31 protein-coding genes and 1 pseudogene (1 of these 32 only partly in view) are annotated in these 44,409 nt (G+C 70.5%); 13 read left to right on the plus strand and 19 right to left on the minus strand.

What is annotated here, in order from left to right:
- Nucleotides 1-1,009, plus strand: partial view of a polysaccharide pyruvyl transferase family protein gene (locus ACFXI3_RS06070; protein WP_378398329.1) — the 3' portion only. 164 nt of this gene lie to the left of the window's left edge; the window shows 1,009 of its 1,173 coding nt (coding positions 165-1,173); its start codon lies off the left edge, out of view; it ends in the stop codon at nt 1,007-1,009.
- On the opposite strand, the gene ACFXI3_RS06075 is transcribed toward ACFXI3_RS06070, so the two are convergent.
- Nucleotides 1,002-2,318 carry an MFS transporter gene (locus ACFXI3_RS06075; protein ID WP_378398331.1) on the minus strand — a complete coding sequence of 439 codons (1,317 nt, stop codon included), beginning with the start codon at nt 2,316-2,318 and terminating at the stop codon, nt 1,002-1,004. The genes ACFXI3_RS06070 and ACFXI3_RS06075 overlap by 8 nt on opposite strands.
- Before the next feature lie 145 nt (nt 2,319-2,463).
- A complete protein-coding gene (locus ACFXI3_RS06080; RefSeq protein WP_344279654.1) occupies nt 2,464-3,204 on the minus strand; it encodes an IclR family transcriptional regulator in 741 nt (246 codons plus the stop codon).
- A 117-nt stretch (nt 3,205-3,321) separates the two neighbouring features.
- Between ACFXI3_RS06080 and ACFXI3_RS06085 the strand changes: the two genes are divergently transcribed.
- Nucleotides 3,322-4,512 (plus strand): acyl-CoA dehydrogenase family protein, encoded by a 1,191-nt coding sequence (locus ACFXI3_RS06085; protein WP_378398333.1) that lies wholly within the window; start codon nt 3,322-3,324, stop codon nt 4,510-4,512.
- Nucleotides 4,512-5,714 carry a CaiB/BaiF CoA transferase family protein gene (locus ACFXI3_RS06090; RefSeq protein ID WP_378398334.1) on the plus strand — a complete coding sequence of 401 codons (1,203 nt, stop codon included), beginning with the start codon at nt 4,512-4,514 and terminating at the stop codon, nt 5,712-5,714. The genes ACFXI3_RS06085 and ACFXI3_RS06090 overlap by 1 nt, the downstream gene beginning before the upstream one ends.
- 148 nt (nt 5,715-5,862) lie before the next feature.
- Here ACFXI3_RS06090 and ACFXI3_RS06095 read toward each other — a convergent pair whose 3' ends face one another.
- Nucleotides 5,863-9,747, minus strand: coding sequence for a Pls/PosA family non-ribosomal peptide synthetase (locus ACFXI3_RS06095; RefSeq protein ID WP_378398335.1), 3,885 nt, complete (start codon nt 9,745-9,747; stop codon nt 5,863-5,865).
- Nucleotides 9,748-10,018: 271 nt separating this feature from the next.
- On the minus strand, nt 10,019-11,452 hold the full coding sequence (locus ACFXI3_RS06100; protein WP_378398337.1) for an LCP family protein: 1,434 nt from the start codon (nt 11,450-11,452) through the stop codon (nt 10,019-10,021).
- Nucleotides 11,453-11,730: 278 nt separating this feature from the next.
- On the opposite strand from ACFXI3_RS06100, the gene ACFXI3_RS06105 reads away from it, so the two are divergent.
- Nucleotides 11,731-11,877 carry a hypothetical protein gene (locus ACFXI3_RS06105; RefSeq protein WP_378398338.1) on the plus strand — a complete coding sequence of 49 codons (147 nt, stop codon included), beginning with the start codon at nt 11,731-11,733 and terminating at the stop codon, nt 11,875-11,877.
- Here ACFXI3_RS06105 and ACFXI3_RS06110 read toward each other — a convergent pair.
- Nucleotides 11,859-13,133, minus strand: a pseudogene (locus tag ACFXI3_RS06110) (MFS transporter); the annotation flags it as partial. The gene ACFXI3_RS06105 and the pseudogene ACFXI3_RS06110 overlap by 19 nt on opposite strands.
- Between ACFXI3_RS06110 and ACFXI3_RS06115 the strand changes: the two are divergent.
- The 8 genes from ACFXI3_RS06115 to ACFXI3_RS06150 all read left to right on the plus strand — a co-directional run bounded on the left by ACFXI3_RS06115 (nt 13,096) and on the right by ACFXI3_RS06150 (nt 20,354).
- Nucleotides 13,096-13,581: a MarR family transcriptional regulator gene (locus ACFXI3_RS06115; RefSeq protein ID WP_344279636.1), complete on the plus strand. Its 486-nt coding sequence runs from the start codon at nt 13,096-13,098 to the stop codon at nt 13,579-13,581. The pseudogene ACFXI3_RS06110 and the gene ACFXI3_RS06115 overlap by 38 nt on opposite strands.
- 61 nt (nt 13,582-13,642) lie before the next feature.
- Entirely contained in the window at nt 13,643-14,563 is a 921-nt protein-coding gene (locus tag ACFXI3_RS06120; protein ID WP_378398339.1) for a hydroxymethylglutaryl-CoA lyase, read from the plus strand.
- Nucleotides 14,564-14,584: 21 nt separating this feature from the next.
- A complete protein-coding gene (locus ACFXI3_RS06125; protein ID WP_378398341.1) occupies nt 14,585-15,301 on the plus strand; it encodes an enoyl-CoA hydratase/isomerase family protein in 717 nt (238 codons plus the stop codon).
- Nucleotides 15,298-16,488 (plus strand): CaiB/BaiF CoA transferase family protein, encoded by a 1,191-nt coding sequence (locus ACFXI3_RS06130; RefSeq protein ID WP_378398342.1) that lies wholly within the window; start codon nt 15,298-15,300, stop codon nt 16,486-16,488. Before ACFXI3_RS06125 ends, ACFXI3_RS06130 begins: the two co-directional genes overlap by 4 nt.
- The gene (locus tag ACFXI3_RS06135) at nt 16,488-17,228 is read left to right on the plus strand and encodes an enoyl-CoA hydratase/isomerase family protein (RefSeq protein ID WP_378398343.1); all 741 of its coding nucleotides are present in this window, start codon (nt 16,488-16,490) and stop codon (nt 17,226-17,228) included. The genes ACFXI3_RS06130 and ACFXI3_RS06135 overlap by 1 nt, the downstream gene beginning before the upstream one ends.
- Complete coding sequence (locus tag ACFXI3_RS06140) at nt 17,225-18,796, plus strand: AMP-binding protein (protein WP_378398344.1); 1,572 nt, start codon at nt 17,225-17,227, stop codon at nt 18,794-18,796. Before ACFXI3_RS06135 ends, ACFXI3_RS06140 begins: the two co-directional genes overlap by 4 nt.
- Entirely contained in the window at nt 18,793-19,755 is a 963-nt protein-coding gene (locus tag ACFXI3_RS06145) for an NAD(P)H-dependent flavin oxidoreductase (protein ID WP_378398345.1), read from the plus strand. The genes ACFXI3_RS06140 and ACFXI3_RS06145 overlap by 4 nt, the downstream gene beginning before the upstream one ends.
- Before the next feature lie 53 nt (nt 19,756-19,808).
- Nucleotides 19,809-20,354, plus strand: coding sequence for a hypothetical protein (locus ACFXI3_RS06150; RefSeq protein ID WP_378398346.1), 546 nt, complete (start codon nt 19,809-19,811; stop codon nt 20,352-20,354).
- Here the strand turns inward: ACFXI3_RS06150 and ACFXI3_RS06155 are convergent.
- Nucleotides 20,351-21,235 carry an SDR family oxidoreductase gene (locus ACFXI3_RS06155; RefSeq protein ID WP_378398347.1) on the minus strand — a complete coding sequence of 295 codons (885 nt, stop codon included), beginning with the start codon at nt 21,233-21,235 and terminating at the stop codon, nt 20,351-20,353. The genes ACFXI3_RS06150 and ACFXI3_RS06155 overlap by 4 nt on opposite strands.
- A 31-nt stretch (nt 21,236-21,266) precedes the next feature.
- Entirely contained in the window at nt 21,267-22,895 is a 1,629-nt protein-coding gene (locus tag ACFXI3_RS06160) for an AMP-binding protein (protein ID WP_378398348.1), read from the minus strand.
- A 91-nt stretch (nt 22,896-22,986) separates the two neighbouring features.
- Between ACFXI3_RS06160 and ACFXI3_RS06165 the strand changes: the two genes are divergently transcribed.
- Nucleotides 22,987-23,832: a LuxR C-terminal-related transcriptional regulator gene (locus tag ACFXI3_RS06165; RefSeq protein WP_378398349.1), complete on the plus strand. Its 846-nt coding sequence runs from the start codon at nt 22,987-22,989 to the stop codon at nt 23,830-23,832.
- Here the strand turns inward: ACFXI3_RS06165 and ACFXI3_RS06170 are convergent.
- The 12 genes from ACFXI3_RS06170 to ACFXI3_RS06225 are packed head-to-tail and all read right to left on the minus strand — an operon-like array spanning nt 23,829 to nt 44,338.
- Complete coding sequence (locus ACFXI3_RS06170; RefSeq protein ID WP_378398351.1) at nt 23,829-24,884, minus strand: 3-deoxy-7-phosphoheptulonate synthase; 1,056 nt, start codon at nt 24,882-24,884, stop codon at nt 23,829-23,831. The genes ACFXI3_RS06165 and ACFXI3_RS06170 overlap by 4 nt on opposite strands.
- The gene (locus ACFXI3_RS06175) at nt 24,885-26,195 is read right to left on the minus strand and encodes a DHA2 family efflux MFS transporter permease subunit (protein ID WP_378398511.1); all 1,311 of its coding nucleotides are present in this window, start codon (nt 26,193-26,195) and stop codon (nt 24,885-24,887) included.
- Between the two features lie 41 nt (nt 26,196-26,236).
- Nucleotides 26,237-36,100, minus strand: a complete 9,864-nt coding sequence (locus ACFXI3_RS06180; RefSeq protein ID WP_378398352.1) for an amino acid adenylation domain-containing protein — start codon at nt 36,098-36,100, stop codon at nt 26,237-26,239.
- 16 nt (nt 36,101-36,116) lie between these two features.
- Nucleotides 36,117-36,893 carry an ABC transporter ATP-binding protein gene (locus tag ACFXI3_RS06185; protein ID WP_378398353.1) on the minus strand — a complete coding sequence of 259 codons (777 nt, stop codon included), beginning with the start codon at nt 36,891-36,893 and terminating at the stop codon, nt 36,117-36,119.
- Nucleotides 36,890-37,912: a FecCD family ABC transporter permease gene (locus tag ACFXI3_RS06190; RefSeq protein ID WP_378398355.1), complete on the minus strand. Its 1,023-nt coding sequence runs from the start codon at nt 37,910-37,912 to the stop codon at nt 36,890-36,892. Before ACFXI3_RS06190 ends, ACFXI3_RS06185 begins: the two co-directional genes overlap by 4 nt.
- A complete protein-coding gene (locus ACFXI3_RS06195; protein WP_378398357.1) occupies nt 37,909-38,892 on the minus strand; it encodes a FecCD family ABC transporter permease in 984 nt (327 codons plus the stop codon). The genes ACFXI3_RS06190 and ACFXI3_RS06195 overlap by 4 nt, the downstream gene beginning before the upstream one ends.
- On the minus strand, nt 38,889-39,890 hold the full coding sequence (locus ACFXI3_RS06200) for an ABC transporter substrate-binding protein (RefSeq protein WP_378398359.1): 1,002 nt from the start codon (nt 39,888-39,890) through the stop codon (nt 38,889-38,891). The genes ACFXI3_RS06195 and ACFXI3_RS06200 overlap by 4 nt, the downstream gene beginning before the upstream one ends.
- A 26-nt stretch (nt 39,891-39,916) precedes the next feature.
- On the minus strand, nt 39,917-40,771 hold the full coding sequence (locus ACFXI3_RS06205; RefSeq protein WP_378398360.1) for a siderophore-interacting protein: 855 nt from the start codon (nt 40,769-40,771) through the stop codon (nt 39,917-39,919).
- On the minus strand, nt 40,768-41,010 hold the full coding sequence (locus ACFXI3_RS06210) for a phosphopantetheine-binding protein (protein WP_378398362.1): 243 nt from the start codon (nt 41,008-41,010) through the stop codon (nt 40,768-40,770). The genes ACFXI3_RS06205 and ACFXI3_RS06210 overlap by 4 nt, the downstream gene beginning before the upstream one ends.
- Nucleotides 41,007-41,669: an isochorismatase family protein gene (locus tag ACFXI3_RS06215; RefSeq protein WP_344279575.1), complete on the minus strand. Its 663-nt coding sequence runs from the start codon at nt 41,667-41,669 to the stop codon at nt 41,007-41,009. The genes ACFXI3_RS06210 and ACFXI3_RS06215 overlap by 4 nt, the downstream gene beginning before the upstream one ends.
- Before the next feature lie 3 nt (nt 41,670-41,672).
- Nucleotides 41,673-43,268: a (2,3-dihydroxybenzoyl)adenylate synthase gene (locus ACFXI3_RS06220; protein WP_378398364.1), complete on the minus strand. Its 1,596-nt coding sequence runs from the start codon at nt 43,266-43,268 to the stop codon at nt 41,673-41,675.
- Complete coding sequence (locus tag ACFXI3_RS06225) at nt 43,265-44,338, minus strand: isochorismate synthase (protein ID WP_378398513.1); 1,074 nt, start codon at nt 44,336-44,338, stop codon at nt 43,265-43,267. The genes ACFXI3_RS06220 and ACFXI3_RS06225 overlap by 4 nt, the downstream gene beginning before the upstream one ends.
- Nucleotides 44,339-44,409 lie beyond the last annotated feature (71 nt).

The raw sequence follows: 44,409 nt of genomic DNA on the forward strand, positions 1-44,409 counted from the left end.
TTTGTTCGGCGACCTGCATCCGCGTTTGCGCTGCACGGACACCTTGTGGCGGCTGTGCGGCGAAGCGCCGTCGGACGATCCGTGGGAAGTCGCGTCCTGGGTACAAGCCGCGGTGCACGACCCCGGTCGGGCACCGCGCTGGGACGCGGGGATCGAACTGCTGGGCCGGCTCGACGTCGTGCATCTGATCGGCGGCGGTTACGTCAACGCGCTGTGGCCCCGGCACCTCGGACTGGTTGCCGGGGCCGCGGCCGCGGCACAGCGTTCGCACGCTCGCTCAGCGATGACCGGACAGGGCTTCGTCCCGTTTTCTCCGGGCGCTGCCGGGTTGCTGCGCGCGCTCGCCGAGCGGTTCGACGTCGTCGACGTCCGCGACGATCCGTCCGCCGAACTCCTGCACGGGGTCGCGGGCGTGGAGCGGACCTGCGACGACGTCTTCCTCGACCCGCGTCCGCCGACGACGCCCACGTCGCGGGAGTTCGTCCTGTGCGTGCAGTCGGACATCGGCGCCGAGCGGCCGTCCGTGCTCGCGGCGCAGGTGCTCGACCTGGTGCGCGCGTGGCGGCTTCCGCCGGGCGAACTCGCTGTGGTGGAAGGGATTCCTCGCGTCGACCGAGAGGTTTTCGCGTTGCTGGAACACGAACTTCCCGGCGCGGAGTTCCACCCGTTCCGCGACGTGTGGCACCGCGGCCTTCCGCTCGCGCCGGGGCAGACGTGGATTTCCAGCCGCTTCCACCTGCACCTGGTCGCCGCCGCGGCGGGCGCCACCGGCGTGGCGATCGACGTTTCGCCGGAGTACTACACCACCAAACACCGCAGCCTGATCGACCTCGGCTCCGGCTGGACGCTCACGCCCGCCGGGGCCGAGAAGCCACCGGAACGCCCTTCCGGCACTGGGTTTCCGGCGCACGTGCTGCACCACTGCGCGAACCTGAAGCGTTCGGTCGCCGAAGCCGTCTACGGTCCGGAACTGCCCAAGACCCGCACCCGGTGGCCGCGGCTCAGTTGAGCGCACCGCGACTCTGATCGGCCAGCGCACCCAGCCCGATGCACAACGCACCCGCGACGAACAGCAGCGAAACACCCCAGGTCGCGTGCGTCGCGGACGCTTCCACGATCGCCAGCGCGGCCAGCGGCGCGAGCCCGCCGGACACTGCTCCCCCGACCTCGCGCCCGGTGCCGAGGCCGGTCGAGCGGACCTCGGCCGGGAACTGCTTGGCCAGGAACGCGCCCTGCGCCGACAGCATCGCCGGGACCACGACGCCGGTCGCCAGCACGAGACCGAGCCAGATCAGCCAGCTGGTGCCGGTGTCGAGCAGCCAGAAGAACGGGAATGCCAGCAAGCCCGTCGCCACCGCGCCGGCGACCACGACCTTTTTCGCGCCGACGCGGTCGCTGATCCATCCGGCGATCGGCACGGTCACGATCGCCGCCGCGCTCGCGATGCTGATCCCCAGCGCGCCGATATTCGCTGGTACGCCACGGAAATTCGTCAGGTAGGCGAGCGAGAAGGTCTTGAACACATAGCTGACGCCGTTGTAGCCGATGGTGATCACCATGACCACCGCCAAGGCGCGCCAGTCGCTGCGAAACAGCTTCACCAGCGGTCGGTTCGCCCAACCGCGCGGCCGGTTTTTCTTGCTCCGCACCAGGTTCTCGAACTCCGGCGTCTCCGGCACCCGGCGGCGCACCCACAGCCCGACGCCGACGAGCAGGAAGCTGGCCAGGAACGGGATCCGCCAGCCGAAGCCGTGCAGGAATTCCTTGTCCAAAGTGGTCAGTCCGGCGACGGCGAGCGAGGAGACGAGCAGCCCGACGTTCACGCCCAGCGCCGGCCACGAACCTTGCCGCCCGCGTTTGCGCGGATCAGCGTGCTCGTACGCGACCGCGATCGCGCCGCCGAATTCCGCCCCGGCGCCCAGGCCTTGCAACAGCCGCAGCACGACGAGCAGCACCGGCGCGAGAAGTCCGGCGCTCGCGTAACTGGGCAGCAGCCCAATCCCTGCCGAGGAAACGCCCATCAGCACAAACGTCCACGACAGCACCTTCTTGCGGCCGATCCGGTCGCCGAGCGCGCCGAACACGATGCCGCCGATCGGGCGGGCCAGGAACCCGACGGCGAAGGTCGCGACCGAGGCCATGGTCGCGGCGGCGTCGTTGCCGGGCGGGAAGAAGACGTGGCCGAACACCAGCGCGGCCATCGACGCGTAGAGGTAGAAATCGAACCATTCGAGCGCGGAGCCGACGACCACCGCGACCCCGACTCCGCGCGGGGCTTTCCGGGTCGTTCCGACGCTGTCGTGCACAACACTGGGCATGGTCCTGCTCTCCGGAACTGGGGCACAGGCGAGCGGAAGCCAGCCGGCGCGCGCCGTTGCGTGCGTATTTGAGAACGCTTGATGCGTATATCCGGATGCTAAGAGACCGCGAACACACCGGTCAAGGGTCTTCGGGAATTCGGGCTCAGCCCTGGCGCGCGGCTTCCCAGCGCTTCACGACCGCAGCCGTGATGTCTCCCAGCGCGTCGCCGATCTCGGGCAGGCGTTCGGAAATCCGCGTGGTCGGGCCCGCGACCGCGATGGCCGCGACGACCTCTCCGTCGACCAGGATCGGCCGCGCCGCCGCGCTCACGTCGGGCAGCGTTTCGCCGCGATTGAGCGCGACACCCTTGGCGCGGACGGTGTCGAGTTCGTCCATCGCAGCCCGCACTCGCTCCGCATCCGGGAGCACCGACTGCAGGTACGCCTCGCGCCGCCGTGCCGACCAGTGCGCGAGGAAGATCTTGCCCGCGCTCGGCGGGTACAACGGCCGTCGCGTGCGCAACGGCGCGGAGTAGCGGATGGGCTGCTCGGACTCGACCGCGTCCACGTAGATCAGCGAATCCCCGACCGCGGCGCCGAGCATCACCGTCTCGCCGAACCGCCGCCGCAGCTCCTCCAGCGCGGGCCGGGCCGCGGTCGCGATGCCGGGCAGGCCGCCGGTGAGCAGGTTCCCAAGCGCGGGGCCGAGCTGATAGGCACCGTCGGCCTCTATCAGGTAGCCGGTCGAGACCAGCCCTTTGACCAGGCCGAACACCGAGGATTTCGGTGCGTCGAGCGCCACCGAAAGCTCGTGCAGCCGCATTCCGGGCTGCCGTGCGACGCACTCCAGGATGCTGGTGACGCGCCCGACCGTCCGGTGGGCCTTGGCGGTCGACTCGGTCATGACGGACTCCCCTGCGTTCGTACATACGAACCCTATCGCGACATCCACCCTGGCAGCGCTTGACCCGAGGCGCGCGTCGCCTTACGCTGGACGTATATCCGAACTCAGCGTTCTTATATGCGCATGATGGAGAGCAGCACTGTGGACTTCCAGCTGACCCAAGACCAGGAGGACATCCGGCGCGCCGTGCGCGAGCTGGCCGCCCGGTTCCCCGACGAGTACTGGGCGCAGCGCGACGAGCGCGCCGAGTTCCCGCGCGAGTTCTACGACGCGTTCGCCTCCGCGGGCTGGCTCGGCATGGCGATCCCGGAGCAGTACGGCGGCGGCGGGCTCGGCATCCTCGAAGCCGCGCTGCTGCTGGAAGAAGTGGCCGCGTCCGGGGCCGGGATGAACGGGTGCAGCACGATGCACCTGACGATCTTCGGGCTGAACACGATCGTCAAGCACGGCAGCGAGGAAATGCGCCAGGAGATCCTGCCCGGCGCGGTCGACGGTTCGCTGCATGTCTGCTTCGGGGTGACCGAACCGGACGCGGGCACCGACACCACGCGCATCTCCACTTTCGCCCGCCGCGACGGCGATTCCTACGTCGTGCACGGCCGGAAGGTCTGGATCACCAAGGCGGGCCAGTCGCAGAAAATGGTGCTGATCGCCCGCACCACGCCACGCGACGAGGTGGAGAAACCGACCGACGGCATGTCGCTGTTCGTCGTGGACATCGAGTCCGAAGCGGTGCAGCTGCGCGCGATTCCCAAGCTCGGCCGCAACGCGGTGTCGTCCTACGAAGTGCTGATCGACGGCCTGCGGGTGCCGGAATCGGCGCGCGTCGGCGAGGAGGGCAAAGGCTTCCGGTATCTGCTCGACGGACTCAACCCGGAACGCATCCTGCTCGCGCACGAGGCGCTCGGCATCGGCCGCGCGGCGTTGCGGCGCGCGGTCCGGTACGCCGGGGAACGGCACGTGTTCGGGCGGCCGATCGGGCAGAACCAGGGGCTGGCGTTCCCGCTGGCCGAGGCCGCGACCCGGCTCGACGCGGCGGAGCTGATGGCGCGCAACGCCGCCTGGCGCTACGACCACGGCCTGCCGGCCGGCAAGGAGGCGAACATGGCGAAATGGCTGTGCGCGGACGCCGGGTTCCAGGCCGCCGACCAGGCGATCCAGACCCACGGCGGGATGGGCTACGCGCGGGAATACCACGTGGAGCGCTACTTCCGGGAGGCGCGGCTGCTGCGGCTCGCGCCGATCAGCCAGGAAATGGTGCTGAACTACGTGTCCCAGCACGTGCTCGGGCTGCCGAGGTCGTACTGATGGGCGCGCTCGACGGGCTGCGGGTGCTGGACCTGTCTCGGGTGCTGGCCGGGCCGTACTGCACGCAGATGCTGGCTGATCACGGCGCCGAGGTGATCAAGGTCGAATCGCCCGCCGGGGACGAGACCCGGGGCTGGGGTCCGCCGTTCCTCTCCGAAGGGACCAGCGCTTACTACGCGAATCTCAACCGGGGCAAGAAGAACATCGTGCTCGATCTGTCCGGTCCGGACGGTCGTTCACTGCTCGGCACCCTGCTCGCGGGCGCGGACGTGGTGGTGGAGAACTTCAAGGCGGGCACGCTCGCTCGGTGGGGCTGGCCGGACGAGACGATCCGAGCCGAGTATCCGGCGCTGATCCATTGCCGCATCACGGGTTTCGGCACCGACGGACCGCTCGGCGGACTGCCCGGGTACGACGCGGTGCTGCAGGCGTACGGCGGGTTGATGAGCGTGAACGGCGAGGCCGACGGGCCGCCGTTGCGGATCGGGGTGCCGGTTGTCGATGTGGTGACCGGGGTGCTCGGGTTCTCCGGGATCCTGCTGGCGCTGCACGAGCGGGAACGGTCCGGGCTCGGGCAGCTGGTGGATTGTTCGTTGCTGGACACGGTGATCAGCCTGCTGCATCCGCATTCCGCGGCTTGGCTCACTGACGGTGCGGTGCCGCGGCGGACTGGTTCGGCGCATCCGTCGATCGCGCCTTACGAGACTTTTTCGACAGTGGACGGGTTGTTCTTTGTCGGGGCGGGGAATGATCGGCAGTTCTCGGCGCTGGTCGAGGTGCTCGGTGCGCCTGGGCTGGCTTCTGATCCGCGGTTTGCCTCGAATGCGGATCGGGTTCGCAATGTGGGAGTGTTGCGGGAGGAGTTGACGGTCTTGATCGGACAGTACAAACGGGATTCGTTGGCCGAGTTGTTGCTGGCTAAGGGAGTTCCGGCGTCTCCGGTGCACGACATCGCGGAGGCGATGAACGCTCCGCAGGTGCGGCATCGGGAAATGGTGGTGGAACGGGACGGGTATCGCGGGGTCGGGGTGCCGGTGAAGCTCGGCCGCACCCCCGGCTGTGCTGCCGAATCGCCGCGACCTCCGGGGGCGGACACCCGGGAAGTGCTTGCCGCGGCGGGGCTTGCCGCAGAAGAAGTCGAGGACGCGCTCGCCAGCGGGGCGGCGCATACGCGGCTTCCCCGGCCGCAGGCGTCTGGTTGAGTTCGGGCTCACCGGCGATACCAGGACTGGGCTGCCGTCCAGTCCGAACATCCCCGGCGCTGGCGGATGTCGGCGAACAGTTTCCGGTAGTCCATGGCTCCCCCAGGATAGTGGGCGGTTCTGCTCGGCAGAACCGCCCACCGGGGCTTCACCGCCAGGGACGGACCGGCGTGCCGCGCCACCGGGTGCGCGGCGGAACCGTCTCCCCCGCCATCACCAGCGAACCCGAACCGACCGTCGCGCCGTCGGAAACCCCGCTGCCCGGCAGCTGGAACGCGCGCGGGCCGAGCGTCGCGCCGGGGCCGAGACGGACCGGGTCCAGGCGCATGACGCGGTCGTGGAACAGGTGCGTTTGCAGCACGCAGCCGCGGTTCACCACGGCGCCGTCGCCGAGGTGGATGAGGTCCGTTTCCGGCAGCCAGTAGCTCTCGCACCAGACGCCTCGGCCGATGCGGGCGCCGAGGGTCCGCAGCCACCAGTTCAGCACCGGCGTGCCGAGGAACGAACCGGCGAACCACGGGACCGCGAGCGTCTCCACGAATGTGTCGTACAGCTCGTTCCGCCACACGAACGCGCTCCACAATGGATGCCGTCCCGGGCGGAATCGGCCGACCAGCATCCATTTCATCAGCGTCGTCAGCAGCGCGGCGAAGAGACCGGCCGAGACGAACACCGCGGGCGCGATGGCGGCGGCGACCCAGAAGCCGTCCGCGACGTCCACTCCGGCCAGCACCGTGGACACGGCGAGTCCGAGCAGGCCCGCGATGAGCAGCGGCGCGATCCGGCAGGACTCGACCAACGCGCGGGCCAGCTTCAACCGGCGCGGGGGCGCGAAAGTGCGGGCGGGGTCGACCGCGTCCGCAGTGCGCCGCAGCTCCAACGCGGGCCGGCCGAGCCAGGACGTGCCGTCGGGGACTTCTGCCGGAGTGTCGGACAGGACGCCGACCAGCGAGCCTGAGCCGAGCGTCCGGTCCGGGCCGACGACCGCGGAGTTGCCGACGAACGCGCGCTCCCCGACCTCGGAGACACCCAGCCGGACCCAGCCGCGGTCGAGTTCGTACGGTGCGGCGAGGACGTCGTCGGCTAGGAAAGCGCCGTCTCGCACCCGAAGCAGCGACGGCAGACTGAGCACAGTGGACAGTTCGACGCCGCGGCCGATCCGCGCGCCCAGCAGCCGCATCCAGAACGGGGTCGCCAGCGCGGCGTAGAGCGGGAACAGCTGCCGCCGGGCGATTTCCAGCAGTTCGTGCACGAACCAGGCCGCCCAGCCCGCGCGGCTCAGCACCGGATAGGTTCCCGGCCGCACGGCCAGGCTGGCCAGCCGCACCAGCAGGACGATCGTCAAGGCGTACAAGACGATTCCGGCGAAGACGAGCAGCGGCGTCCATGGCAGGATCGCCAGCGCGGCGGTGCGCGGATCGTCTGCTGCCGGGATCAGCAGCAGCGCGACCACGATCAGCGGAATCGCGGTGACGAACATGAACAGCGACCGCAGCGTGCCGCCCAAAGCGAACGCCAGCGAGTACCGCTTCGCCCGCGGTGCCACGGCGGTCGGCCGCGGCGGACGCTCGCCCGACGGTCCGGCCGGGGAACCGCCCCAGACCGCACCGTCCGGCACGCGGGTGTCGAGTGTTGAACCGGGCAGAAGTACCGATCCGGCGCCGAGGTCCGTGCCCGGCAGCAGCGTGCTGCGACCGCCGACCCGGGCACCGGCACCGATTCGGACGCGGCCGATCCGGAGCACCGAACCGTCCAGCCACCACCCGGCCAGGTCCGCCTCGGGCTCGATCGCGCATCCGTCGCCGAAGTCGGCTAGACCGCCTACCGGCGGCGGCGAGTGCAGATCGACGCCCCGGCCGACGCGGTTGCCGAGCAACCGGGCGTAGGGCGCGGCAAGCGGCGTTCCGGCGACTCCCGGCGGACCGACCACGGCGGCGAACCGTTCGGCGGTCCACAGTCGCATGTGGACGATGCCGCCGCGCCGGTACTCCCCTGGCGCGAGCTTTCCGCGCAGCAACCGCACGCCGCCCGCGGCGAGCAGCATCCGTCCCGGCGGGCTCAGCAGCACCAGCCACGCCGGGATGAGGACCCACCACGACATCCGCGGCAGCCACTGCAACGGCAGCACCAGCGCGACCAGCGAGCCGAGCAGCGAAACCGAAAGCAGCCACCGCATTCCGGACAAGGCCAGCAAAACCAGCTGCACCCCGGCCTGCCACCAGCCGCTGCCTCGAACGGCGGGAACCTGCGGCTCTTCCGCCTCGACAGTTTCGACCGGCTCCCCAGCGAGACGTTCGTACAGCTCGCGCGGCGTCGGGCAGGAGTACACATCGGACACTGCCGCCGTCGGATACCGTTCGCGCAGCACGGAAACGAGCCGCGCGGCCGTCACGCTCGAACCGCCGAGGTCGAAGAAGTCGTCGTCCGGCCCGGCGGCGGTCCCGAGGTGTTCGCTCCACACCTGCAGCAGCCACGCCAGTTTCGGATCAGACGGCACCACGGGCGCGGCGGTCGGTTCCTCCAGCGGCCACGGCAACGCGTCGCGGTCGAGCTTGCCCGACGCGCGCACCGGCAGATCCGGCACCAACGCCAGCCGTGGCACCAAAGCCGCCGGGAGCCGGTCCCGCAGAAGACTACGCGCGGCAGTGCGGTCGAGGCTCTCGCCTTCCGGCACCACGTACCCGACCAGCACCTGCGCGCCGCTGTCCGTGCGACGCACCACCGTCGCCGCCGCGGCGACACCCGGCAGGGCACGCAACGCGGCGTCGATCTCGCCCAGTTCGACGCGTCGTCCGCCGATCTTGACCTGGCCGTCCGCACGGCCGACGAACTCCAGTCCTTCCGGCACCGCTCGCACCAGGTCACCGCTGCGGTAGGCGCGGCTCCAGCCGAGCCCCGGCAGCGGCACGAACTTCTGCGCGTCCTTCGCCGCGTCGAGGTACCGGGCGAGGCCGACGCCGCCGATCACCAGCTCGCCGCTGCGGCCCCACGGCACCGGGATGCCCGCCGGGTCCTCCGGGTCGACGACCGCGAGTTCCCAGCCGTCGAGCGGCAGCCCGACCCGCACCGGTTCGCCCGCGCGCAGCCGCTGCGCACACGCGACGACCGTGGTTTCCGTTGGGCCGTAAGTGTTCCAGATCTCCCGGGTGCCGTCGTCGAAGCGCGTCACCACCTCCGGCGGGCACGCTTCGCCGCCGAGGATGAGCAGCCGGACGCCGGCGAGAGTGTCCACAGGCCACAGTGCGGCGAGCGTCGGCACCGTCGACACCACCGTCACGCCGCGTTCGACCAGCCACGGCCCGAGGTCCGCTCCCGCGCGGACGAGCGAGCGCGGAGCCGGAACCAGGCACGCGCCGTGCCGCCAGGCCAGCCACATTTCCTCGCACGACGCGTCAAAAGCGACACTCAGCCCGGCGAGGACACGGTCGCCCGGACCGAGCGGCCGTGCCTGGCAGAACAATCGAGCCTCAGCGTCCACAAAGGCCGCAGCGGCGCGATGCGTGACCGCGACGCCCTTCGGTTTGCCGGTGGAACCGGAGGTGAAGATGATCCAGGCGTCGTCCTGCGGCTGCGGACGGACTCTCGGCCACTGCGGTCCGCGAGAGGACGGCAATCCCGCGTCGCTCAGGACGAGGCTCACCTGGGCCTCAGCCCACACTGTCTCGGCGCGGTCGGCCGGATCGTCGGCGTCGACCGGAACGTAGGCCGCGCCGGTGGCGAGAACGGCGAGAATGCTGCGGTACAACGCCGCCGTGCCGGAAGTCATCCGGATTCCGACCCGGTCGCCCGGCATGACCCCGGCAGTCCGGAGGCGTCCGGCGAGTTCTTCGACCTGTGCGGCGAATTCGCGGTATGTCGCCCGCATGGAGCCGTCGTCCAGCGCGAGCGCGTCCGGGTGCCGGCGCACCGTTTCGGCGAAAATGTCGTAAAGCGTGCGCGCGGCAGGCGTCGGACCCGCCCGGTAAACCGCCGTCGCCTCTTCGGCGAGCCTCTCGGGCGCGACTGTGCGCGCCCGATCCGCGTCCAGCGTCACAGGAAAACCTCTTTCCAGAAGAACAGGACTCACGAAACCGGCTGTTCGCCACTCAACAATGGGCGGCGTGAGGCCGGGCTGAAGCAGCAGTGCCGTTCCCAGGCACTGAAATCGGAACTAGATCAGATTTCGGGCAATCCCCCTGCCGCTGCTGTGCGGCTCGTCACCCGATCCCGGACATTAGCGGGCACATCACCGTCAATGTCACTCGGGAGAGTTAATTTCGGAATTCGTTCTCAACGGGTTCACAGGATCGTTGTGCTTCTCCCGTTCACCGCACGCACGGCACCCCGCCTCCGGACAATTCGTCGGCGGGCGAAACCGGGGAGACCGGCACCGGGTCCACCTGGTCCGCCTTTTCCCGGAAATCGGTGCCGAGCACCAGTTTCAGTTCCCCCGCGGCCAGCGCGCCGTCGTAGCCCACGCCGTACCCGCCGCCGAGCGCGGCCACGAGCTTCGCCGCCGACGCGGAATCCCCGCGCCCGTAGCGGACCACGGTGCGGTGCGTGTGCCGCGCGCTGGACGTGCGCCCGGCGCGGTATCCCCGCGACGGGAGCGCCTTCAGCACCCGGGCGGCCGCGCCCTCCCGGCCGCTCGCGTTCACCACGTCGACCGCGGGACCGGCCGTCGCGGCAGGCGGCGGCGGGACCGTCCGGCCGAGCAACCGGGCCGCGGCGGCACGGATTTTCACCGGATCGACAATGTTGACGTCTTCGCCCCGTGCGTCTTTTTCGAACCTTTCGACCGGAAGCGACGCCAGGGTCAGATCCCCGCCGGCGAATGTTTCCGCCTGCCGGGCCAGCGCGTTCAGATCGAGCCCGGAATCGATCGCGATGTTCTGTTTCGCGACCGAAACCAGCTGGCCGAGTTTCACCGGGTCGCCGAACACCCGGCCTTCTTTCAGCTGGTGCGCCAGTGAAACGAGAAACGCTTGCTGGCGCCGTTCCCGGTCCAGGTCGGTGAACTCGTGCCGCGGATCGTGGCCCTGCCGCACGAACGCGAGTGCCTGCGCCGCGGAAATCTGCTGCTGACCGGCCGGGAAATCCGCGCCGGAATAGCTGTCGCGCGTGCTGTCGGCCAAGCACACGGTGATCGGCTGCACGACCTGAGCCAACTGGAAGAAGGCGACCAGGGTGACTTCGACGAAATGGTCCACCGCGACCCCTCCGAGGAACTGGCGGACCGTCGCGACTTCTGCCGCGCGGCCGGCGTCCCGGGACCTCTGTTCGCGAGCCGCCTTCTCGGTGACGCCTTGCGCGGCGAGAAGTTTGGACTCCGCGGCGAACGCGTACCCGTAAGCCTCCTTGATCTTGCCCTTGCACACCCCGTCCGGACAGCCGGCGAGGTCGGTGTAGTCGTCGCGCGGGATCGAGATGACCGTCGGATGCCCGCCGTCGGCCGGGACGTGCAGCAGCATCAGGACGTCGGTGTTGTAGCCGCCGACGTGCTGGTCCCCCGCGTGCAATTGTTCGTACAGCTCGGCGGGCAGCGGTTCGCCCCGCTCGTCGAGCCGCGAATCGAGTCCCATGACGAGGATGTTCGTGTCCCCGCCGGGCCGGGCCTGCCCGTCGAGCGCGGTGGACGTGGTGACGCCGGACAGCAGCGCGCGCAGTTCGGCCCACCCGTAGGCGGCCCCGCCCAGCAGGACGGCGACGAGTGCGACCACGCCGATCCGCTCGGCCCAGTGCCCGTTCGCGCGCTCCATCGCTCACCGCCCCTCCCTCCGGCGGCACCCGGTCTACTACGGGGTTCCTGTGAGAGCGATGAGAAAGCGGACCGTCCGGGCAGCCCGCCGAGGTCAACCGGGCCGCCGCGTGCGAAACGGCACACTTTGGAGGGTCAGCGCCGCCTGGTCCGGCGGACCCGGCACAGGACGCCGGAAGTCCGTGCGGGGAAGCCCCGCGGCCGGGGCGTGAGCGGCGGCGTTCGCGAAGATCGCCGGGCCGGACGCCGACGAGCAGCACCACGACGGCGAGCAGGACGATGCCCGCGCTGATCTGCAGCCCGAGCGACAGGCTCCCGGTCGCGGATTCGATGAACCCGAGCAGCGACGGCGAGGCGGCGGCCGCGAACGAACCCATCGAGGTCACCACCGCGATCCCGGTGGCCGCCGCCCGGTCGTTCAGGTAGATCGACGGGATCGAATAGAACACCGTCAGCCCCGAGTAGTGCGCGGCCGCCATCACCGCGAGCAACAGGATGACCACCACGACGTTGCCGCCGGACACCGAGATCGCCAGCATCGCGAACGCCGCCACGATCCAGCTCGTCGCCGCGTGCCAGCGCCGCTCCAGGGTGCGGTCGGAGTGCCTGCCGACCAGCAGCATCACCACGATGCCGAGCAGCGGCGGGATCGCCGAGAAGAAGCCGAGGTTCAGGACGTTGCCGACGCCGGCGTTGGCGATGATCCGAGGCGTCCAGTACGAAACGGCGTTCGCCAGCGTGTACGCGCCGCACGCGCAGAGCCCGAGAATCCAGACCTTCGGGTCGCGCAGGGCGAGCAGCAGACCGCTGTGTTTCTCCGTCGCCGGGCCTTTGTCGCGGCGGTCCGCTTCGAGGTCGGCGCGCACGGCCGCCTTCTGTTCCGCCGTGAGCCACTTCGCCTGCTCCGGGCCGTCGGTGACGAAAAGCAGCACGAGCCCGGCCAGCAGGATCGGCGGAATGCCCTCGATCAGGAACAGCCACTGCCAGTCCGCGAGCCCGCCGACGCCGCCGAGCGAGTGCATGATCCAGCCGGACATCACCGAGCCGAGCGCGCCGGACACCGGAATGCCGATGAAGAACACGGCCGTCATCCGCGTCCGCCGCGACGACGGGAACCACAGCGACAGCAGGTACAGCGCGCCGGGAAAGAACCCGGCTTCGGCGACGCCGAGCAGGAAGCGCGCGGCGTAGAACATGATCTCGTTGTGCACGAACAGGGTCACCACGGTCATCACGCCCCAGGTGGCCATGATCCGCGCGAGGGTTTTGCGCGCGCCGATGCGGGCGAGCAGCGCGTTGCTCGGGACTTCGAAGAGGATGAAGCCGACGAAGAACAGGGTGACGCCGAGCCCGTAGACCGCTGGGCCGAAGCCGAGGTCCCGTTTGAGGCCCTGCTGCGCGATCCCGATGTTGGTGCGGTCGATGTAGCTGACGACGTAACACAGCACCAGCAGCGGCATGACGCGCCGGGCGATCGTGCGATAGGTCGCTTTGCGGTCGACAGCGGCGGTCGCCGGAGCGCCGGTGACTGCGGATGGTTCGGCCACGGCTGAGACTCCTTCGTCCGGATCGGGCGAGTGGCAGTCTCCGCATCGAGTGTTGAGTTTGTCAACACCCATCGGGTAACGGCTACGATGTCCGGCCATGGCCGAACGCGCAGACGGACACGACCTGGTCCCCATCTCCGGACTGCTGTCCTACCGGCTCTCGCGCACGTCGTCGGCGATGTCGCGCAGCGCCGCGGTGCGCTACCGGCGGGACTTCGGCGTGAGCCTCGGCGAATGGCGCGCGATCGCGCTCATCGCGGCCGACCCGACGCTCACGCTCAACCGGCTCGCGCGCCGCGCCGGACTCGACAAAGCGCAGATGAGCCGTGTGGTCAGCCGGCTGACCGAGCGCGGGCTGGTGAACCGCACCGCCGGATCCGGGCGCACGTCGCAGCTGGCGCTGACCGCCGAGGGCACCCGGGCCTACCGCGGCCTGATCACCGCCGCCAACGAGCGCGACGCGGACTTCCTCGCCGTGCTCACCGGCGAGGAGGCCCGGGTGCTGGACCGCGCGCTCGACAAACTGGCGGAGCACGCGCTCGCCGTCGAGGAGAGTGAGCGGGCTCACCCGGCCGCCGAGTAGTGTTGACTTTATCAACACCCTCGCGTAGTTCTGGAACCACCGACGAGGAGGTGGGCCCAGGATGTCCGACGCCGTCACGATCTGCGAGTGCTTCGCCCGCGACGGGCTGCAGCACGAGCCGGAGCCCGTGCCGACCGCGACGAAGATCGCGCTGCTGAATTCCTTCGTGCGCACCGGTTTCCGCCGGATCGAGGCGACCAGCTACAGCCATCCCGCGCGGGTCCCCGGGTTCTCTGACGCCTCCGAGGTGCTCGCCGGGATCGACCGGAGCCCGGGTGTCGCGTTCAAGGCGACCTGCCCGAATCCGCGTGCCGTCGAACGCGCGCTCGCCGACCTCGAAGCCGGGCACGGGGCCGAGGAACTGAGCCTGCTGGTGTCGGCGACCGAGGCGCACACCGAACGGAACCTGCGCACCACGCGCGCCGGGCAGTGGGAACGCGTGACCGAGATGGTCAAGCTCGCCGACGGACGGTTTCGCCTGGTCGGCGTGGTTTCGGTGGCGTTCGGCTGCCCGTTCGAGGGCAAGGTCGACCCGGGCCGGGTGGCCGAAGACGTCGCGCGGTTCGCCGACCTCGGCGCGAGTCTGGTGACCCTCGGCGACACCACTGGCGTCGCGACCCCGGGCTCGGTGCGCGCGCTGTACACCCGGCTGTCACGGGAAAACCCGGACCTGCCGCTGGTCGCGCACCTGCACAACACGCGCGGTACCGGGATCGCGAACGCGGTCGCCGCGTTGGAAGCCGGGTGCCGGCATTTCGATTCCGCGATGGGCGGCGTCGGCGGGCATCCGGCGAAGATCGGCTACGGGGCCGGGCTCACCGGCAACGTGTGCACCGAGGACCTGGCCAGCCTGTTCGCCGCGATGGGCGTCGACACCGGTTTGGATCTCGGCCAGCTCGCCGCGGCGTCCGCGGCCTGCGAGGAAGCGCTCGGCCGGCCGCTGTACAGCATGGTCGCCCGCGCTGGCTTCGCGTCCGCCTGACTTTTCTTTGGGGAGAAACCTGTGCTGCTGACCGAAAATCACGACGCCGTCCGCGTTCTTACGTTGAATCGGCCGGACAAACTCAACGCGCTCGACACCGCGCTCACTCGCGCTCTGGACACCGCTCTCGATGAAGCTGGCCGAGACCCGAGCGTCCGTGCTGTCGTTCTGACGGGGGCTGGGCGCGGCTTTTGCGCCGGTGCTGATTTGAACGAGTTCTCGTCGCTCACCCCGGGCCAGCCGGAAGCTGTTCTCGAACGCGCTGCGCTCACCGCCCGGCTGCAGACGCGCATGCAGCAGCTGCCGGTCCCGGTCGTCAGCGCGGTGCGCGGGGCGGCTGTCGGCGGCGGTGCCGGGCTGGCGATCGGGGCTGATCTGGTGGTCGCCGGGTCGGATTTGAAGTTCGGATATCCCGAGCTCAAGCATTCGATCGTCCCCGCGCTGGTGATGACCGGGCTGGTCCGGCACCTGGGCCGCAAGCTCGCGTTCGAGCTGGTCAGCACCGGTCGGCTGCTCACCGCCGCGGAAGCCTCGTCGTACGGGCTGGTGAACCAGGTGGTCGAACCTGCCGAGATCGTGCCCGCCGCGCTCGCCGTCGCGCAGCGCTGGGCCTCGGTCGAACCCCGCGCGCTGGCCGCCGCGAAAGACCTCTTCTACCGCGTCGCAGACCTGCCGACGGACGCCGCGATGCGGGCGGGCCAGGACGTCAACGCGCTGATGCGCGGGTTCCGCTCATGACCGGCCCGCTCGCCGGAGTCACCGTGCTGGACCTTTCCCGGGTCCTCGCCGCGCCGCTGGCCACCCAGATCCTCGCCGAACTGGGCGCGACCGTGATCAAGGTAGAACGCCCCGGCACCGGCGACGAAACGCGCGGCTTCGAACCCCGGCTGCCGCACGGCGAGAGCGCGTACTTCTTCGCGTTCAACCGCGGCAAGCAATCGGTGACTGTGGACTTGAAGGACCCGCGCGGCCGCGATGTCGTCCGGAAGCTGGCCGCGCGCGCCGACGTCGTCGTGGAGAATTTCCTGCCCGGCACGCTCGACCGGCTCGGCCTCGGCTACGCCGAACTGTCCGCGGAGAACCCCGGCCTCGTGCTGGTGTCCGCGACCGGCTTCGGCCAGACCGGACCGGACGCGCACCGCAAGGGCTACGACACGGTGTTCCAAGCGCTGTCCGGCGTGATGGCGATGACCGGCGATCCCGCAGGTCCGCCCGCGAAAACCGGCGTGCCGGTGGCGGACCTGACGTCCGGGCTGTGGGTGGTGATCGCGGTGCTGACCGGGCTCGCCGGCCGTTCCGCGGATAGTCGTGGCCGCCACCTCGACGTGGCGATGATGGACGTCCAGCTCAGCCTGCACGCGCTGAACGCCGCTCGGTTGTTCGCGCTCGGCGAGGACCCCGTCCGCACCGGGACCGAACATCCGGGGCGGGTGCCGTCGGCGGCGTTCCAGGCCGGGGACGGCGAATGGCTGCACATCAGCGGCAGCGACCAGCATTGGGGGCCGCTGTGCACCGTGCTCGGATTGTCCGCGTTGGCCGCTGATCCTTCGCTGCAGCAGAACGCGGGCCGCGTCGAGCACCGCGCGCGCGTGATGAAGGCCCTGCGCGGCGCGATCGCCCAGCACGACCGGGACCAGCTGGTCAAAGAACTGCTGGCGGCCGACGTCCCCGCCGGCGCGGTGCGTTCGGTCCGCGAGGCGCTGGCCGATCCGCATGCCGTCGCGCGAGGCGTCGTCGGCGAGTTCACGCATCCCGTCGAAGGTTCGTTCCCGGCGCTGCGCACTCCGTTGCGCGAGACTGCCGGAGACGCCCCGGCACCGGGAACGCCGCCGGTGCTCGGAGCGGACACTGACGTCGTGCTGCGCGACTTGGCGGGACTGTCGGACGGCGAGATCGAGGGCCTGCGGGCCGCGGGAGTGATCTGATGAACGAACGCGTGACGCTGGACGTCACCGACGGAATCGCCCGTGTCGAACTGGCCCGGCCGTCGGCGCGCAATGCCGTCGACCTCGCGATGTGCCACGCCTTGAAGGAAGCCTTCGACGCCGTTGACGTCTCAGCGGCCCGGGTCGTCCTGCTCAGCGGGGCCGGTCCGGTCTTCTGCGCCGGTGCCGATTTGAAGGAACGGACCGGCAAGGACGCCGCCTGGGTCCGCCGCCGCCGAGTCGCCTCCTTCGCTGCCTACGCGGCGATCGAGGCCTGCCGCTGTCCCGTTGTCGCGCTGGTGCATGGCACCGTCGTCGGCTCCGGCGGGGAGATCACCCTCGCCGCCGACTTCGCTCTCGCCGCAGCGGACACTGTCTTTCGGTTCCCGGAACCGCATTGGGGCACCGTCGGCGCGACCCAACGCCTTCAGCGGGCCATCGGGAAACGCCGCGCCAAGGAACTGCTGTTCACCAATACGCCGCTGTCCGCTGTGGACGCTGCCTCGCTCGGTCTGGTGAACCGAGTCGTCCCCGACCTGGCCGCCGCCGGAACCGAGGTCGCCACCGCCGTCGCCGCCGCCCCGCCCGGCGCGATCGCCCTGACCAAACGCGCCGTCGACCTGGGCGCGGAAACCGATCTGGACCGCGGCATCCGGATCGAAATGTCCGCCATCGAACAGAACCTCGCCGACGGCAGCTGGCGCGACGGCGTCGCCCGGTTCACTGGAGAGACCCGATGACCGACCTGCGCACCGCCTGCCCGCTCACCGTCCAGGACGCCCTTGCCCGGGCTGCCCTGCTGGCACCCGACGTCGAAGCCGTCGTCACCGCCGACGCCCGGATCACCTACCGGGAACTTGCCCTGGAGGTGGACCGGGTGCGCGGTGCTCTGGCCGCCTCGGGCATCGGCCGCGGCTCCCGGGTCGGGCTCTGCCTGGGCAACACGCCTGAGTGGGTCACCCTGTTCCTGGCGTTGGGTTCTCTTGGCGCGCTGGTCGTGCCCGTCAACACTCGGTTCACCGCGGACGAGGTGCACTACACGCTCGCCCACGCCGGCGTCAGCACTTTGTTCGCCGCCGAGCGTGTATTGAACGTCGATTTCCCTGCGCTGTTCTCCGAGGCCGGTATTGAACCCGGCTGCGCGACCCTGCCTTCTTTGAAGCGGATCATCATCCTGGGCCAAGACAGCTGGACCGATTTCCTGGCCGCCGGTTCTCCTGCCGAACCCGTTGCCACCCCGGACGATCTCCTTCTCGTGCAATACACCTCCGGCACGACGTCGCGTCCCAAGGGCGTTCTCCTGACCCACCGAAGCATGTGCGCCGACGCCTTCTTTTCCGGTGCCCGCCTGGGTTTGCGCCCCGGCGACCGATTCCACTCGGCGCGCCCGTTCTTCCACGTCGCCGGAAGCACGCTGTCTGTGCTGTCCTCCCTGCAACACGCCACCACCTTGGTGACGATGCCGAAGTTCGAACCAGCAGAAGCGTTGCGGCTGTTGGAAGCTGAGCGCTGCACGCACTTCTCCGGAAACGACACGATCGCGCTGCTCCTGCTCAACCACCCCGATCGTCCGCACCGCCGCCTTTCCCTGCGCGGCGCGTGGGTCGCCGCGTCGCCGACCGTCGTGCGCCGGGTGATCGACGAACTAGGCGCCCGCGAATGCGTTGCCGGGTACGGACTTTCCGAAGCCTCCCCCAACGTCGCCCAATCCGCCTGGTGGGAACCCGAAGAAATCCGCGCCTCCGGCGCCATGGCGCCCGAACCCGGCGTGGAAATCCGCATCCGTTCCCTGGACGACACCCACGACTGCGCCCCCGGCGAACCCGGCTCGGTACTGGTGCGCGGCTGGAACGTCATGCAAGGCTACCTGGACGACCCCGTCCGCACCGCCGAGACCGTCGACGCCGAGGGTTGGCTGTCCACCGGGGACGTCGGCCTTCTCGACGATTCCGGCCGGTTCCATTTCACCGGCCGCACCAAGGAAATCATCCGGGTCGGCGGGGAAAACGTGGCCCCCGCGGATGTGGAAGACGTGCTGCACCGCCACCCCGCCGTCCGCCAGGCCGCTGTCGTCGGAGTCCCCGACGAGCGTTTGATCGAAGTGCCGTTCGCCTTTGTCGTGCTGACATCGCCGGGCATTTCGGAAGAAGACCTGCTCTTGTGGGCGAAAGAACGGTTGGCTGGGTTCAAAGTCCCCCGACATCTGCGCATTGTGGACGGTTTCGAGGCGATCGGCATGACCGCCAGCGCCAAGGTGCAAAAGAACCAACTGGCTCGCTATGCCCGAGCTTTGCTGGAGAACTCATGACGCGGCTGCGTACTTCGGTCACCGCCTTGCTGGGCCTGGACCTGCCGATCATCCAAGCCGGAATGTCGTGGGCTTCGTCTTCCTCGGCTTTACCTTTGGCCGTCAGCAATTCCGGCGGCCTCGGCGTGGTCGCCGCGGGCCCGATGCGCCTGCCCGACCTGTCCCGGGTTCTGGACGAAATGGCCGCCGGGACCGACCGCCCGTGGGCCGTGAACCTGCCCCTCTACCGTGCCGGCGCGGACGAGGTCATCGACCTCCTGCTCTCGCGCCGCCCTCCCGTGCTGATCGCCTCCCAAGGCGGCCCGCGACGGTATTTGGACCGGTTCCACGCCGTCGGGACCCGGTGCCTGCACGTCGTCGCCGGAGTCTCGCATGCTTTGAAGGCTTCCGCCGCCGGCGTCGACGGTTTGGTGGTAGTCGGCGCCGAGGCCGGCGGACATCCGCCGCCCGGCATGGTCACCACGCAGGTTTTGGTGCGTGCCGTGGTTTCCGCAGCGCCGTCGATCCCGGTCATCGCCTCCGGCGGGGTCGCCGACGGCGCCGGATTGGCCGCGATGCTGGCCCTTGGCGCGGGCGCGGCCCAGTTCGGGACCCGATTCCTGGCGAGCTCCGAGGCGACTGTGCATCGGTCTTATCAGGAGGCAGTGCTGGCCGCCGGCGTCGACGACACCCGGACGGTGGGCCGAGGTTTGGGCGTGATCCGCGCGCTGTCGAACGATTTCACCGCGCAGATGACGGAACTGGAAGCCTCGGGTGCTGAGGAGTCTTTGCGGCGGAAGGTTTTTCAGGCTTCGTCGCTGAAGGACGCCGCTCTGCACGGTGATGTCGCCGCGGGGAAGGTGGAGGCCGGTCAGTCGGCCGGGCTGATTAGCGAAATCCTTCCGGCAGCGGAGATCGTCTCGCGGATTACAGAGGAATACGCGGCGGCGGTGCGTCGGCTGCCTCAGCTTGAGGGTTGATTGCTCCGTTCGACGCAATCCTGCCGGTGATCGTATTTCGGTAGGATGCGCAGGTGAGCCAACCGATCGAGGAGATCGTCGAAATCACCGGATGGACCGGAGGAATCCGCCGAGGCCGGGACTGGGCTGACGTCGAACAGGCCGTCGGCATCCGCTTCCCCGACGATTACAAGGCGCTGATGGCCAAGTTCCCGTCAGGCTGCTTCCGCAGTGCCGTCAACTTCGCCAATCCCATCGACGCCCGCATCGACCTGGCCGAATTCGTCCGCGACAACGTCCACGGCGTGCTCGAGTCCTTCGATTCCCCTTGGGGGAATTTCCTCGAAGGCACGGACTACCGACTGTTCCCCGAACCCGGCGGCCTCCTCCCCTGGGCCAACTCCGAAGACCCGAACCACTGGCCGGTGGTCTTCTGGGACCGCGGCACGTTCGGGTGGAACGAGCGAACAGGCGGAATGGTCGAGGTCGTCTGGGAGGTTCTCACTGGCGCGGACAACATCCTCCGCATGGATCTCGGCTACGAAAAACCGATCTTCCGAGTCCCGTCCACCTACGCCGGCGAACGACGGGGGTGGATCCCGAACGAGGGATATCGCTAGCTCCAGCTGTCCGGCTGCCGCCCGTCCAAGTCCGTCACCCCGTACTCCCGCGCCAGCTCCGCCGAACTCACCGACCGCTGATTCCACCGATCCCGCCCCGGGTCCGCCGCCATCGCGGCCACCCCGCGGCCCACGTACCGCGGCGATTCCGACTCGGCAAACCCGGGCGGAGCCCCGCTCTCCAAGGCCGAACGCCAGTTTTCCTCACTGACCCCGTAAGCCTCGAGCATCATCTCCGACCGCAGCCACCCCGGCGTCACCGCGACCGCCGCGGCTCCGTAAGCAGCCAGCTCATGCCCCTGCGAAAACGCCAGCCGATTCACCGAAGCCTTGGCCAGGTCGTAAAAAACCGAAATCCGATAGCGCGAAGCATTGTGCGCCAAGGTCCCGTCGGTAACCTCGACCACCAACCCGCCAGGCTCGCGGATCAGCAGCGGCAGCAGGAAATGCGACGTCACCAGATGTGTCTCCACACCGAGCCGCAGAATCCGCAACCCCGCGTCGAGGTCGTGTTCCCACACCGGCGTATTCCAGTCCGCCGGACCGCCCTTGAGCCGCTCGGCGCCCCAGATATCGTTGACCAGCAAGTGAAGCCGACCGTATTCGGACGAGACGAACGAGGCCAGCCGGCGGACATCGTCGTGGTCCAGATGGTCCGCGACCACCGGAACGCCGACCCCGCCGAGCCGGGATACCAGCGAAGCGGTCTCCTCGACCGTCTCCGGCCTGTTGTAGTCCGAACGCCGAAGTCCGAGACGGCTGCTGCGTCCAGTGCAGATCACGGTCGCCCCGGCCTCGCCGAGCGCGGCGGCGATGCCCCGCCCGGCACCGCGGGTCGCCCCCGCGACGAGGGCGACCCGGCCGTGCAGATCAGGCGGCATCGGGCCAGTGTGGCACCAGCGGACCGAAAACTCAGCTCGAAACCGTGCTCAGCTCCCGGCCCCGCAACGCGAAACGCTGGATCTTGCCGCTCGGCGTCTTCGGCAGTTCCGCCACGAAATGGATCCGCCGCGGGTAAACGTGTGCGGCCAGGCGGGTTTTGACCGTCTGCTTCAGCTCGTCGACCAGCTCGTCCGACCCGTCGACGCCCGGGTTCAGCACGACGTAGGCCACCACCAGCTCGCCGCGCAATTCGTCCGGCGCGCCGATCACCGCGGCCTCCGCGACGGCCTCGTGCTGTGTCAGCGCGCTTTCCACCTCGAACGGGCCGATCCGGTAGCCCGCCATGAGAATGACGTCGTCGTCGCGGGAACCGAAGGTGAGGTAACCGTCGCGGTCGCGGGCGGCGATGTCGCCGGTGTAGTACCAGCGGCCGTCGGCGCTGAAGCGTTCCGCGGTCCGCTCGGGGGCGTCGCGGTAGCCGGAGAACGGCATCAGCGGGCTGGCGGACACGTCGATCGCGACGCGGCCGGTTTCGCCTGCCTCCGCGATCTCGTCGCTGCCCGCCTTCAGCACCTCGACGGCGAACCCGGGCAGCGGCCGTCCCATCGACCCCGTCTTGACCGGCGCGATCAGGGCCGGATGCCAGGCGTTGCCGACGACCATGCCGGTTTCGGTCTGGCCGTAGTGGTCGCGCACGGGGCAGCCGAGCGCCTCCTCGGCCCAGGTCACGACGTCCGGCGTCAGCGGCTCCCCCGCCGACGAGCAGTGCCGCAGCCGCAGCCCGGCCGGCACCGGCAGGCCCGAGCTGCGCAGCGCGCGGTACACCGTGGGGCCGGCGGTGAAGTTGGTGACGCCGAAGCGCTCGAGCACCTGCCAGGTCAGTTCGGGGCTGAAGCCGGCGTGCAGCAGCAGGCTGCGCCGTCCGGTCGCGAGCGGGCCGAGCAAGGCGAAGTACAGCCCGTACGCCCAGCCGGGGTCGGCTGCGTTCCAGAAGACGTCCTCGTCCGTCTGGTCGAGGCAGAACTGCTGGTAGGAGTGGATTCCGGCGAGCCCGCGCAGCGGCACCGGCACGGCCTTCGGGGTGCCGGTCGTGCCGGAGGTGAAGATCTCGACCAGCGTGCCGTCACCGCCGACCGCGACCGGGTCGGGCAGCGGGTGCGGCTCGTCCAGCAGCGCGGCGAAGGACAGATCGCCGCCGGACGCCTCGCCGGTCGTCACGACGATCCGCAACGGGTCGGCGGGCAGGTCCTCGCCGGGGTCGAGCTTGGCGCGCTGACCTGCGTCGACGACGACCACGCGGGTTCCGTTGCCGACGATCCGCTGGGCGATCGCGGGCGGCGCGAACGCGGTGAACAACGGCACATGGACCGCGCCGAGCCGCCAGATCGCGAGCAGCGCGGTGACCAGTTCGGCGGACTTGCCCATGAGCGTCGCGACCCGGTCGCCGGGACGCACGCCGTGCGCGGCCAGCGCGGCGGCGAACCGGGCGGAAGCGGCCTCGAGCTGGCCGTACGTGAGGTCGCGGCTGCTGAGATCGGCCTCGACGAGGGTGAACGCGACGGCGTCGGCGGGATGGCGTCCGCACAGCAAATGCGTCGCGTCCGCGTCCGGCGCGGCGTAGGTCTGCAGCAGGTCGAAGGTGGTCCGCTCAGGGCTCACAGCGTGCTCCACGGTCGTCGTTGGCCGGTGTCGGCGGTACTATCACCGCACGTCAGCAGGCCCACTACCCCCGAAAAGGGGTGACGCCCCGATGCCCGTCACCGATCCCGGCCCGGCCGAGGACGTCGCGGAGGTCCGTCGCGCGCTGGTGCGGCTGCGCGCAGCCGCGCAGGTCCCGCTGTCCTTCGGCGGCGTGGTCGCCGACGGTCGACGGCTGCGGATGACCGAGCTGGTCGGGAACTCGACGACGTCGCTGCTCGGCCTGGTCGTCGCGGAGGGCAAGGGCTTGGGCGGGCGCGCGATCGGCGTGCGGAAACCGGTGGTGCTGCCGGACTACTACACCAGCGAAGCGATCAGCCACCACTTCGACCGCGCCGTGCAGGCCGAGGGCGTGCGCTCGGTGATGGCGGTGCCGGTGATCGTGTCCCGCACCGTCCGAGCGGTCCTCTACGGGGCGGTCCGCGAACACGTCCGCTTCGGCGACCGCTCGGTCACCGCGATGGTCGAAGTGGCCCGTGACCTGGAGCAGGAGCTGGCGATCCGCGCCGAGGTGCGGCGCCGGCTGGAACTGCTCGCCCCGGTCCCGGACGTCGGGTCCGGCGAACCGGCCGATCGCGAAACGGTCCGGGACAGCCATGCCGAGCTCCGTCGCATCGTCGCTTCCCTCGACGATCCGGAGTTGCGCGATCGTCTCGACGCCGTCTGCCGCTCGCTCGCCGGCGGCACTCCGGAAGGGCCGCAGCCGACGCTGTCCGCACGCGAGCTGGACGTCCTGGCCGGAGCCGCGGCCGGGCAAACGAACGCGGACATCGCCGAGGCGCTCGGGCTGGGCGCGGAAACGGTGAAGAGCTATCTGCGCAACGCGATGCGGAAGCTGGACGCGAAGACCCGCCTCCAAGCGGTCAACGCCGCGCGCCGCGCCAACCTGCTGCCTTAGCCGTCCGTGAGGGCCACCTTCAGGGACTCAGAGTCCCTCAGGGTTCCCCTCACGGCCTTCTCACGACGCGCCCGGCTGGCCAGAGCCAGCGACTCCAGCAACGGAACAGTCCGCTCCCATCCGAGGCAGGGATCCGTCCGGCTCACCGCCGGATCAGCGGGCACTCGCTCCGGATCCTGGGCCCCGTCCCGCAGATACGACTCGATCATCACCCCGGCGATCGCCGCCCCGTCGCGAATCTGCCCCGCCACGTCGGCGACCACGCCTGGCTGCCGGTTGTGGTCCTTCCCGCTGTTCCCGTGCGCGGCATCGACCACGGTTCTTCGCGGCAGCCCGGCCTCTCCCAAGATCGCCATCGCCTCGGCGACCGACGCCGCGTCGTAATTCGGCGCCGGACCGCCGCGCAGCACCAGGTGCGCGTCCGGATTCCCGCTGCTGCGCAGGGTTTTCATCCGCCCGTCCACGCCCAGCCCCGGAAACGCGTGCGCCGCCCCGGCCGCGCGAATCGCGTCCACCGCGGGCCCCAGCCGTCCGGACACGCAATTCTTCATCCCCACCGGCATCGGCAGCCACGACGCCAGCTGCCGGTGCGGCTGGCTGGCCACCGTCCGCGCCCCGATCGCACCCCAGCTCACCGTATCCGCGACATACGGCGCCAGCACCGGATCCACGAACTCGTACGCCAGCGGCAGCCCGGTCGCCGCCGCGTCGAGCAGGAACTGCCGGCCCAGCCGGACGCCGGCGGCGAGATCGCCTTTGCCGTCCAGGGTCGGGTCCGGGAGGAACCCGGTCCAGCCGGTCACCGACCGCGGTTTCTCCAAGTACGCCCGCAAAACCACCACGAGGTCGTCCGCGTGCCGGGCCGCCGCGCCGGCCAGCAACCCGGCGTATTCCAGCGCTGCCTCCGGATCGTGCACCGAGCACGGGCCCACGATCACCAGCAACCGCGGATCGCGCCGGGCCAGCACCGCCGAGACCGTTTCGCGGTGCCGCGCGATGTCCGGCGCGACCCCGGCGGTCACCTCCACCGGGCTGGGCAATGTGTCCTGCATCTACCGGCTCCTTTCCTTAGGCAGCTTCGCCGCCCCGGCAGCCGCCGCCACGACCAGTCCGAGCACCCACCAGAACGTGTCCGCGAAGGCCGCCGCGACGTCGACACCTCGTGCGGCCAAACGGTTTTGCAACACCAGCGCGAGAACAGCGGTCCCGACCGAACCGCCCAATGTGTTCAGCAGATTCAGCGCACCGGCCGCTTTCGGCAGCTGCGTCTTCTCAAGACTGCGGTACACCAACGCGAGCACCGGCGCACTGATCATCGCCGCCCCGAATCCGCGCAGCAACAAAGAAATGACCAACACGACATCCGGAAGTTCCGGACTCAGCTGGGTGAACGCCGCCGTGCCCAGCGCGACCAGGCCGATCCCGGACAACACCAGCGTCCGCGGAGCCGCCCGGTCCACAATGCGTTGCACCAGAACCGATCCCGCCGCAGCGCCGATTCCCTGCGGCACCAGCAGCAATCCGGTGGCCCACGCGTCCAGCCCGGCACCGCGCCGCAAATACAACGGGAGCAGGAACATCGTCCCGAACACCGACGCACCCAGCACGACCAACGCCAACGCGGCAGCGCCGAACGGCGGCCGGGTGAACAATCGCGGATCCAGCAACGGCGCTCGCACCCGCAATCCGTGCCGGACAAACGCCGCCAGCATCAGCAACCCCGCCACGACCGCCGCCGAGGAAAGCAGCTTCGAATATCCGTCGGAGAACCCGGTCAGACCGAACACGACCGCAGCCAGTCCAGGGGAAAGCAAAGCCGCGCCGCGGAAATCGAACGGCTCGCGCGGATCAGTCGGCGCATCCGCGGCGACGTACCGGAGCCCGAGCAGCACCGCGACGACTCCGACCGGCAGGTTGACGTAGAACAGCCACGGCCAGTCCGCGACGTTGAGGATCGCCCCGCTCGCCAGCGGACCCAGCACCGGCGACAGCAACGGCACCACCCCGACGACGCTGATCAGCCGTCCGATCCGCTCCGGCCCGGCCGCGCGCGCCAGCAACGCCTGCCCGGTCGGCGGCAGCAAACCACCGGCCAGCCCTTGCAGCACCCGAAACGCCACCAGCATCGGCAGCGAACTCGCGAGCCCGCACAACAGCGACGCGAGCACGAACACGACCACCGCGGTCAGCCACGTCCGCCGCCCGCCGAACCGCGCCGCGAGCCAACCGGACGCGGGCACCGCGGCCACCACCGCGAGCAGATACGCCGTGGTGACCCACTGGACCTCGGTGACGGACGCGTCGAACCGCTGCGCCAGCGTCTCAACTCCGACCGAGACGATCGTGCTGTCGAGGGTCGCCATGAACGTGCCCAGCACGAGCACGAACGCGGTCCGCCACAGGTTCACCGCAGCCACTCGCCCGCGTCCTCGTCCAGCCGCGAGGGGAGCTCGGCCAGGAAGCGCAGCAGGTCCGCTACCAGCGACCGGGCTTCGGCGGCCGACAGAATCCCGGCCTGGTAACCGAATACGCCGGACCAGCCTCCCGCGAGTTCGGGAACGACGGTCACCGTCATCGGATAGTGCGTGCGTTCGCGGAAGCGGGTCCCGGTGATCGTCAGCCCGGGTGCCGGTTCGCGCAATTTCGCCGGGTCCACCGGGTAGTTCTCGAACACGACGAGGCTGTCGAACAACCGGTCCTGGCCAGTCAGCGCGCACAGCTCCGCCAGGCCGACGTGCTGATGCGCCAGCAATTCCTGTTGCCGGGATTGGGTTTGCGCGAGGGTCTCCGCCACCGTGCCGGTGAACCGAACTCGTACTGGAACGGTGTTGGCGAGCAGTCCGAGGATCTCCTCGACACCGTCCACTTCGGACGTACGGCCGGAAACCATCGCCCCGAACGCGACATCGGCCACCCCAGCGCGCGCGGCGAGCACGGCCGCCCACGCACCCTGCAGCAAAGTCCCCGCTGTGATCCCGTGTTCGGCACCGGCCCGAGTCAAGGCGGCAACCAGGTCGGCGTCCACAGTGAACAGTTCCGGCTCGGCTGCCGCAGACCGTCCACTCAGGAGTTCCCGCGGCGGCAGACCCGCCAGTTCCGCTCGCCACGCGTGCCCGCTGACCGCATGGTCCCGCGCCGCGAGCCACCGCGTGTACCGCGACACCGGCACCACCTCCGGCAGCGACTCGCCCGAGTACCCGGCGAACAACTCAGCCAGAATCCGCGGTGCCGACCAGCCGTCCGACAGCAGGTGATGGCTGGTGAGCACAAGTTCGTGCCGGTCCGGGCCGTGCCGGAGCACGGTGACCCGCAGCAGCGGCCCGCTGGCGAGATCGAACGGCTCGGCGAGATCTTCGGCGAGCAACCGTTCGACGTCATCCTCGACCGAGCGCACCCGGAAACCGACCTGTGGCTCCGTCGGCAGCACCTGCACCTCGTGCCCGTCCGGGAAAACCGCGCCCAGGTTCGGATGCCGCCGCACCAACGCGTTCGCCGCCGCCTCCAAAGCGGGTACATCCAGCGCTCCGGCCAGCGAGAACGCTGCCTGCACCGGGTACGGATCCTCGTCCGCGGCCCGCGATTCGCGCAGGATCAGCTCCTGCAGCGGCGTCAACGGCAACAGCTCGCCAACCGGTACCGCGGCGGCCAGCGCCGCGAGTTCCTCCTGGAACGCCGCGCCCAAAGCCGCGACCTCGTCCGCGCTGAACTCCGAGGACGGCCAGGTGAATCGCACCGCGAGCCGGTCGTCGCGCACCATCGCGTTCACCATCAGCGCGTGCCCGAGCGGTCCGCCGGCGGAACCGAGCGGATCGGCGTCCGGCGGACGCTGCCACGGCGTCTCCTCCTGCGGTGCCGCCTCGAATCGGCCGAGGTAGTTCCAGCTGACGTCCGCGCCGGTCGACGTTCCGCCAAGAATGCCGAACCCGAGCCCGTCGCCGGCGGCGCGGAGTTGATCGCGGATCGCGGCAATCGCCGTCTCCCCCGCTGGCGGGGTGATCCGCGCCGGGTACATCGCGGTGAACCAGCCGACCGTCCGGGACAGGTCGACCGCTCCGGTGAAGTCCGGCGTGTGGTCCGGACGGCCGTGGCTCTCCAGCGCGACGAGCAATTCCGAACCGCGCCAGGCCTGGTAAGCCCGCGCGAAAGCAGTGAGCAGCACGGTGTCCGGACCGGTCCGGTACGCGCCCGGCAGCGTCGTCAGCACCGCCTGCGTGATCTCCGCCGACACCTCGATCTCCTGGTGCCGCGCAGTTCCGCTCACCGCCCGGGCGGAAGCCGAAACCCGTTGCCAGTGCGGGCTTTCCACTTCCCGAGCGGACTTGGCCGCGACCAACGTGCGTGCCCAGCCGAGGAACGACGGCCCGCGATCCGGCAGCTGGTGGCCGAGGTACGCCTGCTCAAGGTCGTCGAGAAGAATCCGCCACGACACCGCGTCCACGACGAGATGGTGCGCGACCAGCGCTAGCCGCCCCGGACGCGCCGGTCCGGCATCCACCCACACCGCACGCAGCATCGGTCCGGTCCGAGGGTCCATTGTGGACCGGACAGCCGCGATCTGGTCGTCCAGCAACGCCCGCAGATCCGCGTCCTCGCCCGCCGGGACGACCATCAGCACGTCCGCGCCGGTCACCGTGCCCGGTTCCGGAACGCGCAGCGCCTCGCCGGCCAAGTGCGAACGCAGCACATCGTGCCGTTCGAGCACCGCGTCCAGCGCCGCCCGCCACTTCGGCACATCGCCACCGGACGGCACGCAGACCTCGACCCACTGGCAGAACCCGTCCGCGTCCGAGCCCGCGCGTTCCAGCAGGTCACGCATGACGGGCGTCAGCGGCGCGTCCCCGACTGCGGGCGTGAGATCCGGCGACACCACGCCGGTCTTGTCGCTGCAGCGGGCCGCGATCCCGGCGATCGTGCCGCCTTCGAAGACGTCCCGCGCGGTCAGGTGCAGGCCCTCCCGCCGGGCACGCGCGACCAGCCGGAGCGACGCGATGCTGTCGCCGCCGGCGTCGAGGAACCCGTCGTCGATCGTGACGTCCGGACCGAGCAACTCCCGAACCACCTGCAGCAGCACGGTTTCCGCCTCGGTCGCCGGTTGCCGAGCCGCAGCGACATTGCGCGGTCCAGGCGCGGGCAGCGCGGCCCGGTCGAGCTTGCCGCTAGGCCCGAGCGGCAACCGCTCCAGCGAAAGCACCGCCGACGGCACCATGTGCGCGGGCAGTTCGGCGGCCAGGTATTCGCGCAGCGCGGCCGGATCCGGGTCCGCGCCGTCGACCGGCACGACGTAGCCGACCAGCCGCCGGTCCCCCGGCCGGTCCTCGCGCACGAGCACGACCGCGGCCCGCACATCCGGATGCCGCGCCAGCGCCGATTCGATCTCGCCCGGTTCGATCCGGAACCCGCGCAGTTTCACCTGGTGGTCCGCGCGGCGGAGGAAGACCAACTGCCCGTCCGGCCGCCAGCGCACGAGGTCGCCGGTGCGGTACATCCGGTCGCCGGGCGCGCCGAACGGATCGGCCACGAACCGCTCCGCGGTCTGCCCCGGCCGGTTCACGTAGCCGCGCGCGAGCTTCGGCCCGGCCAGATACAGCTCGCCGGTGACGCCGGTCCCGACCGGCCGCAGCCCCGCGTCCAGCACATACGCCCGCACCTGCGGGTCCGGCCTGCCGATCGGCAGCGGCCCGGGATCGTCGGCGGAGTACACCCAGGTGACGGAGTTGATCGTGACCTCGGTCGGGCCGTAGGCGTTGAACAGCGCCCGCCTGCCGCCCCAGCGGTGCGCCAGCTCCGGGTCGAGCCGTTCGGCGCCGACCACGAAGAACACCTCCGGGTCCACCGTCGCGTCGTCCGGCATCGCGGACAGGAACGACGGCAGCAGGTTCAGTCCGGTGACGCGGTGTTCGGCGGCGTAGGCGAGCAGGTCGTCGCCGGATCCGCGGACCTCCTCCGGCGCGATCACCGAGGTGCCGCCGGACAGCAGCGGCAGGAAGAACTGCCAGTACGACACGTCGAAACTCGTGGACGCGAAGTGCAGGTACCGCTCGCCGTGCCGGATGCCGACGATGTCCTCCTGCAGCGCGACCAGGCTCGGAAGGCCGCGGTGGGTGATCGCGACGCCCTTGGGTTTTCCGGTGGTACCGGAGGTGTAGATCACGTACGCCAGCGAATCCGGCGACGGGACCGCCTCATCCCAAGTGGACAGTCCATTCGGGACAACCGGGTCAATCACCGGAATGCCGAAGCCAGGATCCGAAGTGGACACCACTGCGGCAGGCGCGCTGTCTTTTACCAGATGCGCCAAGCGTTCCGCGGGATACGCGGGGTCCATCGGCACGTGCACCGCACCGGCCTTGAGCACGCCGAACAGCGCGACGACCAGGTCGATGTCCCGCTCCAGCAGCACCGCGACCGGGTCCTGTTCCCGCACCCCGGCCGCGTGCAACGCGTGCGCGAGCTGGTTCGCTTTCCGGTCCAGTTCCGCGTAGGTCAGGCGGCGATCCCGGCACACCACGGCTTCGGCGTCCGGCGTTTCCCGCACCCAGCGGGCGAATTCCGCCAGACAGGTACCGGCTTCCCGCCTGGGTTCCGGACCGGTTCCTTGCTGGAGCAGAGCTGCTTCCTCTTCCGTGCCAAGAGAACGCAGCCGCGCGACCGGTTGCTGCGGGTCGGCCACGATCTCGTGCAGCAGCGTCGTCAGCCAGCGGCCGTATGCCTCCACCGTCGGCTCGTCGAAGGAGTTCGGCTGATAGCCGAGGCCGATCGCGATCTCGTCGCCCGGCAGCACGATCACGGTGAGCGGGTAATGCGTCGCGTCGGTGATGTCGACGCCCGCGAGATCCAGCCCCGGCGCGAGCGGCTCGCGTTCCCGGCTGGAGAGCGGGAAGTTCTCCATCACCAGCATCGTGTCGAACAGGTCGCCGACGCCCGCCGCGCGCTGGATGTCCGGCAGGCCGAGGTGATGGTGGTCGGTGAGCCGCGCGTTCTCGTCCTGCACGCGCGCCAGCAACTCCGCGGCCGGATCGGACGGTGCGAACGTCACGCGCACCGGGATGGTCGTGCCGAGCTGGCCGATCATCGCCTCCACGCCGGGAACGTCGGACGGACGGCCCGACACCGGGCAGCCGAACACCACGTCCTGGCGTCCGGTGAGCCGCGCCAGCAGAACGCCCCACGCGGTCTGGAACACCGCCGTCGACGTCACCCCGCGCTCGCGGGCGAAGACGCGCAGCTGTTCGCTGAACTCCGCGCCAAGCCCCACCCAGATCCGCTGTGGACGGTCCGAAGTGGACTCCGTGGTCGCGGGCGCGAGCCTGGTTCCTTCTTCCAGGCCAGCCAAAGCGGTCTGCCAGGCCTCGACGGCCGCGTCGTAGTCGCGGGCGGCCAGCACCCGGTGGTACTCCGTGAGAGACGGCGCGACCGGAGCGGCCGGTCCGCCGCCCAGCTCGGCGTAGGTGGCCAGCAGGGCGCGGCCGACGAGCGGCATCGACCAACCGTCGAGCAGCGCGTGATGGATCGTCAGGACCAGCCGGTGTTCGGCCGGGCCGAGGGTGAGCAGCAGGAACCGGATCAGCGGCGGCACCGCCGGGTCGAACGGCCGGGCCAGCTCGGCCGCGCATTCGTCGCCGGCCTTCTCCGGGTGCTCGACGTGCCGCCAGTCCAGGTGCACTTCGGCAGGCACGACCTGCACGACCTCGCCCGCCGCCGTCGTGTGCAGGTGGACGCGCAGCGCCGGGTGCCGCCGCAGCAGTTCCCCGGCTGCGGCTCGCATCCGGTCCGGATCGAGCTGCCCTTCGAGCCGGGTGACCGCCTGCACGGTGTAGACGTCCGGACCGCCGCGCGTCAGCGTGTGGAACGAAAGCCCGGCCTGCAACGGCGTCGCGGGCAGGACGTCGGCGAGCGGGCCCTGCTGTTCGAGGGTGTCGATGTCGTCCTGAGCGAGCGTGACCAGCGGAAGGTCCGACGGCGTGAGGCCGCCGGTGGCCTCCCGCGCATGCTTGGCGAGCGCGGCGAGTGCCGCGTCCCATGCTTCCTGGAGGCGTTCTACCTCTTCCGGCGGCAGGACCCGGCTGGCGGCGGTCCATTCGACGGCGATCCGCGGCACGCTGTCCTCACGGACGAAGCAGTTCAGCGCGAGGATCTGCTCCAACGCCTTCGCGGGCGGTTCGATCACGGCGAACGGATCCTCGTCCGGCAGCTGCCAGCCGCCGGACAGCGGGGTGAACCGGCCGAGATAATTGAGCAGAACGTCCGGCATTTCCGGCGCGAACTCCGCGCTGGGGTCGAGGTACCGGAGAACGCCGAAGCCGATCCCGCCGTCCGGCACCGCACGACGCGCTTCCTTGACCGCGCGCAACAGCCGGTCGAGCGTGTCCACACCGGACAGTTCAATGTGGACTGGGTATTCGGCGGTGAACCAGCCTACGGTGCGAGCGAGGTCGAGTCCTTCGCGGCCGTGGCCCTCCATCGTGACGGTCAACGCGTCTTCGTCGCCGCGCAGCGTTAGCACGAGCGCGGCGAGCAGCACCTCGTCGACTCCTGCGCGATAGGCCGCGGGCAGCGTCGTGAGGATCGCCGTGCTTTCCTCTTCGCTCGCGACGGTGACCGAACGATGCGCGGTGGCAACGGTGTCGCGCCTCGGGTCGAGCTTACTCTTTCGCGCCGACCGCCAGTACTCCAGTTCCCCGCGCCGAGCACCGCTCGCGCCCTGTTCGGCGAGCGCCAGCGCATGACGTCGCCAGGAAGTGCGCACAGGCTCCAGAACCCCGCCCTCGCACGCCGTTTGCAGGTCAGGCAGCAGAATCCGCCACGAAACCCCGTCGATCGCCAGATGGTGCACGACGATCACCAGCTGGTCCCCCACCAGCGCGACCCGCAGCATCTCCCCGGCGCGCGGGTCCAATTCGGACGCCAGCCGCTCCGCCACTTCAGCGGGATTCCCCGTCTCCTCGCTGACCGACGCCGCGACTGCTCCCCGCGGCCGGATCACCAACGAGCCATCGGATTCGACGCGAAGCCGCAGCACGTCATGGTGATCCAGAATCGCCTGAACGCCTTCGCGCAGCCCGGGCACGGGACCGTCCACCCGGAGCGCTGTCCACTGTGCATAGCCGACGATCGCGTCCAGATTCGGATTCAGGTCGAACAACGTCCGCACGATCGGCGGCGCCGGAACCTCGCCGATCGGCTCGTCCGGCTCGCTGTCCGGTTCGGACAGATCCCGGCTCGCCGCCGCCAAGGCCGCGAAACTGCGCCGCGCCAGCAAATCCCGCGGACGGAGGTCGAGCCCGTGCGCCCGCAACCGGCTGCTCACGCTGATCGCCGTGATGCTGTCGCCGCCGAGTGCGAAGAAGTCATCGTCGACCGCGACCCGCTCCACACCGATCACCTCGGCGATCGCGGCGCACAGCAACCGTTCCCGCTCGGTTTGCGGCTCGCGTCCGCCGTCTGCCACTGCCGGGGCAGGCAGCGCGGCCCGGTCGAGTTTTCCGTTGCCGGTCACCGGAAGTTCGTCCAGCACCACGACCGCCGCCGGGACCATCGCTTCCGGCAGCCGCTGCGCGAGCGTCGCGCGAACGTCCTCCGCTACGAGCCCAGCACCGACGACGTACCCGATCAACCGCGGCCCGCGCACCGCGGCCGCAGCAGCCCGCACGCCCGGCACCGCACCCAGCGCGCCCTCGACCTCGCCCAATTCCACGCGGTGGCCGCGAATCTTGACCTGGCCGTCACGCCGCCCCAGGTACTCCAGACCGCGCCCCGGCAGCCAGCGCACGACGTCGCCGGTGCGGTACATCCGCTCCCCCGGCGGCCCGAACGGATCGGCGACGAACCGCTCCGCCGTCCCGCCCGGACGGCCGAGGTAACCGCGAGCCAGATGCGGCCCGGCGAGGTACAACTCCCCGCGACTGCCCGGCAGCACCGGCCGCAGCGCGGCGTCGAGCACGTACGCCCTCGTGCCCGGCACCGCGAACCCGATCACCGGTTCGGCTCCGGTGATCGGCGCGCTGGCACCGTCCACAGTGGCCTCGGTCGGGCCGTAGATGTTGCGCGCCCGGATGCCGGACGACGCGACCCGCTGCCACAACGCCGGCGGCGTCGCCTCGCCGCCGAGCACCAGCAACGCCGGATCGAGCGAACCCGCGTCCAGCAACGGCGCGGCCATCGACGGCGTCGTGTCGATGACGTCGATCCGGTCGCGCAGGAAAGCGGCGTGCAACGCGTCGACGTCGCGCGCGGTTTCCGTGTCGTAGACGTGCAATTCGTGCCCGCACAGCATCCACAGCAGCTGCTCGATCGCCGAGTCGAAGGCGAACGAATACGTGTGCGCAACGCGAAGCCGCCGCCCCTGCGCGGTCTCGGCGACCGTGGTCGCGCGATGGTTCCGCAGCAACGTCTCCAGCCCACCGGACCGGACCAGCACCCCCTTGGGCTGTCCCGTGGAGCCCGAGGTGAAGATGACGTACGCGAGATGTTCCGGATGGCGGTCCACATCGGACAGCTCCGCCGCCGAATACCCGTCGATCTCGGTCTGTACCAACGGCTCGTCCAACCGAAGCTGCGGCACTCCCGGCAGCAGATCGGAGTCCGTGATGGCGAGCTTCGGGGTCACCTCGGCGACCAGCGAGCGCAACCGTTCCGCCGGATGCGCCAGGTCCAGCGGCAGGAACGCCGCACCGGCGTCGAGAACCGCCAGCAGCGCCACGACCAGATCAACCGACCGGGGCAACGCCAGCGCCACCACGTCGTCCGCCCCGATGCCACGCGCCCGCAACGCCCGCGCCAGCCGGTGCACCCGGTCCAGCACTTCGTCGCCGGTGAGCCGCTCGTCGCCGCAGACCAGCGCGGTCTGTCCGTGAAGGGCTCCTTGAGGGAATCTGATTCCCTCAAGGAGCCCTTCACGGACCTCCGGCGCGGCAACGGCGGGAGTCGACCACTCGGCGAGCAAGGCAGCGACGTCCGGCACCAGGTCCACCCCGCCGACCACCGGCGCGTCCGCCCGAGTGAACGCGGAGATCAACGCCTTCAACGCCGTGAGCTGCGCGTCAACGCCAGCCTGATCCTGCGACCGCGCATCGACCTCGAACCCGAGCAGCAGCCCGCCGCCGGTCGTCGGCAGCACGCTGAGCCCCATGTCCTCGGGCGGCCCGCCCGCGACGTTCCGCATCGTCCCGCGCGCCTCGCCGAACACCAGCTCCAGGTCGAACGCCTTGAGGTTGATCCCACGTCCGTGCAGCAACGCACCCGCGCCGGGCACCGCCAGATCCTGCGGCAGATTCTCGCCCCGATACCGCTGGTGCGCCCGCATTTCCCGCAGCGCCTCCGCGACTCGCGCGGTCAGCTCCTCCGGACGGTCGCCCGGCTGCACGCGGACCCGCAACGGCAGCACGTTCACCGCCATCGCCGGAGTGCGCAACGCCGCCCCCACCCGGCACATCAACGGCACCGCGAACACGACGTCCGCCGTCCCGAGCACCCGGTGCAGGAACGCCGCGTAACACGCGATCAGCGCGTCACCCCAGGTCGTCCCGGCACGCTTCCCCAGCTCGGCAAGACCGGCGACCGCGTCCGCGGTGAGTTCGGCGCGCGCGGTGAACGTCGCTTCCGGCAGCCCGGCCGCGCTCGCGTCCTCGGCCAGCTCCGGCATCGGCATGAACCGATCGCACCAGTACGCGCGGTCCTTGGTGAACCGCTCGCTCATCTGGTACGCACGGTCGGCGTCCACCAGGTCGGCGAACCGGCCGAACGTCGACGGCGGCACCTCTTCGCCCCGCACCGCGGCGGTGTACCGGGCGGCCGTGCGCCGGGCGAGCATCGCCGCGGTGTACCCGTCGAACACCAGGTGGTGGCCGAGCTGGGTGAACCACACTTCGGTGTCGGAAAGCCGGAGGATCAGGTGCGAGAACAACGCCCGGTCCAGCATGCCGCGACACGCCTCGGCCACCCGTTGCCGCTCCGCCGCGACCCGTGCGTGTGCGGCCGCCAGAGGATCCGGTTCCCCTTGCAGGTCAACGATCTCCGGCAACGGAACCGGCTCGGCGGACACGGTTTGCCGCGGGCCGTCCGGAGTGTCGAGCACCCGCAGGCGAAGGCTTTCGGCCTCCTCGGCGGTCGCCCGGATCGCCTCGGCCAGCGCCGCGACATCAACCGGTGCACCGGAGATCTCGATGACATCGCCGACGAGGTAGTAAGGCGAATCCGGTTCCAGCCGCTGCGCGTTCCAGATGCCCAGCTGGGCGCTGGTCAGCTCGAGGGTGGCAAGTGCGGTGCTCAACAGGTGTCTCCTGGGGTCAGAGCGACGGCACGACCATCGGCGTCCCGGTGACCGGATCGGGCACCACGACGCTCGGCAGGTCGAAGACTTCCTTGATCAAGTCGGCGTCCACGACGTCGCCGGGCGCGCCCTCGGCGACGACCCGGCCGTCGCGCATGGCGACCACGTGGTCGGCGTAGCGGCAGGCCTGGTTGATGTCGTGCAGCACCGCGATCACCGTGCGGCCCTCGTCGCGCAGCCGCTTCAGCAGCTCCAGCACCTGGTACTGGTGCGCGATGTCGAGGAACGACGTCGGCTCGTCGAGCAGCAGGTACGGCGTGCGCTGCGCGAGCACCACCGCGATCCACACCCGCTGCCGCTGCCCGCCGGACAGTTCCTGCACCGGACGGTCGGACAGCCCGGCGACACCGGCCGCGGTCATCGCGCCGACCACCGCCGTCTCGTCCTCCTCCGACCACGACGACAGCAGCGACTGGTGCGGGAACCGGCCGCGCGCGACCAGTTGCCGCACGCGGACGTCCTCCGGCGCGGACGGATCCTGCGGCAGGAAGCCGAGTTCGCGGGCCAGCGCCTTGGCCGGATACGCCCCGACCTCGCGGCCGTCGAAGGTCACGCCGCCGTCGGACGGACGGAGCAGCCGGACGAACGCGCGCAGCAATGTCGATTTGCCGCACGCGTTCGGGCCGACCACCGCGGTGAACGCGCGATCGGGAACGTCGAGCTGCAACTGCGTCGAGACGACGCGGTCGCCGTAGCGCAGGGTGAGATCCCGCGCGGTCAAGCGGGCGGTCACTTCCGCCGCACCTCCTTGGTGAGCAGCCAGATCAGGTAGCAGCCGCCGATCGCCGTGCTGACCACGCCGACCGGCAGCGACACCGGGGCGAGCAGCATCTGCGCGGCGAGGTCGGCTCCAGCGAGCAGCACCGCGCCGGTCAGCGCGGCGGGCAGCAGCGGAATGCCGGGCGCGCGGGCGAGCCGCCGGCCGATCTGCGGGGCGGCGAGCGCGACGAACGCGATCGGCCCGGCCACCGCGGTGACCGTCGCCGTACAGGCGACGCCGATCACGACCAGTTGCAGCCGCAGGGATTCGTGCCGGACGCCGGTCGTCACCGCGAGATCCGTGCCGAGCGCCGCCTGGTGCAGCGCGGGCGCGCGGGTCAGCAGCACCGCGAACAGCACCGCCAGCACCCCGAACGGAACCGCGACGTCGCTCCAGCCGATGCCGTTGAGCGAACCGGCGCTCCAGCCGACCGCGGCGATCGCCACTTCCAAGTCGGCGCGCAGCACGATCCACGAGTTCAACGCGGTCAGCATCGCGTTGATCGCGATCCCGATGACGATCAGCCGCAACCCGGACCGGCTGCCGCCCATCGAAAGCAGATAGACCGCGGCCGCGGTGACCAGCCCGCCGAGCACCGACGCGAACGTCAGCTGCGCCGGCGACCCGGACAGCACGGTCATCGCGATCAGCGCGCCGGTGTACGCCCCGGAATCGAGGCCGATCACGTCCGGGCTGCCGAGCGGATTCCTGGTGACGTTCTGGAAAATCGCCCCGGCCAACCCGAGCGCCGCACCGAACACCAGCCCGGCCGCCACGCGCGGCAGCCGCCATTCGCGGATCACCACGCCCGGTCCGCCGCCGGATCCGCCGAGCGCGGCGAACACCCGCGCCGGGCTCGCCCAAGCCGCGCCGTAGCAAAGCCCCAGCAACGCAAGCCCGGCAAGAACGACGCCCAGCACGGCGACGAGGACGACCGTGCGGCGCTCGACCCGCAGCGAAACCCGCCCCCGGCGGAACACGAACGCGGTCACAGCGCGGCCGTCCCGTACTTGCGGACCGCCCAGATCAGCACCGGACCGCCGACGAACGCCGTCACGATCGCGACCGGCACCTCGCCGGTCGGCAGCAGCACGCGCGAACCGATGTCCGACACCAGCAGCAGAATCGGGCCCAGCACCACCGCGAACGCGGTCAGCCACGGCACCGAAGCGCCCGCCGCGCGCCGCGCGAGATGCGGCACGATCAGGCCGACGAACAGAATCGGCCCGGCCACCGCGGTCGCCGCGCCGGCCAGCAAGGTGATCAGCAACAGCGTCACCGCGCGGATTCGGGCCACGCGCGCGCCGAGCGTGTGCGCGACGGTGTCGCCCAGCGCGAGCGCGTTCAGCTGACGGCTCAACAGGAACGCGGCAAGCACGCTCGCCGCGATCACGATCAGCGGCACCGTCAGCGGAGCCTGCTCCCGGCCGGCCAGCGAACCGACCGCCCAGAAGCGGTACCGGTCGAAGGTGTCCGGCAGCAGCAGCCGCAGCCCGAGCGAAACACCGCTGAGCACGAAGGTCAGCGCGGTGCCGGTCAGCACCATCCGCAACGGCGACCGCCGGCCGACCGCGTACACCAGCAGCGTCGCCAGCACCGCGCCGAGCACGGCGAACAGCAGCTCCCCCGACTCGGAAACGGCGATGCCGAGCGCGGAACCGATCGTGATGGCGAACCCGGCCCCGGCCGTCACGCCGAGCACGCCGGGTTCGGCCAGCGGGTTGCGCGACAGCACCTGGACGAGCACCCCGGCCACCGCGAGCGCCGCGCCGACGCCGACCGCCAGCAGCGCGCGCGGCGCCCGGACGTCGCGCACCACCGCCTGATCGGCCGGATCGCCGTGCCCGAAGATGGCCTGGAGCACCTCCGCCGGCGCGATGCCGTGCGCCCCGACGCCCACGCTGACCACGGCCACCGCCGCCAGCAGGACGACGGCGGCGGCCAGCAGCGCGGTCCGGCTGCGCGCGGTCACTTCTTCAGCAGCGGCGCGAACGCCTGGTCCACCGCGTCCAGCGTCTTCATCGCCGCCCGGTAGGTGGCCGCCTCGGTGTAGCGGAAGGCGAACGTCTTGCCCGCCTTCACCGCGGGAAGTTCCTTCCACAGCGGCGAATCGAGCACGTACTTCACCGCGGGCGGCACCGAGCCGTCCGGCTTGACCGAGTAGGTGATCGCGTCCGCCTGCGCGAACGCGGTCGGCAGCTCCTCGATCGACGGGTACTCGCTGACGTCCTTCGAACCGCCGCCCTTGACCTTCACCTGGCCGTAGTAGTTCGCGCCGAGGTCCTGTGCGATGTTGGTGCCCCAGGAATCCTTGAACTCGCGCTGGAAGTTGCCCTTCGCGACCTCGCCGTACGCGCCGACGTGACCGAGTTTCAGCTGCGGCAGCACGGCTTTGTACTTGTCCGCGAGCTGCTTGGCCTTCGCCTCGTACTCCTGGCGCGCGGCGTCGAACCCGGCCAGCGCGCCCGCCGCGTCGGACTGCTTGCGCGAAAGCTCCCGCCACGCCGACGGCACCGACGGCCCGATCGCCACGACCGGCGCGATCTCCTGCAGCCGCTTGACGTCGATGTCCGCGAGCACCGGCTTCGGCACACCGATCACGATCAGGTCCGGATCGGCCTGCGCGATGGCCTCGTAGTTCGTCTCGGCGGCCTGCTCGCCCGCGACCTTCGGCAGTTCGTCGTACTTCTTGCGGTCCTCGGTCGTCATCATCGGCAGGCCGCGCTTCCACGTCGAAATCCCGACGAGCGGAGCCTTCGCCTCGAGCAGCGCCGGGACGGCGTACCCGGTCGCGATCACGCGCTTCGGCTTGACCGGGATCTTGATCTCGCCGTTGTCGGCGGCGAACGCGCGGGTCGGGGCGTCGCTCCCGTTGCCGCTCTGCGCGTCGCCGGAACCGCAACCGGCGACGACGGTGAGCGCGACTGCGAGCGAGGCGGCGGCGAGGCGGGTCTTTCTGGTGACGGTCATGCGAGGGTCCTTGCTGTTGCGATGGATCAGTGGTCGTGCTCGTCGTCGAAGTCCGCGACGCCGCGTTTCCAGTAGCCGGTCACGTCGTAGTCCTCGCGGGCGAGCCCGAGGTCGTCGCGCAGCCACCGGCGCAGCGGCTTGATCGCGCCCGCTTCTCCGGCGATCCACGCGTAAAGCCGTTCGCCTTCGGGCACCTTGACTTCGCGCACGGCGTCGGCGAGAAGCTCGACGCTGCCCGGCGCGGCTGCTCCGCGGTGCAGCCAGCGGACTTCGACGCCTTCGGGAGCGTCGAGGTCGATCTGCTCGCTCGCGTCGGCGACCTCGGCGAACGCCCAGCCCATGGCGGTCCGCGGCAGTTCCTCCAGCCAGCGCGCGAGTGCAGGCAGCGCCGTGATGTCGCCAGCGAGCAGGTAGCGGTCGTAGTTGTGCGGCACGATCAGCCCGCCCGGCGGACCGGCGACGTGCACGGCCTCGCCCGGCCGCACCGCGCGCGCCCAGTCAGCGCCGAGACCGCCGTCGTGCAGGGCGACGTCGAGGTCCAGCTCGCCGGACGCCGGGTCGTAGCGGCGGACGGTGTACTCGCGCGAAACCGGCGAAGGCTTCGGCCAGCGGAGCATGTCACCGTTCGCCTCGGGCAGCCGCAGCTGGCCGTCGGCGTCCGGGAAGAGGATCTTCACGTGCTCGTCCGGCGAATGCGCTTCGAACCCCGCCGTGCCCGGCCCGCCGAGCGTGACGCGCAGCAGCCCGGCGCCGACCGCGCTGGTCCGCACGACCTCCGCGCGCCGGATCCGGATGGGGTATGGCACTTTCTCGGCCTGACGGCCCGCGCGGACCTCCGCGATCCGGGCGGTGTGGCGGTGCCGGTGCTCGTCCCGGCTCACTGCGCGCCGCCGGTGAGCAGCTTCGTCCAGTGCCCGAGGCGCGGGTCTTCGGCGAGGTCGGCGAATTCCAGCTGCGCCGCGCCCGCGCCTCGCCACTTCTCTACCAGGCTCATGATCCGCATCGAATCGAGGCCGAGGTCGGCGAGGTCGGTGTCCGGGGTCAGCTCGTCGAGGCCGCAGCCGAGCAGTTCGGCGACGTCCGCGTTGACCTGGTCGGCAGTGAGTCCGGGGGTGCTCATCGAGGTGCTCCTGCGGGAATCGGCGCCGAGAGCGCGGCGAGCGCGTCGGCGGTGGTGGTGACGACGCCGCAGCGTTGCGCGACGTACTCGCACGCCTGGTCGTGCCGGGAGCGGTCGAAGTCCGCGACCGCGTCGCTGATCAGGAACGGCCGGACGTCGCGCATGAACGCCTCGACCGCCGTGGTCTGGCAGCCGATGTGCGCGTAGACGCCGGTGATCAGCAGCTGGTCGCGGTCGCCGAGCTGCTCGCGGAAAGTGCTGCGCTGGAAGGCGCTGTAGCGCCATTTGTCCAGCACGGTGTCGCCCGGTCGCGGGGCCAGCTCGTCGACGATGTCCGCGGCGCGCGGGTCGTCGTCGATCACCGCGCCGATGCCGTCGCCCCAGAACTCGGTGAGCAGCCCGCGATCGGCGGCCGGCTGCTTGCCCGGCTGCGCGGTGTAGAACACCGGAATGCCGTAGCTGCGCGCCTTCTCGGCGAGCTCCGCGATGTTCGCGACCATCTCCGGAATCGGCGAACCTTCATACGGGGCAAGGAAATACCGCTGGACGTCGTGCACGAGCAGGGCCGACCGCGCCGGGTCGGGCCGCCAGTCGACCCGCCCCTCGGGCAGGTCCGCCGCCGTCGGCAGCGGGTACGCCCGGATTCTCGGCAGGGACACGCTTCACCTCTCCTTCGCCAGGGCGGCCAGCGCCGCCCGCAGTTCGCGTTTGCTGGTCTTGCCCACGCCGGTGACCGGGAACTCCCCGACCACCTCCACCAGATCCGGCACCTTGAACGCGGCCACGCCGCGCCCGCGCACGAACCGGCGCAGTTCCGCCGCGCTCGGCTGGCTTCCGTCCACCGGAACGACGTACGCGCAGGTGCGCTCGCCGAGATACTCGTCGGGCACCGCGACGACGGCCGCGTCGAGCACGCCCGGATGCGCCATCAGGTGGTTCTCGACTTCTTCCGCCGCGACCTTCTCGCCGCCGCGGTTGATCTGCTCCTTCGCCCGCCCGACGACCTCGAGATGCCCGGATTCGCGTCGTCGCACCAAATCGCCGGTGCGGTAAAACCCGTCCTCGGTGAACGCGGTCTTGTTGTGCTCGGCCGCGTTGTAGTACCCGCGGATCGTGTACGGCCCGCGCGTGAGCAGCGCACCGATTTCGCCCGGCTCGACGACGTGGTCCGACTCCGCCAGCGGATCGTCCGGATTCACGACGCGCACCTCGTCGTCCGGCGAGATCGGCCGCCCCTGGGTGCTCAGGACTAGGTCTTCCGGATCGTCCAGGCGGGTGTAGCAGACCAGCCCCTCGGCCATGCCGAACACCTGCTGCAACCGGCACCCCAGCGCCGGCCCGATGCGTTCGGCGAGCTCCCGGCCGCATTTCGCGCCGCCGACGAGCAGAACGTCCAAAGAGGACAGATCCCGTCCGGTGCGCGCCGCCGCCTGCACCCAAGCCGCCGCCAGCGGCGGAACCACCCCGCTGATCGTGACCCCTTCGGCCTCGATCAACCGGAACGCGGTATCGGCGTCCGGACGCGGCGCCATTACCGTGGCCGCACCCGCGTGCAACGCGCCGAGCAGCCCCGGCGAGCTGAGCGGGAAATTATGCGCGACTGGCAGGGCCGCGAGGTACACGCTTTCCTTTTTGAGCCCGCAGATCCGCGCACTTTCCCTGACGCTGTACAGATAATCGTCGTGAGTACGCGGAATCAGCTTCGGCAACCCCGTGCTTCCGCCGGACAGCTGCAGAAACGCCATCCCCTCCGGATCCGGCTCCGGAAGCTCGCACGGTTCGGTCTCCGCCAGCTCCGCGAACTCCGGTTCCCCGACGACGAAGACTTTTCCCTCGGCAACCTCCCGCGCCATCTTCGCGTGATCGTGCCCAGCGTGCTCTCCGACGGTGATGATCGCCGTTGCTTCGCTCTGCTCCACGAAGTGCCGCAACTCGCTGTCCCGATGCGCAGGCAACGCGAACACCGGCACCGCCCCGGCCCGCCACAGCCCGAAAACGACAGACACGAACTCCGGAATGTTCGGCAACTGCACGACCACCCGGTCGCCCTGCTTGATCCCGTTCGCGGCAAACCCAGCCGCCAACCGATGCGCCCGCTCGTCCAGTTCGGCGAACGTCCACCGCTGATCCTCGCCGACCACCGCCGTCCGGCTCGCATACGCGTCCTTGAGCGAGGTCAGCAGCGCCCCGAACGTCTGCCCCCGCCAATACCCGCTAGCCCGATACCTCGCCGCGGTTTCCTCCGGCCACAGGCTCACGCGACCCCCTCCGCACCCAGCGCACGCAGCAGCGTCCCGAACTTCGCGCTGGTCTCGGCCAGTTCCGCCGCCGGATCAGACCCAGCGACGACGCCCGCCCCCGCGAACAGCCGCGCGGTCTTGTCGGACACCTCGGCACACCGGATCGTGACCACCCATTCGCCGTCCCCCGCGAGGTCGGTCCACCCGACCAGCCCCGCGTAGTACCCGCGATCCTCGGGTTCGAGTTGCGCGATCGTGTCGCGCGCCGGCCCGACCGGCACGCCGCACACCGCAGGCGTCGGATGCAGTGCTTCAGCCAACTCCAACGACGACGGCCCGCCCGGCCCCACTCGTCCGGTGATCCGGGTCGAAAGGTGCCACATCGTAGGCGTGCCAATCACTTCCGGCTCTTCCGGAACTTCCAGCTCGGTGCAGTAACGCCCCAGCACCTCCGCGACCTGCGCCGCGACGAGAGCGTGTTCATTGAGGTCCTTTTCGGACACTCGCAGCTCGGCAATCGCCTGCGCGTCCTGCACCGGGTCCCCCGTCCGCCGCCGCGACCCGGCAAGCGGATTCGCGGTCACGACGTCACCCTTGCGAGACACCAGCAACTCCGGACTAGCCCCGACAAGCGTCCGCGTCGCCGGATCCCCCGGTGCGCTCACGTCGACGGCGAAGGCGTGCGCCGCAGGGTCCGCCACGACGAGGTTGCGGAGCAGTTGCTGGACGGAAACGCCTTGCTCGCCCACGAGATCCAGCGCTCGGGCGAGGACGACCTTCTCGAGTTCCCCGTCCGCAATGAGATCGACGGCCCGGCGGACACTCTCGGCGTAGACCTCGGGGGCTGGTTGGGGGATAACGGTCCAGGGGGTTTGAGCCGAGAACGCGCTCGACTCTCGGCGATCGCCCTCAGCGGAGACTCCGCCCGCCAGCTCCGCGCGATCACCCACGCCTGAAACCCCACCAGCCAGCTCCGCACGACCGGCCACGCCCGAAACCCCACCAGCCAGGTCCGCGCGACCGCCCACGCCTGAATCCGCGCCAACCGGCTCCCCGCGACCGCCCACGCCCGAAACCCCACCAGCCAGGTCCGCGCGACCGCCCACGCCTGAATCCGCGCCAACCGGCTCCCCGCGACCGCCCACGCCCGAAACCCCAC

This window comes from Amycolatopsis sp. NPDC059235, from assembly GCF_042754125.1.
Taxonomy (GTDB): domain Bacteria; phylum Actinomycetota; class Actinomycetes; order Mycobacteriales; family Pseudonocardiaceae; genus Amycolatopsis; species Amycolatopsis albidoflava.

Bases quoted from the DNA above. Each gene is read 5' to 3' on its own strand.
- ACFXI3_RS06170 (WP_378398351.1), bottom strand. From the start codon at position 24,884: ATGCAGGACACATTGCCCAGCCCGGTGGAGGTGACCGCCGGGGTCGCG.
- ACFXI3_RS06155 (WP_378398347.1), bottom strand. From the start codon at position 21,235: ATGCCGCCTGATCTGCACGGCCGGGTCGCCCTCGTCGCGGGGGCGACC.
- ACFXI3_RS06165 (WP_378398349.1), top strand. From the start codon at position 22,987: ATGCCCGTCACCGATCCCGGCCCGGCCGAGGACGTCGCGGAGGTCCGT.
- ACFXI3_RS06140 (WP_378398344.1), top strand. From the start codon at position 17,225: ATGACCGACCTGCGCACCGCCTGCCCGCTCACCGTCCAGGACGCCCTT.
- ACFXI3_RS06115 (WP_344279636.1), top strand. From the start codon at position 13,096: ATGGCCGAACGCGCAGACGGACACGACCTGGTCCCCATCTCCGGACTG.
- ACFXI3_RS06090 (WP_378398334.1), top strand. From the start codon at position 4,512: ATGGGCGCGCTCGACGGGCTGCGGGTGCTGGACCTGTCTCGGGTGCTG.
- ACFXI3_RS06085 (WP_378398333.1), top strand. From the start codon at position 3,322: ATGCGCATGATGGAGAGCAGCACTGTGGACTTCCAGCTGACCCAAGAC.
- ACFXI3_RS06130 (WP_378398342.1), top strand. From the start codon at position 15,298: ATGACCGGCCCGCTCGCCGGAGTCACCGTGCTGGACCTTTCCCGGGTC.
- ACFXI3_RS06175 (WP_378398511.1), bottom strand. From the start codon at position 26,195: ATGGCGACCCTCGACAGCACGATCGTCTCGGTCGGAGTTGAGACGCTG.
- ACFXI3_RS06120 (WP_378398339.1), top strand. From the start codon at position 13,643: ATGTCCGACGCCGTCACGATCTGCGAGTGCTTCGCCCGCGACGGGCTG.
- ACFXI3_RS06075 (WP_378398331.1), bottom strand. From the start codon at position 2,318: ATGCCCAGTGTTGTGCACGACAGCGTCGGAACGACCCGGAAAGCCCCG.
- ACFXI3_RS06080 (WP_344279654.1), bottom strand. From the start codon at position 3,204: ATGACCGAGTCGACCGCCAAGGCCCACCGGACGGTCGGGCGCGTCACC.
- ACFXI3_RS06100 (WP_378398337.1), bottom strand. From the start codon at position 11,452: ATGGAGCGCGCGAACGGGCACTGGGCCGAGCGGATCGGCGTGGTCGCA.
- ACFXI3_RS06145 (WP_378398345.1), top strand. From the start codon at position 18,793: ATGACGCGGCTGCGTACTTCGGTCACCGCCTTGCTGGGCCTGGACCTG.
- ACFXI3_RS06135 (WP_378398343.1), top strand. From the start codon at position 16,488: ATGAACGAACGCGTGACGCTGGACGTCACCGACGGAATCGCCCGTGTC.
- ACFXI3_RS06200 (WP_378398359.1), bottom strand. From the start codon at position 39,890: ATGACCGTCACCAGAAAGACCCGCCTCGCCGCCGCCTCGCTCGCAGTC.
- ACFXI3_RS06105 (WP_378398338.1), top strand. From the start codon at position 11,731: ATGCCCGCGCTGATCTGCAGCCCGAGCGACAGGCTCCCGGTCGCGGAT.
- ACFXI3_RS06210 (WP_378398362.1), bottom strand. From the start codon at position 41,010: ATGAGCACCCCCGGACTCACTGCCGACCAGGTCAACGCGGACGTCGCC.